The following is a 57671-nucleotide window of genomic DNA, read 5'->3' as shown; positions in this document are numbered from 1 at the left end:
GCGGGTTCCGCGGCGGACGCGGTGGCGGCGAAAAGCGCTTCGGTGGCCGTGGCGGCGACAAGCGCTTCAGCGACTCGGGCCGTAGCGGTGGACGTCGCGACTACTAAGTCGACGCTCCTAAGCTAACTAGCTAAAAGCACAACACAACGCCCCTGGAACAAACCGAAAGGTTTGATCCAGGGGCGTTGTGTGTTTCTCCAAGATGCTTGTTCCAGCAGCCAGCTATTACTGGGCTGCGCTGCCTACCGGAATCTCATCTCCTAGATAAACTTTCCCGCCGCTCTCCAAGAACTCTCTACTCTTTTCTGCCATGCCTGCCAACGCCGCTTGAGCCTCCGCAGAACCGTATTCATCACGTATATCTTGGGAGATCCGCATGGAACAGAATTTTGGTCCACACATCGAGCAGAAGTGTGCGGTCTTGGCTGGTTCTGCGGGCAAAGTCTCGTCATGGAATTCTTGAGCCGTGACGGGATCTAAACTCAGCGAGAACTGGTCATTCCAGCGGAACTCAAAGCGTGCCTTACTCAGCGCATCATCGCGCGCACTGGCACCCGGGTGCCCCTTGGCTAAGTCGGCGGCGTGAGCTGCAATCTTGTAAGTGATAACACCGGTCTTTACATCGTCACGGTTAGGCAATCCCAGATGTTCCTTGGGTGTGACATAACAAAGCATGGCTGTGCCATATCGAGCGATCTCCGTAGCTCCGATGGCGCTGGTGATGTGGTCATAGCCCGGAGCGATATCGGTAACCAGTGGGCCCAGTGTGTAGAAGGGCGCACCATCACACAACTCCTGCTGGCGTTCAACATTCTCCCGGACCTTATGGAATGGAATATGTCCCGGTCCCTCAACCATGACCTGTACGTCGTACCTCCAGGCCCGCTTGGTCAGCTCAGCTAGGGTATCTAGCTCAGCGAACTGCGCGGCGTCATTGGCATCAGCAATGGAGCCGGGACGAAGCCCGTCACCCAGTGAGAAAGCAACGTCGTACTGTGCGAAGATTTCGCAGAGCTCATCAAAGTGCGTGTACAAGAAATTCTCTTCGTGATGTGCCAAGCACCAGCCGGCCATGATGGACCCACCGCGCGAGACAATGCCGGTAACCCGGTTGGCAGTCAAAGGAACATAACGCAAGAGCACGCCAGCGTGAATGGTCATATAGTCCACGCCCTGCTCACACTGTTCAATGACGGTATCGCGGAAGATCTCCCAGGTCAGTGCGTTGGCTTCGCCATTGACCTTTTCCAAGGCTTGGTAGATGGGCACCGTTCCGATGGGCACCGGTGAATTGCGGATGATCCACTCACGAGTGGTGTGGATGTCATCACCGGTGGATAGATCCATGACGGTGTCTGCACCCCATTTGGCGGCCCACTGCAGCTTGGATACTTCTTCAGCAATCGAGCTGGTCACCGCAGAGTTGCCGATATTTGCATTGATTTTCACCAAGAAGGCTTTGCCGATAATCATCGGTTCAGATTCCGGGTGATTGATATTGGACGGAATGATTGCTCGCCCGGCCGCCAGCTCGCTGCGCACCAGTTCTACATCGCACTCTTCGCGAACCGCTACATATCGCATTTCAGGGGTGATCACCCCAGCTCGTGCGTAGTGCATTTGGGTTACTGTGGCCCCCTGAACTGCACGTAGTGGTGGCGCCGTGCGTCCGGCCCATTCATCGCTGGCAGTTCCTCGGCGGACCGCTGAGCGCCCGTCATCGTGCAGATTGCGTTCGCGGCCTTCATAGACCGCAACGTCTGCTCGTTCCATGATCCACGGTTCCCGAAAAGGATTCAGTCCCTGAGTTGGTTCGCTACCTGGACCACTGGTGCGATACACCCGTAGCGGTTCATTTGGCTGGCCATTGGGGGAGTCCGCAAGTTGAATTTGCGTGACGGGAACTGAGATCCCTTCCGATTCGCGGAACGCGAGAGAGTGGGCAGGATGTTGTTCAAATTGTTCCATTGAGAAACTCACTTCCTTCGCCGGCATTACCCGGACAGGTTCAACGGTCGCGGACGGCGATAGCCCGATCTCAGCCCTTGCCATGGGGCTCCCGTGTGGTCGGAGACGACACTAGCATGAAAAAATCGGCGCACAAGAATGGGCGCCAAAATTTGACGCTAGGTCTGAGCGTTGGAAGTGGAAGATGGGGGAGAAGCGAAGTGGCAGCGGGGCCCAAGAAAATAAGTCCAGATAGACGAAAAGAGAGACAATCTGAATTCAGATTGTCTCTCTTATTTCGAGCCCCCTGCCGGAATCGATCCGGCGACCTCGTTCTTACCAAGAACGCGCTCTACCACTGAGCTAAGGGGGCAACGAGTAAATACTCTACACAGGTTTTTGGCGATTTCAAAATCCGTAACGAGTTTGTAGCTGACGTCACAAGACCCCTACTCAAGTAGGAAAAACGCGGCAGGGGATCGGTTGCTCGATGGTGTTCTAAACGCGGGTAGTCTGCGCCGCGAAAAATGGCAGACCTCGCACATGTTGATATTTACCTCTTTTGACTGCGAAGCATCAAGATGTACGGATGTTTTGTTGTTGGAAAAGTGATTTTCACTGACTCAAGCGGCAGGAAAGTGGCACCGCTTGGTCGTTAGAAAAGGAACTCGTGCAGCGCTTTCCGAAGGCTGGAAATTACCAAATTGACCACTACTAATGCTCCAGTGAGCATCGTCACCTATGCGCTTTTGTGCCAACCTTCGTTCCATGTCAGCACTACGTCTTCTAGAAACATGCGTTGACTTGGGGTAACGCGACGCGGTCCGAAATTCATTGGAGGCGAATGACGATTTTTCTTTGTGCCCAAAGCCGTGTAGAGTATTTACTCGTTGCCCCCTTAGCTCAGTGGTAGAGCGCGTTCTTGGTAAGAACGAGGTCGCCGGATCGATTCCGGCAGGGGGCTCTGAGTGAGAAGTAGTCTTGGCTTCTACTGGATTGCTTCTCACTTGTGGCGGCGTAGCTCAGCTGGTTAGAGCGCACGACTCATAATCGTGAGGTCCCGGGATCGAGTCCCGGCGCCGCTACAGATTTGGCCCCGAAATTCATTGAATTTCGGGGCTTTTTCATGCTCAAAATCGAATCCTAGTGCCGTAGGTGGGACCTAGGTGTACCTCGAAAGTACCCCCGACGTCACGTCACGGATATCGGCCCCAGTTCAGAGTGTAGCGAGCAGTGCAATACAGGAACGGCCACCTACCGCATCGCAATGCGATGATGTAGGTGGCCGTTGTTTAGTTGGTGCGTCTAGAGGCTGGCGTCGTTGGGACCGATTGCACCCTTATGCGCCTGGTCGCCACTATTCGAAGCTTCCTTGGCCAGCATGAGTAGCCCTTGGATCACATCAGAATCCATATCTTGCCCATCGGGTTGTTCATTGTTGGCATCGTGACCATGAACCTCGGTGTGAAGCCGTTGCATCTGCATATCCAGTTTGGTTGCAATAGCTGCAGCGTCTGCCAGCTCGCTAGCTAGGTGGGCTGGAACTTCACCTTCGTACTTGTAGAAGATCTTGTGCTCTAGGCTGGCCCAAAAATCTTGGGCAATAGTGCGGATCTGCAGCTCTACGATCACGTTGACCGGACCGTCAGAGAGGAATACCGGAATCTCAACGATCGCGTGAACACTCTTGTAGCCGCTTGGCTTAGGGTTCTTGATGTAATCCTTGATTTGAATGACACGGATATCGTTTTGTGCAGTCAAGGTATTGAGTACCTTGTAGATGTCCTTGACGAAGCTGCACGTGATTCGAACGCCAGCGATGTCACTGATGTTTTCCCTGATCGCGGTGAGCGAGGGGTGAATCTTTCGCTGGCTCACCTTGCGCATGATGCTCTCTGGAGTTTTCACCCGCGAAGTGATGTGTTCAATCGGATTGTACTTATGAAGATAAAGAAACTCTTCGCGCAAGATGGAGACCTTGGTTAGGACCTCATCGACTGCAAACTGGTACTCCATCATGAACCGTTGGAATTGAAGGCGGAACGCCTGCGTAATTTCCTGTAGTTCGCCAGGGGCGAGGTTTGCCACCGACGGCAGCGAAACAACGCCAGGTGGGTCTTCTTGATACGGCGTAGAAATCGTAAATCACCTCTACATGTTGTGGCTATGTCAAAGGACATGAGCGCTCTCTATTTCAAGGTTAGGTCAGCAGTCTAAGAATTTGGCCAGAAGACCTCGGGAATCTATCGGGGACTAGTACTTGCTCGCCTCGATTGGGGGAGCAAAGCACAAGTACTTTGAGCTGTATGGTTCCTTGCTGGTGGCCTAAGGTTGGAAGGGCTACTTCAGAAAGGTCTTGATGGAATTCCCCAGCGCTTCACGGCAGCTATGTCATGGCATTAGCTTCTCTCAGCATGAACCCGCGCCCATGCTTCGACTGCGCACAGCTGACCAGTGGAAGACCGAATATCTTGAGTTGAACCGCTCGCTGAGCATGGATGTCGGAGAACTGAAGTTTTGCCTGGGCTATATCACTATGAATCGTGATGGTTCCCGCAACACCTTGCCATGCCCCAAGACCAAAGCACTACGCACCGGCACCCAATGCGATAGCTGCCGCCGGTTAGACCACTCCAAGTTCATGCACCAGTTCCATAAGACCGGGGAAGCCCCGGAGGGAATGCGCAAATACCTTGAACAGCCGCACTTCCTCTACGTCGCTAGTTTTGCCCATGGTGCGACCAAGGTTGGAACTACTTCCACACAGAGCAAGTGGACTCGACTGGCTCAGCAGGGCGCCGTCATAGCGCGCTATATTGCTCGCGCCAATGATGGTACAGCAATTCGTGTACTTGAAGATCTGGTCACCGTGCACGTTGCGCTCACCCAACAAGTCCGGCAGAAGTCCAAAATCAAGGGACTGGTGAGTTGGGAATTGGACCTAGCGCAGCTTGATGAGATCAACGAGCAAGCCGCTAGCAAAGCCCGTGACTTCCTCGGGGCACAACGCGGGCTGGATACCTATGGTGTTGAGCTTCGTGATGAGCTCTGGGAACAACCGGCCTTTGCCCACCCGGTCATTGAAGCGTGGAATTCCCGCACGCTACACGCCTGGAATTCTGCACTGCCCGGTGCCACCGCGGACCTGCGCATCAGAGGGGTCTTAGGTCAAAGCATCATGGCCGATAGCGGGGAAGGCACCACCCTACGACTGCTAGATGCTGCGGAACTAAAAACACGTGAAGTTCAGTTGCGACAGCAGTATGGAGAATTCAAAGAAGAACAGTCCGCATTGTTCTAAGCTTTGACGTTTAGCTGTCAGTGGAGTCACGAGAAAATACCGTTGTTCCAATGAGTCCTGCGAGGTGAGCTGAACTAGACTTGAGTTATGACCAATACTCCCTGGGAAGCTGCCTCACCGCGCTATAAGAAGCTCGTCTTTACTGCCATGGCAATCATGGGAGCAGGCATCATCCTTGCGATTATCGGCGCAAACATTCCATCTTTGCCAACGGTATACACCGCAATCGGAATCATGTTTGTAGGCATGCTTTGCCACATCGCAGGAATGGTTGTCAGGGCCAAAGACACCCGCCAGTGGCGCGTTGAGAATGGACTGGCAGCCCCACGGAAAGCCAAGAGCTCAGCCCGCGACGGCCAGTAGAACTCAGCAAGAGTCAAGAATCGTTGATGATGCGCTGAATCCTGGCGCACCGTCGATGCAGCACGTCATTTTCTGTTACACCAAAGTTCAGGAGAATCCATGGGCATCAATCCCGACCTGGTGGGGCGCGTTTTCCCTGCCGGAGAGTCCTACCACGTAGGACGCGAAAAGATCCGCGAGTTCGCTACGGCTACCAAAGCAACCTCGCCGGCACACTTCAAAGTGGAAGAAGCGCAGAAGCTGGGTTACAGCGATGTAGTCGCGCCCCCAACTTTTGCCATCATCGTCGCCCAGCGTGCCGATGCGCAGCTGATTGCAGACCCAGCGTCGGGCATTGATTTCTCGCGTGTTGTCCACGCGGATCAGCGCTTTACCCACCACCGTCCGATTGTGGCTGGCGATGAGCTGATTGCTGAGCTGTATGTAGATCAGGTACGTGAGATGGGTGCCGGTGCCATGATCACCACCCGCGCTGAAATCTCCAGCATCTCTGGCGAAAAGGTCGCCACTACCGTTTCGTCGCTACTGGTACGAGCTGAGGACTAAGCATGATTGAATTCGAAACTCTTGAAAAGGGAACCGTCATCGGTTCCCACACCGTCAAGGTCAACCGTGCGGACCTCGTTCGTTATGCCGGGGCCTCCGGAGACTTCAACCCGATCCACTGGAATGAACGCTTCGCCAAAGAAGTAGAACTTCCATCGGTAATTGCTCACGGCATGTTCACCATGGGTTCAGTGGTTGACCTCGTCTCACAATGGGTAGGAAACCCAGGAGCGATCATCGACTACCAAACACGCTTCACCAAGCCGGTAGTAGTTGAAGACCCAGAGGGTAGCAACCCAGCTGACTACGAGGGCACCAGCATTTTTGTTGAAGGCAAAGTTGGCGCGCTAGATGACGAAAAGCGCACAGCACGCATCGACTTGGCCGTTACTGCCAATGACAGCAAGGTACTGCTCAAGTGCCAAGTTGTGGTGCAGCTCTAAAGATGCCCCTATCCGGTAATGCGCAACCGTCGGTAATACACTGGCGCAACGCACTGATGGCCGCCTACCTGGCCAGCGGTCTACTGATTTCCGCCTTGGTATCGCGACTGCCAGCAGTACGCGACGCACTGGACCTTGACCACGCCACTGTCGGGTTGCTCTTGCTCTGCATGAGCGCAGGATCCTTCCTGTCCGTCTCGGTCTCCGGTCAACTGGTGCTGCGCCTCGGCGCAGCCAACGTGATGCGCATTGCCGCCACCCTCAGCGGTGCTTCCCTCATCCTTGTTGGCGTAAGCACCGGCGTCTTTGGCAGTGCCGTTGCCACCGGTGTCTTCCTGTTCACCCAGGGGCTCGGATCAGCCTCATGGAATGTAGCCTCTAACGTCCAGGGCGCAGTGATGGAACGCGCACTGGGCAAGAGCATCATGCCGGCGTTGCATGGCTTCTTCTCCATCGGCACCGTGATTGGCGCAGGCCTCGGCGCGCTAGCAGCCCATATGGGGCTGCCGTTGCAGTACCACTACCTGCTCATGGGTCTGATCATTGTCGGCACTGTTCTCTACAGCTCCCGATTCTATGGTGAAGATTTCAGCCGTACCCCGAGAACCTCCAGCGGCCCGTCGCTGTCGCGTGCATGGAAAGAACCACAAACCGTCCTGCTGGGCATCTTGGTCTTGGGCATGGCGCTCGCCGAAGGTGCAGCAGGGGACTGGGTAGCTCTTGCCCTGGCAGATGGTTATGGAACCAGCGAAGCCACCGGAGCCGTGGGCTACGGTGTATTTGTCACCGCCATGACGCTGACTCGTTTGCTCTCCGGTGACTTGATCTTGCGTCTGGGACGAGTCATCATGATTCGGGCCAGCGCCATCTGTGCCTTTGTTGGCGTTCTGATCTTTGCCTTTGGCCATAACCTTCCGCTGGCGTTTGCCGCGCTGGTGGTCTGGGGCATTGGTGCTGCACTGACCTTCCCACTGGCCATGAGCGCAGCATCGGATGACCCACTGCATTCGGCAACCCGAGTAGCTGTGGTATCAACCATTGGCTACGGCGCCTTCTTGGGCGGCCCGCCGCTATTGGGCTTGTTGGCAGGGGCGATAGGTCTGTTGCCAGCCTTGGGTTCAATTTCCCTGCTGATCGTTCTGGCCTTTATGCTTTCCAAAAACACTGCCGGATACCCACAAGACGAAAAACGCACCGATAACTAGACTGTTGCCTTGGCGTGCAGCAATTGCCTCGACACTGAAAGTACCTTGAATCAATGCTGAAGAATCTGACTACCACCCGCGTGGGTGGACCGGCAAACCAAATGCTTACCGCCACCAGCGAAGCCGAACTGGCGCAAGCCGTTGCTGCCGCCGACAGCGCAGGCCATAACGTCCTACTCATTGGCGGTGGCTCTAACTTGGTGATCAGCGATGAAGGCTACGCCGGCGTCGCCGTGCAGATTGCCACCCGCGGTTTGCACCTCGATGAGCAACCTAACGGCAAAGTTTTGTTGCGCGCTGCCGCCGGTGAAAGCTGGGACACGACGGTGGAGTTCAGCCTAGTTCAGGGTCTGAGCGGGCTGGAAGCACTGTCTGGCATCCCGGGCAATGCTGGGGCCACTCCGGTACAGAACGTTGGCGCCTATGGCGCAGATGTTTCTCAGTCACTGGCGTGGGTGCGAGTCTATGATCGGCAGACCAGCCAGGTGCTCAAGATGCAGAATGCAGAACTTGAGTTTGCCTACCGTGATTCGCTGATCAAGCGCACCAGCAACAACGGATCCCCACGTTACGTAGTGCTCGAAGTTGCGTTCTTGCTTGAACGAGATAGCCAGTCTGCGCCTATTCGGTACGCTGAGCTAGCCCGTCAACTTAATGTAGAGCCAGGTGAGCGCGCCGATGCCTTGTCGGTACGCCAGCGAGTTCTTGAGCTACGCCGGTCCAAGGGCATGGTCTATGACCCAAAGGATGCTGATTCGCACTCCACCGGGTCATTCTTCACCAACCCCATCGTTGAAGCTTCGGTACTGCAGAGCTTGCCGGAGAATGCGCCAAACTATCCAGTGGCTCAAGAAGGCTTTGTAAAGCTGTCGGCTGCCTGGCTGATCGACCAAGCCGGATTCACCAAGGGCTATGGCTTGGAGGGTACCTATGGGTTCTCGGTGGCTCAGGGGCGTGCCTCACTGTCTACCAAGCACACGCTGGCCATCACCAACCGTGGCGAGGCCAGTGCCAACGACATCGTTGCCATTGCGCGTGCCGTGCAGGCCGGTGTTAACGAACGCTTTGGCATTATGTTGGTCAATGAACCGTTGCTGATTGGTCTTGAGCTCTAAGCCACTGCACTAACGGATATCAAAACCTTACCGAGGAGTGTTGGCATGGCTGAGCTATCGCTACGAAAACTAACTGCTGAAGGTATTGATCTACTAGAAGAGCAATTTCAATCTGTTCAGGGTGCTGGCGAAGCTCAATGGTTCGGGTTTTGGGACACGACCAAGCTGCGCACCAGGCTGGACCAAGATCAATTCATTGGCAGCAACGATGGCGCTTTGGCCATCTGTCTGGGGGAGCGCACCATCGGCAAGGTCGATTGGTTCACAATCACCAACTGGGGCCGCGCCAACACCTCCGCGTGCTGGGAAATTGCCATTGGTATTTTTGAGCCGTTCCGTGGCCAAGGTTTTGGTACGCAGGCGCAGCGCTTGTTGATTGATTACTTGTTTGCCCACTACCCACGGCATCGAATCCAAGCCACGACAGCGTTGGAGAACACTGCTGAACGTAGGTGTCTTGAGAAGCTTGGCTTCCACCAAGAGGGAATCATTCGCCAGGCGCAATGGCGTGCAGGAGCCTGGCACGATCAGGTCATCTTCTCGGTATTACGTGATCAGTGGTCCAGCTAGACGCAAAACAAAGCACGGTCCGGAACAATTGTTCCGGACCGTGCTTTTTGTATGAGGTCTTTTACTTCGGGATTAGAGACGGCCTTGAGCGATAGCCAGCATACGACGTAGGGGCTCAGCAGCTCCCCAGAGCAGCTGGTCACCGACGGTGAACGCCGAGATGTACTCTGGACCCATTTCTAGCTTGCGGATACGTCCCACAGGGATATCCAAAGTACCTGAAGCAGCCACTGGGGTTAGCTGATTCATGGTTGCTTCCTTTTCATTAGGAACAACCTTGGCCCACTGGTTATCTGCAGCCAGCAAGGATTCGATCTCAGCTACTGGCAGATCTTCCTTGAGCTTCAAGGTCAGTGCCTGCGAGTGTGAACGCATCGCACCGATGCGCACGCACAGTCCGTCCATGATGATGTTGTTCTCGCCTGAGGTCTGCAGAATCTTGTTGGTTTCTGCGCCGGCTTTCCACTCTTCGCGGGACTGGCCATTGCCCAAGTCCGCGTCGATCCAAGGGATGAGGGATCCACCGAGGGGAACACCGAACTGGGCAGCGTCCAAGCCACCGCGTTGGGTTTCAAGAACCTTGCGGTCAATGTCCAAGATGGCGCTTGCAGGGTCAACAAGTTCAGAAGCTACCGACGCGTTGATGTCACCGAACTGGTTGAGCAGTTCGCGCATGTGGCGTGCTCCGCCGCCGGAAGCTGCCTGGTAGGTCATGGCGGTGCCCCACTCAACCAAGTTGTTCTTGAACAAGCCGCCCAAGCCCATCAGCATGCAAGAAACGGTGCAGTTACCGCCCACAAAGTCCTTGACGCCAGAGGCTAGGGACTGGTCAATGACATTGCGGTTAACTGGATCCAAAACGATGACCGAATCATCATTCATGCGCAGCGTCGAGGCTGCATCGATCCACAGGCCGTCCCAGCCGGACTTACGAAGCTCAGCGTGGACTTTGGAGGTGTAGTCCCCACCCTGTGCGGTGACGATAATCGGCAGCTTGGACAGGGTCTGGATGTCATAAGCATCCTCTAGGGCCCCGGCTCCTTCAGCGAATGCTGGGGCGTTGCCGCCGGCATTCGAAGTCGAGAAAAACACCGGATTAATCTGAGCAAAGTCGCCCTCGTCAACCATGCGCTGCATCAGCACGGAGCCGACCATGCCACGGTAACCTACAAAACCAACAGATGAAGTCATGTATCCATCGTAGGGGCGTTTGGCCAACGGAGCCCGGTTCGTTACAGGAGTTAAAGCAGAATCACACCCAAGCCCCAGAAGGGTTCAGGTGTGATTGTGTACAGCAAAAGTTTTACTTTTCCTCAAGTGCTCTCTTGCGATTATTGATCGCCCACACTGCCGCGAAGATGAATATCTGTGCCGGCACCAGTAGGAGGATCAGGCCAAGAATCTTGTAGCCACCTAAGACCATGAAGAATCCCAATACCGCAACAACAAGCGCCAGGAGTGGGAAGAGCATGTAGCCCAAGACGAAGAGCGCCTCGGGGTGTGCCTTAAGCTCGCCAATGTATTTTTTCATGGGTGTATTAGTCCTTCTGACGCAGCCAGGTTTCAAAGCGGTATCGGGTTCCGCTGGAGGAGACGTGCCATTCGGGTTCTGTCGATTCAACCGAAGGGTCGCTGGTTCCCATAACAAAGTCTTTAGACAGCACCGGAGCAGAAGTATCACCTGCCGGATCTACATCCAGCTTGGTAATCACTGCAACGTCCAGCATGGACAATGCTTGGGCATAAACCTTGCCACCACCGATGATCCAGACTTCTTCTCCGCCCTTGGCCTCACGGGCCAAAGTCAGTGCCGTTTCGAGGCTAGTTGCTACGACGGCGCCTTCGTTGCGAAGTTGCTCGTGAGCCTCAGCCTGACAGGTTAAGACAATGTTGGTGCGCCCTGGCAGTGGACGGTACTTGGCAGGAAATGAATTCCACGTAGCTCGTCCCATAATGACCGGATGACCGGCGGTGACGCGCTTGAAGTGTGCCAAGTCTTCGGGCACGTGCCATGGCATGGAGCCTTGGTCACCAATAATCCCGTTGTTTGCTTGGGCCCAGATAGCGCCGAGCATTGGTTCAAGCTGGTTCGCGTGGCGTGACTCTTGGGTCATACGGCGACTTTTCCCTTGATCGTCGGGTGGTGCTGATAATCGTTGATGCTGAAGTCTTCAAGCGTGTAATCGAAAATCGACTCAGGCTTTGAATTGAAGCTCAACGTTGGGTATGGGTAAGGATCGCGGGACAGCTGTTCCTTCACCTGCTCCAAGTGGTTGGTGTAGATGTGAACGTCACCGCCGGTCCAAATGAATTCACCGGGTTCAAGATCCAGCTGCTGTGCGAGCATGCAGGTGAGTAGCGCGTAGGACGCAATATTAAAGGGAACGCCCAAGAACATGTCTGCACTGCGCTGATATAGCTGGCAGGAGAGCTTGCCGTCCGCGACGTAGAACTGGAAGAAGACGTGGCAAGGAGGCAACGCCATGTTCTTGATTTCCGAGACGTTCCAGGCCGAGACGATGTGCCGGCGGGAGTCTGGGTTGTTGCGTAATGCGTCGACCAGTTCAGAGATTTGATCGATGTGGCCACCGTCTGGGGTTGGCCAGCTGCGCCACTGTACGCCGTATACCGGGCCGAGTTCACCGTCTTCATCGGCCCATTCGTTCCAGATGCGCACGCCGTTGTCCTGCAACCGCTGCACATTGGATTCCCCGCGCAGGAACCACAGAAGTTCAGCTGCAACGGACTTAAAATGTACGCGCTTGGTGGTGACTAGCGGGAAAGAATCCTGAAGATCAAAGCGGATCTGGCGACCAAAGACGGAAAGAGTTCCAGTCCCGGTGCGGTCTTCTTTAGACGTGCCGTTTTCCAACACGTCTTTGAGCAGGTCTTCGTATGGGGTCGCGATGTTCACGCACCCAAGTTTAGTTCACCATGTCCTCGGCGGGAACATCCGCCGAGGATGAGAAGCATCGCAGAGCCCAAAGGCAGAGACCAAAACTAGCCGGGCTGAACCACCATGTCGTTGTATTCCGGATAGCGGCGCAGGTAATCCTGCACGTAGCTGCACTCCGGAATGATCTTCAGCCCTTCATTTCTGAATCGATCCAGAACCAAAGTAACTAGAGCACGGGCATAACCGCGGCGACCAAACTCTTCATTCACAATGGTGTGCTGGATGGTGACCACATCATCTTCTTGGTGGTAACCGATGAATCCAACAAACGTGGAACCATGCCAGAGCGAAAAACGGCCTCGGCTTGCGTCATGGTCAAGGCGCAGACCGTGGTGAACAACTTTGTCAGTTGGCTGCTGGGCAGTCATGGGGATACCTCGTTTTCCGATGCGTGTGAAGTGCTTAGTACAGTCTTAGCCCTAATCGGAGCCAGATGCAACGGGTTTGGGTACTTCATCCGGGTACAGCAAAGCCCGGCAAAAATTGCCGGGCGAAGCTAGCGACTAATCGTGGTAAGGCACGTGGATTTCAAAGGACACCATGCGTGGCTTTGCTCCAGCAACCTGATGGGCCACGATGATTGATCCGGGTTCCAGATAAGGATCCACCGTGGGTAAGGCCTTGGCCAGTTCCGGTGTGGAGTTCTTAGCGAGAACTTCCAAGACAAATGGCAACACCGGTCGGTGAGTACAAATAGCTTGAGAACGGTACTTATTAAAAAGCTTCTGCACCGCCTTGCGGGCACGTTCGGGGTGACGTGTGGCCGCGTGTTCGGTCAGTGCCTTGACGTTCCTCATCTTCATTGCGTGCAAGGCCGCGTAGGGAGCCAGCGTCTGAACGCAACGAACCCACGGCGAGGTGGCAATGAACGCTGGCTGCCACGCTTCAAGCATGCGCGAAACGGCCTGAGCCTGACGTCGTCCGGTGGCCGCCAAAGGGCGTTCACCTTCCGCTTTGGTCCAGTTGCCTCGTGGTTTGGCCTTGGCATGGCGGACAATCAACACCGGTTGGGCGTTGAGCGTCTCGTTCTTATGTGCCTTAGCCAAATCTTCCAGTGGTTGTGCATCGGTCGGGTTGGTCAACATTTCCCGAGCCTTCTTCACGCTCATCCACTTGGTCTCATCGCATTCACCACCGTCGGGCTGAATAACAGTCAGTGGATCAGTCTTGGCTGCCCAGTAATAGACAACTTTTGACTTGTTCTTGACCGAGTAAGCCGTCGCCGAGAGCGGAATGCCCAGAGCAATGCGAAGACCAATTTCCTCACGTACTTCACGGATAGCGCATTCAGCAATGGACTCACCCGGATCCAGCTTACCCTTAGGCCAGGACCAATCGTCATACTTTGGACGATGGATGAGCAAAACCTGAAGTTTTCCATCAAGGATCCGCCAAGGGATCGCGCCCGCAGCGATGATTTCATAGTCGCCGAGGGAAATTTCATCGGCATCTACTGAGCGGATAATTTCACGAACTCTGGCATGAGGATCGCGCAGTTCAAGCTCGGCCACTAGCTGTTACGCCCACTATTGCGACGGCGGGCATGCTCTTCGATGAGCCAGAACTGAACATCGGTCAGTGGGTTGCCTTCTTCATCCTGAGAATAGCGAATCCATTCCCCATTAGAGTTCAGGTGCCATGAAGCGGTCTTGTCATCCATGTACAGGCCAAGCTGGTGGATCAAGTCATCCACGTCTTCTTGGTTGCGCAAAGACACCAAGGCCTCAACTCGGCGGTCCAAGTTGCGGTGCATCATGTCTGCAGAACCGATGTAAACCAGTGGCTCTCCGGCGTTAGCAAACATGAAGACGCGGCTGTGCTCAAGGAAGCGGCCCAAGATGGAACGCACCTGTATATTATCGCTGAGTCCAGGCACTCCGGGGCGCAGTGCACAGATGCCACGGACAATGACTTCAACCTTGACGCCGGCTTGGCTGGCTCGGTACAGAGCGTCAATGATGACTTCATCAACGATCGAATTGACCTTGATGACTACCTTGGCGTCAATGCCGGACTTTGCGTTGGAGATTTCATTCTCGATATGCGTGAGCAAACCGGTGCGCACCGAACGAGGGGCAACGAGCAAGCGGCTGTAGGTTGAGCGTGGTGCATAGCCAGACAGCTGGTTGAACAGCTTTGAAACGTCTTCACCTACGGCGTCATCACAGGTGAGCAAGCCGAAGTCTTCATAGTATCGGGCAGTGCGTGGGTGGTAGTTACCGGTACCGATGTGGCAGTAGCGGCGCAGCTTGTCACCCTCACGACGCACTACCAAGGACAGCTTGGAGTGAGTCTTCAACCCGACAATGCCGTAAACCACGTGCACGCCAGCCTGTTCCAGTTTCCTGGCCCAGCTGATGTTGGCCTGCTCATCAAAGCGGGCCTTGATTTCTACCAATGCCAGAACCTGTTTGCCTGCTTCTGCAGCATCAATCAAGGCATCAACGATCGGTGAATCACCACTGGTGCGGTACAAGGTCTGCTTGATGGCCATGACCTTAGGGTCAGCGGCAGCCTGTTCCAAGAACGCCTGGACACTGGTGGAGAAAGAATCGTAAGGGTGGTGCAGCAAAATGTCTCGGCGACGCACAGCAGCAAAGACGTTGGCGGCCTTGGCCGTCTCCGACTCGTTCAGGTAGCGGGAGGTGTGTCCCATGTGCTTTGGGTAGTGCAGCTCTGCGCGATCCAGTGAGGCGATGACGCCGAGACCACGAAGATCGAGGGGAGCAGGTAGTTTGAAGACTTCGTCTTCCTCAACACCCAGTTCCCTGGTCAGCAACTCCATGATTTCGGAGTTGATGTCATCAGCAACTTCCAATCGAACCGGTGGGCCAAAGCGACGACGCAGCAATTCCTTCTCGAGAGCCTGAAGCAGGTTCTCGGCGTCGTCTTCTTCAACTTCCAGATCCTCGTTACGAGTCACACGGAAGAAGTGGTGCTCCACGATTTCCATGCCGGGGAAGAGCATCTCAAGATGCACTGCAATGAGCGCTTCGAGCGGAATGAAGCGAGCGGTCTTGTGCGAAGAATGCGCTGCGCGGGTGCCATCGATGCTGATCAAACGAGCAATGGTATCGGGCACCTTAAGTCGGGCAAAGAGCTGCTTGCCGGTCAAAGGATTGCGTACAACCACAGCAAGGTTTAGCGACAAGCCGGAGATGTAGGGGAACGGGTGAGCTGGGTCAACGGCCAGTGGGGTGAGCACCGGGAAGACCTGGGAGACAAACCATTTGGAAAGAATGTCTTGCTCACCATCGGAAAGCTGATCCCAGGTGGTGATGCGGATGCCGTGCTCAGCGAGGTCTGGAGAAACCGCCTCGGAGAAGACGTTAGCGTGGCGGGTCTGCAATGCGTGAGCCGAAGAGAGCAACAATTCCAGTTGGTCTACTGGGCTCATGCCGTTAGGTGCGGGAACCGCGAGCCCGGCTGCAATACGACGCTTGAGGCCAGCGACGCGAACCATGAAAAATTCGTCAAGGTTGGAAGCAAAAATCGACAGGAAGTTCACGCGTTCCAGCAACGGCAAGGTGGTGTCTTCAGCAAGTTCTAAAACGCGGGCGTTGAAGTGCAACCAGCTCAGTTCACGGTCAAGGAATCGCTCGTTGTGAAACTCGCCGTCCAGCTGTGGAGCCGGAATGACTTCAGCGGGTTCAATTCTGTCCTCATTAACTTTGGAGGAGGGAACATCACTTAGACGAGGAGTAGTTTCCTTGGGGGAGCTAGTCATCTGCTGAACTCATTTCTTCTTGCGAGTAGATGTCAAAACACCTTGTGAAGACGGTCCCAGTTAGTACATGGGACCGCCAGTATCACTAGTCTATCGGCTGCGGGCCGTACATAATGTCTGCATCCCAAAGTGTGAAGCCAAGGGAGCGGTAGAGCTTGACGGCCGCTTCATTTTCGGCATCAACGTAGAGAATGACCGCGTCCACGCCCTGCTCTAACAGGTAGTTGATTCCGGTGGTGGTTAGTGAGCGGCCGAGGCCCATGCCCTGGGCTTCGGGAACAACACCAACAACGTAGACCTCGCCGGTAGGGCGAATGGATTCACCCGAGGACTGATGGATCTTGGTCCAGTGGTAGGCGACGAGCTTCTGCTCTGCATTAAATGCCAAGAAGAAGCCGGAAGGGTCAAACCAATCTTCGGCCATTCGTGCTTCAAGGTCACTGAGGGTCAGTGAGCCCTGCTCTGGGTGATGTACAAAGGCCTGCGAATTGGATTCGAGCCACGATGGTTCATCTTCTCCAACGCGGAAGGAACGAACGCTGATTCGGCGATCAACCGGGGCTTCTTCGAGGAAGTCGGTACCTTCGCGGCGCATCCGGTATAGCTCGCGTACGCGGCTCATGCCAATACGCGAGGCAAGCTTCTTAGCGGCTTCATGATCTCCGTGCGCCCATGCCTGAGCCTGGGGCAAATCGATCAGTTCGCTGAGCTTGGTGAGCAGCGCACGACCAATTCCAGTTTTACGGTGATCGGGATGCACTACTACTTCCAGTACCCATGGCTGGTCGGCGGCTTCGCGCACAACTACGGCAATACCGGCGAGCACTGATTCAGTGCCTTCGCCAACTTCTGCCAGCAGGGTAATGATATTTTCACTGGCATCATCGGCCGCTAGAGCGACCAGAGTCTGGTCGCTCAGCGGCGGATTGCCATCAACGTTTAAGGAGTCTTTAGCAAGCTGGCGTACGTCACTTAGCGTGCGCTCATCAAGCTCGTCAGATACTTGGTGAATCGATACTGTGGTCTGTGGCAGTTCACTCATATCTTCACGATAGTCGGTAAAGGAATGAACCCGCCATAAATTAGCTGAAAGTTATGATTCGGTATGGAAACGGTAGCCGACGTTACGAACTGTTCCGATGAGTTGTTCGTGATCAGTGCCCAATTTGGCGCGCAGGCGACGAACGTGAACGTCCACCGTGCGAGTGCCTCCGTAGTAGTCGTAGCCCCAGACCTCGTGCAGCAGCTGCTCGCGGGTGAAGACTCGACCAGGGAACTGAGCTAGGTACTTGAGCAGCTCAAATTCCTTGTACGTCAGATCCAACATGCGGTTATCAATCCGAGCCGTGTAGCTGAGCTCATCGATGCGCAGTCCCGTGGTGTTTTCGGCAGCCACCGGTGCTACTGATGCTTCTGGGATCGCTGCGAGCATCAGTCGGATGCGAGCATCAAGTTCAGCCGGAATAGCCGAAGGCAAAAGGAAATCAGCGGCATGCCATTCGGAATTCAAAATACCCAACGCGCCTTCACTGACAACCAGCAGTAGCGGAAGGTGCAGGTTTGCATGCAGGATCTGTGCCAGCGAACGGGCTGGAATCAGGTCGGTGCGAGCGTCCAAAATCACAGCGTCACATTCTGGAACCTGACTCAGCGATTCGGTGGTTGCAGGAAGGAAAGAAATCTCATGCAGTAGTAATTCGAGCGCGGGAAGAACTTCGGCCGCGTTTTCGGCATGATTGCTAAGTAGCAGTAGGTGGGCCAATAGGTCGTCCTCCTACCAAGTTGTTGCGAATAAATGATCTTTACGTGTCACAGTATAAGGAAAGAATCACTTGAATCATGCATGTGAACACGCAGATGCAGACACATTACCGTCAGGAAACTTAGTTTGAGAATCAAAGTCTTATTGTGCGGGTTCGTCGCTGCTGCCCTATTGGCCGGGGCCGCAAGCCCTTCGACACTGTCGTGGCCGATGGGTCTCGTGACCGCAATATTACAGCTGATTTTTGCGTTCACTTGGCCTCGAATGGTCCGCTCCGATGCACCGTGGCCCATTTCAATCATCATTGCTATTTGTTCACTGGCGGCCACCTCCGCGACGCTGTTTATGCCCGGATCCTCTGTGATGTCACACGGTGTGGAAGTCATCGCGGTGGGCGTACTGCTGGTGTTTATCTCTCAGGTTCTTCGCGGTGCGGAGGCCGAAGGACGGCTAGCTGGCGTGGTCTCAGGAGTCACCGGCATGGTGCTTGGCGTCTTGGGATCAGCCTGGTCTGCCAGCGCCGAAGTTTCCTACGGTTTTGGCATCGCGGTCGTGACGGTCAGTGCATTGTTGGGCGCCGGAGCCATTGTGGTCACCCGCCTTCCTAACCGCATCACGATGATCCTGGCACCCTTGGTGGCAGTTGCCTTGGGAGCTGCGGCCAGCGCTCTACCGGTAGACATTCTGTGGTACCAAGGTGCCGCTATGGGACTGATTGCCGGACTTCTTGTCGGCTCATTACGAGCGCTGGCATTGGCCAGTCGAAGTGTGCGCAACCTCAGCGGAATTCTGGGGCTGTCCTCGGGAATCATCTTGCTCAGCGGTGCTTCGAGTTGGTACGTCATGGAAGTTTTGGCGTTCATCTAGAAACGAAATGAAACAACTGAGTGCGGGCTACGTCACGCGTGTCGAAGTTCTCCTCGGTATCGCGCTAAGATGAAGCCATGAATGAAAATTATCTTGCACTCGAAATTTTCTTCCAGGCACTCGTTGTGATCGCCGGTCTTGGTATGGCGGGCTTTGCAGGCTTGGTAGTAAAGCGTCTCTTCCAGGGTCAGAAGTAGGTCAAAAGCAAAAGCAGCGCACACAATAACGTGTGCGCTGTTTTTCATTTCACCAATGAATTAGAGGAAGCGAGTAGTCCATGGCATTTGATCTCCCAACGGACCTCACCCCGGAACTAGTACCTTTCGCTTGGCTCATTGGCACCTGGGAAGGTGCGGGCCGACTAGGCGACGGCGAAGCCGAGGACGAATACTTTTGGCAACAAGTCACCTTCCGTGATGTTGGTGCCCCCTACCTTGAATACCGTAGCGAAGCATGGCTCACCGAAGCCGACGGAACTAAGCTACGAATCCTTGCCGTAGAAAACGGCTTCTGGTCCTTGGATCGCAAGCAGCAAGAAGCTGATGCAGGCCCTGGCATGACTCCGGGGGATATCTTCCCAGTGTTGCGTTCAGCTGACGACGTTCAGAAGTTGCACACCGATGAGGGCTTCAAGATTCAGGCGCACATCGTGCACCCAGGTGGGCTTTCTGAGCTGTACTACGGACTCATTGATGGCCCACGCATTCAGCTGGCCACCGAAGGACTGCTACGCAGTAAGAACGCCAAAGAATATGCTTCCTCAACCCGCATCTACGGGTTGGTTAACGGTGAACTGTTCTGGCGCTGGGATGTATCCCAAGGCAATCTTGATCTGAAAGCTCACGCTTCGGCCGCGCTCAAGCGCGTGAATACTGAAAACTCGGTGAAGTAGATATGAGCGAAACTTACCGCTCGGTCTTGCTCTCACGTGCTGGCGCCATTGAAGCCGGCGGTGTCGATGCCGGCGTTGCTGCGCACTATGGCGCGCCTACTCGTGAAGCCCGCAAGCTGGCTGAAGGTCAGGCCATTGCAGACCTGAGCCACTTTGATGTTCTCGAAATTCGTGGCGAGGACCGCGCGAGCTGGCTTGATACGCTCAGCACTCAGCGGATCACCACGCTCAAGCCAACGCAGAGCACCCAGACTTTGTTGCTTTCAATTCAGGGCCGTGTTGAACATGAGATGAAGGTGCTGGCTGACCAGGACCGTCTAGTGCTCATCGTTGAACCTGGTGCTGGAGCAGCCCTGGAACAGTTCTTGAATTCGATGCGCTTCATGCTGCGAGTAGAGGTTAACAACCTTTCGGCAACGCACGGAGTGCTGGCTGCAACTCGTCAGATCCCTACTGCGTCATCCCTCGTTTGGGTAGATCCTTGGCCTGGTGTAGTTAATGGCGGTTGGGCGTATTCACGCGAAGACCACCCGGGCAAGGACCGTCCGTGGTTGTTGCATGTGGTTGCTCTTGATCAGCTTGAACAGGCCGTAGCCGAGGAAGAACTAGCTGGCATGATGGCTGTTGAATCCTTGCGCATTGCCGCCTGGGAACCACGCTTTGGTGCAGAGATTGACGAGAAGATCATCCCGCATGAACTGGACTGGTTGCGCACTGCTGTGCACCTAGAAAAGGGTTGTTACAAGGGTCAGGAAACCGTGGCCCGAGTACACAACATTGGGCATCCACCACGTCGTGTTGTCTTCTTGGACCTTGATGGTTCGCTGCACACGCTCCCGTCCACCGGTGCTGAGGTCAAGCTGGGGGAGCGGACCGTTGGTCACATCACCTCAGCCACCCTGCACTATGAAGCCGGTCCCATTGCCTTGGCCGTGATCAAGCGAAATGTGGATCCGGATTCCGTACTGACTGTTGTTGACGGTGAAACCAACTACCCAGCAACCCAGGACGTCATCGTGACTCCTGATGCTGGACAGGTCGCTGGACGCTTTACCGGCTTCCTGCGCACCCCTCCACAGGGCTAGTACTGCCAACGCAACATCCGAATATAGGTGAGGCCGAGAATGCAATGCATTCTCGGCCTCACCTATGTTCTAGTGCTAAAGATTATCCGAAGAGTACTGCTGCTTCTTCGTAGCGATCCATTGGCACACGCTTAAGGTTATTGAGCGCAGCACGCAGTGGCACACGCAGCACCTTGGTGCCGTGCAGAGCCACCATGGTGCCCCATGCGGTCTCGTTGACGGAGTCAACTGCAGCCATGCCCAAACGGGTAGCCAGTACGCGGTCAAAAGCGGTAGGAACGCCACCACGTTGGATATGACCCAAGACGGTAGCGCGGGTTTCAATTCCGGTGCGTTCTTCAATGACCGGGGCAAGCATCTCGCCGATGCCGCCGAGGCGTGCACGGCCGAAGGTATCCACACCACGCACCGAGAAGGCCTCTTCCATTCCCTCAGGAACAAAGCCTTCCGCGACAACTACCAACGGTGCACGTCCACGTTCGTGAGCTTCTGCAACCCACTCGCAGATCTGTTCCATCGGGGTAGCAACCTCGGGAATCAAGATGGCGTGAGCACCTGAAGCCATACCGGCGTGCATGGCAATCCAGCCAACGTGGCGGCCCATTACTTCGGCCACCATGCAACGGTGGTGGGAGTCCCCGGTAGTACGCAAACGGTCGATAGCTTCTACGGCGATCTGGTTAGCGGTATCAAAACCGAAGGTGTAGTCGGTGGCGTCCAAGTCATTATCGATGGTCTTGGGAACACCAACAATTGGCAGACCTTCAGCGCAGAGGCGCTGAGCGCCAGCCAAGGTACCTTCGCCGCCAATGGCGATCAAAGCATCAATGTTGTTTTCTTTGAGTACGCGAGAGATGTTTTCAGCTCCGCCTAGCTCACCTTCAAAAGCGTTGGTGCGTGAGGTGCCCAAGATGGTGCCACCCTGCTTGGCGATGCCTCGAACGGCGGTGCGTGGAAGTTCGAAGAAGTCGCCTTCCTTAACTCCGCGCCAGCCGTCCCGGAAACCTACGAATTCGTAGTCGTAGCTCTTGATGCCGTTGAGTACGGCACCGCGGATCACAGCGTTAAGACCTGGGCAGTCTCCGCCTGAAGTCATGATTCCAACGCGCATTGGGCCTCGCTTCGTAAAGATTGGAAAGCCTCGTGCAACAAGCTGGGCGCAGTTTCGTTGAAACGTTGCTAGAGCAACAAAGATTTCCATTGGGATGTCAAATAATTGCCGCGCGTCTTTGAGCATCAATTCTGCATGACAGTCTACGTGCTTAAAGCCACAAGGGCGAGTTGCAAGTCACCGAAATGACCGCGTCTCGTCCTTATTTTGAAGCTATGCAAGTGAAATCCGCGAAACATTGCGGAAATCTTGGCTGCTTAGAACTTGCGTAACCAATTCTGCAAAATGATGCTGTCGTCCTGTGCAGGAATCAAGATCCACGCAACGATGTATGCGGCGATGCCAATGAAGGGCAACAAGAATGAGAGCAACAGGCCGATTCGCACCAGGGTGACGTCCCAGCCAAACTTGTCAGCAATGCCACCGGCGATACCGCCGGCCATACGCGATGGTCCGCGGCGTAGTGGCATTGCGCGAAGGGAATTGAAGAACTTGTCCATGGTCGAGCTCCTTAGAGTTGAGGTTCGTGAGGTTGAAGAGTTACAGGTTTGGGTCAGTTGGTGCTGGGATCTCGGTTTCGCGTTGTCGTCGTTTCCCAGCGGAGGAAAGTCCTGAAACGATCATCGCAAGTCCGGCGAAGGCCACCACGATAATGAAGAACAGTGGCATGTCCAAACTCCAGTTCAACATTGTGCGACTGAGCGTTGCGATGGCCACGACAATCAAGATCAGCCCGAAGACCAGAGTTCCAGTGGGGAACTTTTTGGCTAGATGAGAATCAGTGCTCATGGTTGTTCACTCCTTAGAAGTCTGGGTTCGTGTTGGTGGATGAAGTTGAGGTGACCACTTGCGTGTCATAGGCCGAGAATAGGCCATCAAGCTCAACGGTTAGTAAAGGTGCATCCGCTGGGAAGTCGCGATTATCCTGAGGCAGTTCCCCATCCATCTGGGAATTAAAGACCCCGTCGCTGGTGATCTGCACTGGCACATCAGAGGGAAGTTTCAAATCGAGTCGGGAGAAGACTGAATCGATCTTCACTGTCGTCGGAGAAGTGATGGAATTCAGGTGGGTCAGATCCACATCCGACTTACTGAACACGGCACTGTATTCATTGCTTGATTCTTCTGACCGAACAACTTCTCGGTCCGAGGTTCCAAACGCTGATCCCGAAAAGACTATGGTGAGCACCAGCAACGGAACGGCGATACCGTGCAGCCCGCCGGTGGTGCGTCCAGCTACTGCGGCCAGAACAATGGCGAGGCCGGTGATCAACAAACCCACTGCCAGTGCCACACCCCAGCCAGCTCCTGGAAGTTGTACGAAGTTTAGGTAGTCCGCACACAGCACTGCGGCCATCACCAGGACAACTAGCCCGATGACTGTGGTGGAGAGCCAACCGGGAATTGGCTCAGCCAGACGTGTCTTACGCATCGCTTTTTGCTTTGCGCTCTGGTGTGTATAGGGGTGGGTGTAAGCCGACTCGGGACTGTACGAATAGTCGTAGCTATAGCTGTCCCCTGAAGGCTCAGACGGTCTCGGTGCCATGACTTCCTCCTGATCAAAATTCTCAGTAGTGGATCCACCCGGAGCTGCGGCGGCACTGCTGCTGAAACTCTGGGTGTCATCACGCCACGTTTTCTCCATGGCGGTTGTGTGTGCTGTTTTATCCGTGGAGTTCTTCGCCGCCCGTGGCTTATAAGGCCGAGGCTTATCGAACTTCGTGTTCTTTCGACTGAAAATAATGAACAAGACCGCCGCCGCTATGGCTATAGGCCACACGACCGGTGTCACGGAATCCAAGATCCACTGAGCGGGAAAGATGCCTAAGAAAACAACAATCGTTGCCCCAGTCATCCCGCTGGTCCAGTCCTTCTTCATCGCTTGCTCTAGATGGATTCGTCCCTGCTCATCTGGCAGCAACGCCCAGGCCAAACCGTAAAGGATCAACCCCAGGCCACCGAGGAAGCTGAGCACAACAACGATGCCACGCGCCAAGATCACGTCGATCTTGAAGTAATCTGCTATTCCCGTAGCGACGCCACCAAGCCACCGTGATTCCTTGCGGATAAAGGGTGACTTGCCCAGCTGGATAAAAAAGCCTCGACGCCCGGACTCCGAATTGTTCATGCTTCTATGTTCTCGTGTGATCACCGCTCACCGCTATGAGGGGATACCCTGAATTTGCCCTAGGGGTCACCCTAGATGTGCTGATCAAACACCAAAAGTCGGGCATAACGTGCTTGACTTAGAACTATGGAAAGTCCCGAACGAAGCCTCTTGGTGCGCAGCGAGAAGCGTATGATCGCTGGCGTCAGTGGTGGGCTCTCAGCGCATTTGGGTATTCCGCTGAACTATGTACGCTTGGGCTTTATCGCACTGACCGCTCTCGGGGGAATCGGCGCAGTCCTTTATGCATGGCTCTGGGTATTTGTGCCCAGCGCTGAAGAAGCGCAAGCCGATGAAATCCGTTCCTGGGGTACCCGCACGCGCAGCTTGGCCGAGGAGATGACTCGGGTACAGCAGGGGATTTTCCGTTCACGCGAGGGCTTGGAGACAAACTCTTCGTGGCGCGAGATTCTTATCGGTAGCGGGCTGCTGGTTCTTTCGGTGCTCGCGCTGGCTCAATGGTCCGGATGGAATATTCGCTGGGATCTGATCTGGCCGGGCATTGGAATTCTTGCCGGAATTCTTTTGGCTTGGTTGCAACTTGATGAGCAAGCGACGCAAGCGGCCAAGAAAAACTCCCGCCCGGTTCTGATTCGCATGGGTCTAGGGCTGATCCTGGTGATCGGTGGACTGCTGACCATCCTCAGTGGCTCGGTGGGAATCTCAGATTTGCTCGGAGGCATGTGGGCCGCATTGGCCATTATTGCCGGGGCAGTTATCGTTCTCTTGCCTTGGGGTACTCGGCTCTGGCGCGACTTCCTCGCGGAGCGCAGTTCACGTCAAGCAGCCGCGCAACGTGCAGAATTTGCTGCCCACTTGCACGACTCGGTGTTGCAAACTTTGGCCGTGATCCAAAAACGCAGTGATGACCCGGCCGCAGTCAGGACCTTGGCAAGGATCCAAGAACGTGAATTACGTCAGTGGCTCTATGGCAACCAAGACCTAAACGATGAAGATGTAGTAGTTGAAGTCCAACATGAAGCCAATGACATTGAGCAGTTACTGCTGCGCGACGTTGAAGTCATTGCTGTGGGCAATGCTCAAGGCTTTGACGGTCAGCAAGCATTAGTGGCGGCCGCCAGGGAAGCGATGATGAATGCTGCCAAACATGCCGAGGGAAAGATCTCGGTGTATCTGGAGTGTTCTGAAGAATCCGTGGAAGTCTTTATCCGTGACCGTGGGGAAGGCTTCAACGTGGAAGATGTTCCCGAGGACCGTCACGGCGTCCGCGAATCAATTATTGGCCGCATGCAGCGCGCGGGTGGAACAGCGCAGATACGAAGCAGTGAAACTGGGACCGAAGTGCAGCTGAGCATGCCACGAAGCACAACGCAGGAAGAACAAACATCATGAGCATCGAGAACAGTACTCAGAGCTATCGCGTAGTCCTGGTGGACGATCATGCAATTTTCCGTTCTGGACTCAAAGCAGATCTTGCCAGTGATATGCAGATCGTTGGTGAAGCTGGAACCGTTGAAGAAGCCATTGCCGTGATCACCGAGAAACAGCCAGACGTGGTTTTACTGGACGTGCACCTTCCCGGTGGGCGCGCTGGTGGGGGAGCCGAGGTTCTGAAAAATTGCGCCGACCTACTGGGCACCACCAAATTCTTGGCGCTGAGTGTTTCTGATGCCGCTCAAGATGTGGTGACCGTGATTCGTGCTGGCGCCCGAGGCTATGTCACCAAGAGCATCTCGGGGGCTGACATCTCTGATGCCGTGCGGCGTGTAGCTGCTGGAGATGCCGTCTTTTCGCCACGTTTGGCTGGCTTTGTCCTTGACGCTTTTGGCAGTAGTACGGCGGTATCCGAGATTGATGAAGAGCTAGATCTGCTCTCAGACAGAGAACTACAGGTGATGCGCCTGATTGCTCGTGGCTACAGCTACAAGGAAGTTGCAAAAGAACTGTTTATCTCGGTCAAGACCGTAGAATCACACGTCTCTAACGTTTTGCGCAAACTACAGCTTTCCAATAGGCATGAACTGACCCGTTGGGCAGTGGACCGCAAGATCCTCTAATACCTAGCTTCAGCAGATGCACCAAGGGCGGGGTACCAAGCAATGCTTGGTACCCCGCCCTTGTGTAGTGACTCGATCAGTTACTTCGCGTCACCCAAAAGATTGGCCAGACGCGCAACACCCTCGGCAAGATCCGCGTCACCCAGTGCGTAGGACATGCGGATGTAGCCGGAAGGACCAAAAGCTTCACCCGGAACAACGGCAACTTCAGCCTGTTCCAGAATGAAGGCAGCCAGCTCGGCGCTGGTGTTGTTAACAACGCCACGGATTTCGCGACCGAGCAGGCCACGAACATCCGAGTAAGCGTAGAACGCACCCTCAGGAGTTGGGCAGTGCAGTCCGTCAATAGCGTTCAGCCCTTCAACGATCGCCAAGCGGCGACGGTTAAAGGCAGTCTTCATTTCGTTCACTGCATCTAGTGGTCCGGCAACAGCAGCTAGTGCTGCGCGCTGGGATACGTTGGCCACGTTGGAGGTAGCGTGCGACTGCAAGTTGGTAGCAGCCTTGATGACATCGGCTGGACCGGCCATCCATCCCACACGCCAACCGGTCATAGCGTAGGTCTTAGCAACACCGTTGAGGATGACCACGCGGTCTTCAAGCTCTGGAGCCAAAGTAGCAATGGAGCTGAAGCTTGCATCGCCATAGGTCAGGTGTTCATAGATTTCGTCGGTGACAACCCACAAGCCCTTGGACGCAGCCCACTGGCCGATCTCGCGAACCTGCTCAGGTGAGTACACGGCGCCGGTTGGGTTTGAAGGAGAAACGAACAGCAATACCTTGGTGCGTTCGGTCAATACCGATTCGAGCTGCTCGATGGTGACCTTGTAGCCCTGTTCAGGACCGGCAAAGATCGATACTGCCTTGCCACCGGCCAGCTGGATTGCTTCAGGGTAGGTGGTCCAGAACGGAGCAGGGACGATCACTTCGTCTCCTGGATCCAACAAGGTGGCGAAGGTGTTGTATACGGCCTGCTTACCACCGTTGGTGACCAGTACCTGGGATGCAGAGATCTCGTAGCCGGAATCGCGCAGTGTCTTTGCGGCAATTGCTTCACGCAATTCTGGCAGACCGGCTGCGGGGGAGTAGCGGTGGTTCTTTGGATCAACTGCAGCCTTGAGCGCAGCGTCAACAATGTAGTCAGGCGTTGGGAAGTCAGGCTCACCGGCACCGAACCCGATGACTGGGCGTCCTGCGGCTTTCAAGGCCTTGGCCTTGGCGTCCACTGCAAGGGTCGCGGATTCAGAGATGGCGCCGATGCGGCGTGAAATACGAGACATGTAAAAGTTCGTCCTGTTGGTTATGGGGAGAGCTGTTAAAACCAAGTTTAGTTCCCCATGTGCAAGATTCTCAGAGCGTGAGTGAAAATGACATAAACACACTGACGCCAGCCGCTGTTCCATGCGTTCTGCGCCACACCGAGGGTTGTCAGTTCGACAATTGTGATTTCGTTGCGTAAAGTTATTTCTCGTTGCTCAGACATTGCAGCGGATCAGCCCAAGGGTTTCATCCGGTACGATGTTCTAAGTAATCAGAGCTGAGAAAAGCTCGAAGGGTAGTGGCGCAATTGGTAGCGCAGCGGTCTCCAAAACCGCAGGTTGCAGGTTCGAGTCCTGTCTGCCCTGCGCAGCAGCGATTTATCGCTCAGCGAATTATCTCACGTCACGGTGTGTTGTGGTCGGTCAGGCTACGACGCACCGTGATTGTTTCAACTGGCCAAAAAAATTGAAACGAGGAAGAACGTGACCGAATCTGCTCTTAACTCCGGTAACGGTAAGCAGAAGTCGGGCTTTTTCGCCCGAATCATGCTGTTCATCCGACAGGTAATCGCGGAACTTAAGAAGGTTGTCACCCCAACCCGTAGCGAATTGCTCAACTACTTCTTGGTGGTTGTTGGATTTGTTGTTGTGGTGATGCTGATCGTGACGGCCCTGGACTTCGTCTTCGGGCAGGGTTCGATCCTCCTGTTCACTAAACAGGTAGAACAGTAATTTAGTTGCCTCGGAGGTATAATCGCCCCGAGGCAATTTAGTGTCATTCAGTCAAAGAAAGCAGGAGCTGCAGTGTCCGACAAGGAACTCGAACCGCAGATTAATGACGAGGTCGAAAACGAGTTCGTTGAAGCCGACAGCGCTCAGGTAGATCCAGCCGCTGAGGTTGAAACCGAGCTGACCGAAGCCCCAGCCGAAGATGCTGATGACGCTGAGGTCTCAGACGTTGAAGCCGACGAAGCCGATGCTGGAACCTCGGATGAAGAAGCCGAAGTTGAAGAAGACGGCGAAACCAAGGTTGCACGCCTCAAGGAAGAATTCCGCTCGAAGCTGCGCCGCCTGCCAGGTGACTGGTTTGTTATTCACACCTACGCTGGTTACGAAAACCGCGTAAAGGTGAACCTTGAAACCCGTATCCAGACTCAGGATATGGAAGAGTTCATCTACGACATCCAGGTACCAATGGAAGAAGTCGTAGAGGTCAAGAACACTCAGCGTAAGATTGTTCGCCGTGTTCGCATCCCGGGCTACGTTCTGGTTCGTATGGAACTCACCGACGCTTCGTGGGGTGTTGTTCGCCACACTCCAGGTGTCACCGGTTTTGTTGGCAACGCCCATGATCCAAACCCATTGAGCTTGGACGAAGTCTTCTCCATGCTTGAGCACACTGTGGTTGACCCAGTGGAGCAGCCATCGGCTTCCAAGCCTGGCCGTGCCCCAATCACTGAGGTCACCGTGGACTTTGAGGTTGGAGAATCGGTCATCGTCAACGATGGTCCATTCGAAACGATGCCGGCCACGATCTCCGAGATCAAGCTGGATTCGGCTCAGCTGGTTGTTCTGGTTTCGATCTTCGAACGCGAAACCCCAGTGACCCTGAACTTCAACCAGGTCAATAAGATCCAGTAGTATTAAGTCTTCGTGCCCCGTATCGGTCGCTTATCGATGTGAGGGCACGTTTGGCTGTCGCGCCACGATAGCCAGATCCCCGTACCACGCTCCTGTGCTGCGGGAAACGCAAGAGTAAGAAGGACCCGACATGGCCCCAAAGAAAAAGGTCACCGGACTCATCAAGCTGCAGATCCAGGCAGGTGCTGCTAACCCAGCTCCACCAATCGGTCCAGCACTTGGTCAGCACGGCGTCAACATCATGGAATTCTGCAAGGCTTACAACGCAGCGACTGAGTCGCAGCGCGGTAACGTGATTCCAGTTGAAATCACCGTATACGAAGACCGTTCGTTCACTTTCATCACCAAGACTCCTCCTGCAGCTGAGCTGATCAAGAAGGCTGCTGGCGTTGCTAAGGGTTCGGGTACCCCACAGTCCCTGAAGGTTGCAAACCTTACCCAGGCACAGGTTGAGGAAATCGCCACCGCTAAGATGGCTGACCTGAACGCTAACGATCTTGCTGCTGCAGCAAAGATCATCGCAGGTACCGCTCGCTCCATGGGTGTCACCGTAGAAGGCTAATTCCGCCTTCCGCTGTTCACCTGTTGGATAGCAAATCAGAATTTAATCTAAGGCGAGACGATCCATAGATCGATTCGCCCGTGGCAGGACCGCGCGCGGTCCATATGACCACGACTGCATAAGGAGAAAACGCAGATGGCAAAGCGCAGCAAAGCATACGTAGCCGCCGCGGCTAAGATCGATGCCGACAACAATGTCTACGCTCCAGCCGAGGCAATTGCCCTGGCTAAGGAGACCGCAGGGGAAAAGGCTAACTCGACCGTTGAGGTTGCTTTCCGCTTGGGTGTAGACCCACGTAAGGCTGATCAGATGGTTCGCGGTACCGTAAACCTTCCACACGGCACCGGTAAGACCGCCCGCGTGGTTGTTTTCGCTAACGGTGACAAGGCAGAAGCAGCTCGCGCTGCTGGCGCCGACTTCGTTGGTTCAGACGACCTGATCGAAAAGATCCAGGGCGGCTGGGTTGACTTCGACGCAGCAGTTGCTACCCCTGACCTCATGGGTAAAGTTGGCCGCTTGGGTAAGGTACTGGGTCCACGTAACCTGATGCCAAACCCTAAGACCGGCACCGTAACCATGGATGTTGCCAAGGCTGTTGGCGACATCAAGGGCGGTAAGATCGACTTCCGCGTCGACAAGCACTCGAACCTTCACTTCATCATTGGTAAGGTTTCGTTCGATCAGAAGCAGCTGACCGAGAACTACGCAGCTGCACTCGAAGAGGTATTGCGCCTGAAGCCTTCGGCTTCCAAGGGTCGCTACATCTCGAAGGCTACCCTCGCAACTACCTTCGGTCCAGGTATCCCTGTTGACCCGAACGTAACCCGCGTTGAGGCCTAAGCTATTTAGCTTTTGATTTCGAGGGAGCATGCCGATCAGTCGGCATGCTCCCTCGAAGTTTAAGTGCAGTTCAACTGCTGTACTTGGCAATCCGTGATCAGGATCATGGCAATTGGGCTCGGGCTCGATTTGCTGTGGCTGCGTGATCTGTTTTAGACTAGAACTACCGAAGACCGTCGGTTGAACAAATGGCTTCCTATTTGTTCCTAAAGGTCCGAAAGGACAACCAACGCAGGTTACATAGATTTGTTTTAACTTGAATAAGTTGAACTGCCCTGTGCTCCTGCGCGGGGCTATTTTTATGGCCTCGCCGGTTTTGAAACGGTACCGAACAAATCCCCGGAAGGAGTGTTATGGCAACCCCGAGCAAGACTGCAGCGATTGAAGAAATCACTGCGGACTTTAACGAAGCAACCGCGGCTGTCTTGACCGAATACCGTGGGCTTACCGTTGCACAGCTCAAGGAACTTCGCCGCGCTCTTGGTCAGGAGACCAAGTACGCAGTTGTAAAGAACACCTTGACCGCAATCGCAGCTAAGAACGCTGGCATCGATGCATTCGATGAGCAGCTTTCCGGCCCAACCGCTATCGCCTTTGTAAAGGGCGATGCTGTTGCTGCTGCAAAGAGCCTCACGGAATTCGCCAAGACCAACGAGAAGCTGGTCATCAAGACCGGCTGGTTCGAAGGTAAGGCGCTGGATCAGAGCGGCATCGCTGCACTGGCCGCACTGGAATCCCGCGAAACCCAGCTGGCTCGCGTTGCTGCAGTACTGCAGGCTCCGGCCTCCGCTGCTGCTCGCGCCGTCGAAGCACTGCGTGCAAAGCTCGACGAGAACGGTGGCGCAGCCACCGAGGAAGCTCCGGCAGAAGCCTAAGCTTTCGAGTTCTCTCGCAACGTAATCCCAAATTCATTCGGCCTTCGGGCCAAAACCGAAAGGACGCCTACCATGGCGAAGCTCAGCAACGAAGAGCTGCTTTCCGCATTCAAGGAAATGACCATCATCGAGCTTTCCGAGTTCGTTAAGGAATTCGAAGAGACCTTCGACGTTACCGCTGCTGCTGTTGCAGTTGCAGGTCCTGCAGGCGGCGGCGAAGCTGCTGCTGAAGAGCAGACCGAATTCGACGTTGTTCTCGAATCGGCTGGCGACAAGAAGATCGCAGTTATCAAGGAAGTTCGTGCATTGACTTCCCTGGGCCTGAAGGAAGCTAAGGAGCTCGTAGACGCAGCTCCAAAGGCTCTGCTTGAGGGTGTTGCAAAGGACGCAGCGGAGAAGGCTAAGGAGTCCCTCGAGGCTGCTGGCGCAACCGTAACCGTTAAGTAAGTACAGCGGTCACTCGCAACTTATTGCTAAGGGGTCCACAGGCGAAAGTCTGTGGGCCCCTTAGCCGTTAACTGATACTTTCGTAGCAATTGTTTTATAACGTTTCTATTAACAGCGTTTATTCAAGTTCATTGCATAGGCTGAATATGTGTCAAACTCATTAGCCCCTCGGACCCACGCACCAGCGCCAAGACTTGGCTTACTCGATGCGTTGCGATTCACCGCTGCCCTGATCGTGGTGTTCTACCACTACACGGCATGGGGGCATCATCACTGGGGGACCAAGTCCGCTGAGTTCTGGCCGGTACTCTCTGAATTCACCCGCTACGGGCAATTGGGAGTACAGCTCTTCTTCCTCATTTCCGGCTTTGTTATTCTCATGTCCGTACAGGGCAAGAGCGTGATCGGTTTTATCGGATCCCGAGTTGGTCGGCTCTATCCGGCCTATTGGTTCGCCGTCCTTGCCGCCGCGGTGCTGTCGCTGAAGATCTGGCCGTCAGGTAACGATGGACGTACAGCCAGCGACATCGTGCCAAACCTGACGATGATGCAGTCAGCATTTAATATCCAAGACTTTGACGGCGTGTATTGGACCCTCTGGGTGGAGCTGAGGTTCTACATCCTGCTAGGTGTTCTATTGGCCCTCGGTTTTGTGAAGAACAAACACATCATGTGGCTCTGTGCGATCTGGCCAGGCATTGGCTTGTACCTGCACTTCACCAATCTGGATAAGGCGCAGGACTGGTTTGCTGGTCAGTATGCAGCACTCTTTGCAGCCGGCATGATGCTGTTCTTGATCTACCAAAGCGGACATACCCTGATGCGTTGGACGCTGCTGATCTTTGACACCGCGATCGCAGCCTTCTTCACCGGTATCAAGGGCAGCTTTGATGCGGACTATCTCTCTGGGCTACAAATCCCAGAATGGCATTTCCAAGTCCTGGCGGTTCTCTGTGTTGCAGTACTGGCCCTATGCACCCTGACTCCACTAAAGAATGTTCGTGCAAAGTGGATGGCCGTAGCCGGTTCACTGACCTTCCCGCTCTACCTATTCCACCAGCTCTGGGGTTGGTGGATCATCGAAGAACTTCACGGGGTCTTCAACAAGTACGTGCTGCTCTTTGGACTTGTTGGACTTATGCTGCTCTGGGCTTACCTGGTGGCGCGCTTTGTAGAAAAGCCATTGGGCCTTCCCCTACGCAGCGCAACCACCAAGTCGCTGACCACAGCGGTGGAATGGATCAAGAGCTCCGTTACCCGATCCGCGTTCCCTATGCCGGAGTCGAAATATCAGCAATCGTGGCATCAAATCCGCTAACAAAATCACGAGGTTTAACCAAGAGACCATGACCGCGGTCGCCACTTCCCAAGCCAATGTGTTCAGCTTCGGGTTCCTCAAAGACACTGGAATCAACAAATACGGGTAACACCGTATGAGATCCAAACGGTGTGATGGTCCCACTTTCGTAGTGGGTGACGTCCCAGGCCACGTCCGCTGGTGGCAGCGAGAGTTTGTTGACGCCTATCTGACTGCGCAGCTTCGCCCAATCGAGCTTTCGTCCACCGGGAATCAAAGCAAAGACAAACGTGTCATCCGATTTTTTGATCACCAGAGACTTCAGTAGCTGTCCAGATTTGATCCCCAACGCTTCGGCGGCCTCCTCCAGAGAGTTAACCTTTTCGCGTGGCACTATCTCGATCGGTATGTTTCGGCGAGACGCGTCCAAGGCGACTCGGGTCAATGCCTCATCTGATTGCAACTTATTCATTAGATCTCCTGACCGTCGATGTGTGCTCGAGCATAACCATTGGGTCTTGAAGATGCCATAAACCTTGCAGCCATGCCCTTGGTACATTCAGATAGTTGCATTCAGGTTTGGCAAGAACGGCAGAGACTGAAAATGCCGTCTTGTACGCGGGGGATAGGTGGGCCAATGGACCCGCGCGGAATACCTAACTCTGCACGCTGGTTGTAATTCTTGGGCCTCAGGAAATATTCGCTATCAAAGCGGAGCGTAAGTAAATGTTGCTAGCTCACGCCAAAACTCGTTGATTTGCGGTGCACCAAGGGTCCAAAAGGTCCGTTTGCTGAGATGTTTGGGCGCCTGTGACAAAACGCATACTTTGAGTTCCGCGCGCGTCGCTGCCTTAGCTGGGGCCCAAGAAAAATGGTGGGTGGGCGTGGAGAAATTACCGAGAAATAGCCGAATTAGTAGGCCAAATGCGCATTAGGAAAAGGACGCGGGGCCAAAGGTAAGTTTGTCAGGTTCATCAGAAATATGAGGATCTGCGGTGGCCGGGATTTCAACGGCGAAAACTATAGCACGGATTTGTGCACCGAGTATCGACAAGCGCAATTCCCTCCGGTAGAGTAGAAATTTGCGCCTTACTGTTTGCGCGCGCGGCCTTCATATAGCGGTGGGTTGTGCGGTCCAAAAAGAGGAACTGTTCTATGGCAGGTACCTTAGCACGGTAAGCGTTCGGAAACCTGACGGTCTTTGGAAGGATCCATCTTGGTCGCCTCGAGCAACCCTAACAACCAAACCGCTAGTTCGGCTCGCGATGCTGCATACGCTGGCCGACTTTCTTTTGCAAAGATTCACGAACCACTTGAAGTGCCTAACCTGCTGGCATTGCAGACCGAGAGCTTTGACCGCCTCGTCGGCAATCAGTTCTGGGTTGAGCGCCTAGCTAAGGCTGAAGCCGCTGGTGACACCAGCGTGCCAAACGTCTCCGGCTTGGCTGAAATCTTCGAGGAAATCTCCCCAATCGAGGACTTCCAGGACACCATGTCCTTGAGCTTCTCGGAGCCGGAGTTCGCTGATCCTAAGTACTCGATTGCAGAGTGCAAGGACCGCGACGCCACTTACTCGGCACCGCTGTATGTCAAGGCTGAATTCATGAACAATGAAACCGGCGAAATCAAGCAGCAGACCGTGTTCATGGGCGATTTCCCGCTGATGACCGAAAAGGGCACCTTCGTTATCAACGGCACCGAGCGTGTTGTTGTGTCCCAGCTGGTGCGCTCCCCAGGTGCGTACTTCGAGTCCGCACCGGACAAGACCAGTGACAAGACGATCTACTCGGCACGTATCATCCCATCCCGTGGTGCATGGTTCGAGCTGGAAATCGACAAGCGCGACCAGATCGGTGTTCGCCTAGACCGTAAGCGTAAGCAGTCGGTCACCGTGCTGCTTAAGGCACTGGGCTGGAGCGAAGAGCAGATCCTGTCCGAGTTCGGCCAGTATGATTCGATGCGCGCTACCTTGGAAAAGGACAGCATCAAGGATCAGAACGAAGCCTTGCTCGATATTTACCGCAAGCTGCGTCCAGGCGAGCCTCCTACGGTTGAGGCCGCTCAGGCATTGCTGAAGAACATGTACTTCGAGCCTAAGCGTTACGATCTGGCCAAGGTTGGCCGTTACAAGATCAACCGCAAGCTCGGTGTAGAGACTCCAGTTAACGCTGAGAACGCATCGGTGCTTTCGCTCGATGACCTTGTCGCCATGATCCGCTACCTCGTAGCTCTTCACGCTGGTGAGAAGACCGTTGAAGGTACCCGCAAGGGTGAAATCGTCAACGTTCCAGTTAACGTTGACGATATCGACCACTTCGGCAACCGTCGCATCCGCGCCGTTGGCGAATTGATCGAGAACCAGATCCGCACCGGTTTGTCCCGTATGGAACGTGTTGTGCGTGAGCGCATGACCACCCAGGACGTTGAGGCAATCACTCCGCAGACCCTGATCAACATCCGACCTGTTGTTGCTGCAATCAAGGAGTTCTTCGGAACCTCGCAGCTCTCGCAGTTCATGGACCAGAACAACCCACTTGCTGGCCTGACCCACAAGCGTCGCTTGTCGGCTCTGGGCCCAGGTGGTCTGTCCCGTGACCGCGCAGGCATGGAAGTTCGAGACGTTCACCCGTCCCACTACGGACGTATGTGCCCAATTGAAACTCCCGAAGGTCCAAACATTGGTCTGATCGGTTCGTTGGCAACCTACGGCCGTATTAACTCCTTCGGTTTCATCGAAACGCCATACCGTCGTGTATCCAACTCCGTTGTTTCCAACGAAGTTGACTACCTGACTGCAGACGATGAGCTTCAGCACTACATCGCTCAGGCTAACGCTCCACTGGACGAAAACGGACGCTTCGCTGAAGAGACCGTTTTGGTTCGTGAAAAGGGTGGTGGCGGCGAGCCTGTTATCGTCGACGCCGCTGAAGTTACCTTCATGGACGTTTCGCCTCGCCAGATGGTTTCGGTTGCAACCGCACTGATTCCATTCCTCGAGCACGACGATGCTAACCGAGCACTGATGGGCGCTAACATGCAGCGCCAGGCTGTGCCGCTGCTGAAGTCCGAGCGTCCACTGGTTGGTACCGGTATGGAGAAGTTCGCGGCAGTTGACGCCGGCGACTCCGTTGTTGCATCCAAGCCAGGTGTGGTCACCGAGGTTTCTGCTGACCTGGTTGTTGTCATGAACGATGACGGCACCGAGTCGATGTACCCAATCATGAAGTTCGCTCGCTCTAACCAGGGCAACGCTTACAACCAGCGTGTGCGCGTTTCCGAAGGCGATCGTCTGGAATTCCAATCGATCATCGCTGACGGTCCGTCCACCGACTCCGGTGAGCTGTCCCTGGGTAAGAACTTGCTTGTGGCATTCATGTCTTGGGAAGGTTACAACTACGAGGATGCGATCATCCTCTCCCAGCGCATGATCTTTGACGATGTGCTCACCTCGATTCACATCGAAGAGCATGAAGTTGACGCTCGCGACACCAAGCTTGGTGCCGAGGAAATCACCCGCGACATCCCGAATGTCTCGGAAGATATCCTTTCCCAGCTTGATGACCGCGGCATCGTCTACATCGGTGCTGAAGTTGAAGCTGGCGACGTACTGGTAGGCCGTGTCACCCCTAAGGGTGAAACCGAGCTGACCCCAGAAGAGCGTTTGCTGCGTGCCATCTTCGGTGAGAAGTCCCGCGAAGTTCGCGATACTTCCCTGAAGGTTCCACACGGCGAGTCCGGCACCGTCATTGGTGTTCGCATCTTCGACCGCGACAACGACGATGACCTTTCCCCTGGTGTCAACCAGCTGGTCCGCGTATACGTTGCTCAGAAGCGCAAGATCTCGATCGGTGACAAGCTCGCTGGTCGTCACGGTAACAAGGGTGTCATTTCCCGCATCCTGCCACTGGAGGATATGCCATTCCTTGAGGACGGTACTCCACTGGATATCATCCTGAACCCACTGGGTGTGCCAGGCCGTATGAACGTCGGTCAGGTTATGGAAATCCACCTGGGTTGGGCTGCTAAGCAGGGTTGGAAGATCGAGGGCGAGCCTGCATGGGTTCGCGATCTGCCTAACCTGCCACGTGAGTCTGAGTCCACTACTGTGTCGACCCCGGTCTTCGATGGTGCTTCGGAAGAAGAAATCCGCGGAATCCTGGATTCGACCAGCAAGACCCGTGACGGTGTGCGCCTGATTGGTAACTCCGGTAAGGCCAAGCTGTTTGACGGTCGCTCCGGCGATCCGTTGCCAGATCCAGTTTCCGTTGGTTACATGTACATCTTGAAGCTTCACCACTTGGTGGACGACAAGATTCACGCCCGTTCCACCGGTCCATACTCCATGATCACCCAGCAGCCACTGGGTGGTAAGGCCCAGTTCGGTGGCCAGCGCTTCGGTGAGATGGAAGTTTGGGCACTGGAAGCTTACGGTGCCGCTTACACGCTGCAGGAAATCCTGACCATCAAGTCGGATGATATCCACGGCCGCGTTAAGGTCTACGAAGCAATCGTCAAGGGCGAGAACGTTCCAGAGCCAGGTGTTCCAGAATCGTTCAAGGTGCTCATCAAGGAAATGCAGTCGCTGTGCTTGAACGTTGAGGTACTTGGTACCGACGGCAACACTATCGAAATGCGTGAGTCGGACGAGGAATCGTTCCGCGCCGCTGAAGAGCTAGGCATCGACCTTTCCCGGTCGGAGCCGAACTCCGTAGAGGAAGTTTAATTTGACGCCCTGCCTGCGCTAAACCCGCAGGCAGCGGCCGAAAATTCAACCCTCATTCGTATCGACTTCAGACACCATAGAAGAGAGAAAAGGACCATATGTCCAACGATTCCTCATTCGGCCTCATGCGAATCAACCTTGCCACCGCGGATGAAATCCGTGGATGGAGCTACGGCGAGGTTAAGAAGCCGGAAACCATTAACTACCGCACCCTGAAGCCGGAGAAGGACGGTCTTTTCTGCGAAAAGATCTTCGGTCCTTCCCGTGACTGGGAATGCTACTGCGGTAAGTACAAGCGCGTGCGCTTCAAGGGCATCATCTGTGAGCGTTGTGGCGTTGAGGTGACCCGTGCGAACGTTCGTCGTGAACGCATGGGCCACATCGAGCTTGCTGCTCCAGTGACCCACATCTGGTACTTCAAGGGCGTTCCATCGCGCTTGGGCTACCTGCTTGATCTGGCTCCGAAGGACCTCGAAAAGGTCATCTACTTCGCTGCTTACATGATCACCGCTGTGAACGAAGACCGTCGTCACGCCGAAATGCCTAACCTGCAGGCCCAGCACGATCTGGAACTGCGCAACCTGGCAAACAACGCCGAAGCTGACAAGAAGGCTGTTGCAGCTGACTTGGAAGCAGAGCTTGAGCGCCTGGAAGGCGAAGGCGCGAAGAACGCCGAGCTGAACAAGGCTCGCACCCTGGCCGAGAAGACTGTTCTGCAGATCGACAAGCGTGCCAAGGCTGAGTCTGAGCGCCTGCGTGCAGTATGGGATCGCTTCAAGTCCTTGAAGGTCGCTGACCTTGAGGGTGACGAAGGCCTGTACCGCACCATGCGTGAAAAGTACGGACTGTTCTTCGAAGGCTCCATGGGTGCCGAAGCTATCCAGAAGCGTCTGGAAAACTTCGACCTCGCCGGTGAAGCTGAAGAGCTGAAGACCATCATCGAAAACGGCAAGGGCCAGAAGAAGGCTCGTGCACTGAAGCGACTGAAGGTTGTTAACGCATTCCTCGCCAATGGCAACTCGCCACGTGGCATGGTGCTTGACGCTGTTCCAGTGATCCCACCAGAGCTGCGCCCAATGGTTCAGCTTGACGGTGGCCGCTTTGCGACCTCGGACCTCAACGACCTTTACCGTCGTGTGATCAACCGCAACAACCGCCTGAAGCGTCTGCTTGATCTTGGTGCACCTGAGATCATCGTGAATAACGAAAAGCGCATGATGCAGGAAGCTGTTGACTCATTGTTCGACAACGGCCGTCGTGGCCGTCCGGTCACCGGTCCAGGTAACCGTCCACTGAAGTCCCTGAGCGACATGCTCAAGGGTAAGCAGGGTCGTTTCCGTCAGAACCTTCTGGGTAAGCGCGTTGACTACTCGGGCCGTTCGGTTATCGTTGTTGGTCCACAGCTGAAGCTGCACCAGTGTGGTCTGCCTAAGCAGATGGCTCTGGAGCTTTTCAAGCCTTTCGTGATGAAGCGCCTGGTTGACCTCAACCACGCACAGAACATCAAGTCGGCTAAGCGTATGGTCGAGCGTTACCGTCCACAGGTTTGGGATGTTCTTGAAGAGATCATCACCGAGCACCCGGTATTGCTTAACCGTGCACCAACCCTGCACCGTTTGGGTATCCAGGCCTTCGAACCACAGCTGGTTGAAGGTAAGGCACTGCAGCTGCACCCATTGGTTTGTGGCGCATTCAACGCTGACTTCGACGGTGACCAGATGGCAGTTCACCTGCCATTGAGCCCAGAAGCTCAGGCTGAAGCACGCATCTTGATGCTGTCCTCGCACAACATCTTGAAGCCTTCCGATGGCCGTCCAGTGGCATTGCCTTCGCAGGATATGATCATCGGTCTGCACCACTTGACCACCAAGCGTGCTGACGAAGTTGGCGCCGGTCGTGTGTTCGCCACCATCTCCGAGGCCATCATGGCCAAGGATCGTGGCGAGCTGCACCTGAACGCACCAATCCGCGTTCGCGTTCCAGACTTCGTTCCTTCTGAAGAGCAGCCTGCTCCAGAAGGTTGGGAGCCAGGTACCGATGCACTGTTGGAGACCTCGCTGGGTCAGGTTCTGTTCAACGACACCCTGCCTGCGGATTACCCATGGGTTGCTCGCGTAGCCGGCAAGGATGCACTCTCGGAGATCGTTAACGATCTGGCAGAGCGCTATCCTAAGGTCATCGCAGCAGCTACCTTGGATAACCTCAAGGATGCTGGTTTCTACTGGGCTACCCGCTCTGGCGTTACCGTTGCTATCTCGGACATTACCTCCAACATGGACAAGGCAGCCATCCTCGCACCTTACGAGGAAAAGGCCGCCAAGGTTCAGGCTTCTTACGACAAGGGTCTGATTGCAGATACCGAACGTCGTCAGGACCTGATCGACATTTGGACCAAGGCTACCGATGAGGTTGCTGAGGCCATGAAGAACGGCATGGAAGAGTTGAACACCATTAACCGAATGGTGACTTCCAAGGCTCGTGGTAACTACCTGCAATTGCGTCAGATTGCCGGTATTCGTGGTCTGGTGTCTAACCCTAAGGGTGAAATTATTCCTCGCCCGATTAAGTCTTCCTACCGTGAAGGCCTGTCGGTTTTGGAGTACTTCATTGCAACTCACGGTGCCCGTAAGGGTCTGGCTGATACCGCACTGAAGACCGCAAACTCGGGTTACTTGACCCGTCGTCTGGTTGACGTTTCGCAGGACGTTATCGTCCGCGAAGAGGACTGCGGTACCAAGCGCGGTTTGACCGTTGCCATTGCTGATAGCTCAGCTGGCATCCGCGTCAAGCACGAAACCGTAGAGAACTCGGCTTACACCCGTACGTTGGCTGCAGACGTGAAGAACGCTGAAGGCACCGTATTGGCTACCGCCGGTTCGGACGTAGGCGACGTACTGATCGACGAGTTGTACAGCGCAGGCGTGGACGAAATCCGCGTTCGCTCCGTACTGACTTGCGATTCGGCTGTTGGAACCTGTGCACTGTGCTACGGCCGTTCGCTGGCCAGCGGCAAGACCGTGGACATTGGTGAGGCTGTTGGCATTATCGCTGCACAGTCCATCGGTGAGCCTGGTACCCAGCTGACCATGCGTACCTTCCACACCGGTGGTGTGGCATCGGCTGACGATATCACCCAGGGTCTGCCTCGTATTCAGGAATTGTTCGAAGCTCGTACCCCTAAGGGTGTGGCTCCGATGTCCGAGGTCACCGGTCGTGTATCGATCGAGGACGACGAGAAGCAGCTGCGCGTTGTGGTTACTCCAGACAACGGCGATGAGAAGCAGGCCTACCCGGTTCTGCGTCGTGCTCGCCTGTTGGTTGAAGATGGCCAGAACATCGTTGCCGGTACTCAGCTCACTTCCGGTACCTTGGATCCGAAGCAGGTTCTTCGAGTCCTCGGCCCACGTGAAGCACAGAAGTTCCTGGTCCGTGAGGTTCAGGACGTGTACCAGTCCCAGGGTGTAGGCATCCACGATAAGCACGTGGAAGTTATCGTCCGCCAGATGCTGCGTCGCGTCACCGTGATCGAGTCCGGCGAAACCGACTTGCTGCCAGGCGAGTTGGCTGACCGTTCACGCTTCACCGCTGCGAACCGCAAGGCCGTTTCGGAAGGTCAGCGTCCAGCTGCCGGCCGTGACGAGATGATGGGTATTACCAAGGCATCGCTTGCCACCGATTCATGGCTGTCGGCTGCTTCCTTCCAGGAAACCACCCGCGTTCTGACTCAGGCTGCGATGGAAGGTAAGGAAGATCCACTGCGCGGTCTGAAGGAAAACGTGATCATCGGTAAGCTGATCCCGGCCGGTACCGGTCTGGATCGCTACACCCAGGTCAACGTTGAGCCCACCGACGAAGCAAAGGCAACTTTGTTCACCGGTACCTCGGCCTTCTCCTCGGGTCTGTACGACGATGCACTGGAAGGTGGGCTTTCGCCTGAATTCCGTGCCATCTCGATGGACGACTACGACCACGGATCGGATTTCCGCTAAACCGGAAGAACGACACCGCTAGGTAGTTGACCCAACGCCTGCCCACTTGAAAAAGTGGGCAGGCGTTGGGCGTTTAACAAGGCAATCCTGATGCGGCTGGATGTGAGCCTGCAGATACGTTTGCGCCTACAGCAGCGTAGGCGATTGGGGGAGTGGAGGACTTAGCTGCTGATGGGCCAGACTTGCTGAAAGAAAACAGAAACTAGTTGTGAATACTACTGGTTGAATATTCAACTAGAATCACTGATCTCCGCAGGGATCCGCGCCAATCCGGGGTTTCGGTGCCGTTCCTAGAGATTCAGTCTGTCGCCACGTGTGTGTCTACCGCTGTTCAGCTGTTATTCAGGGCTACTTGTTAGCCTGAATTTGAGTCAAGGGAATGTTGGTATCTTCCTTGTTGCTCCATGGACTAACCGGTGGTCACGGGTGATCTCGGTTACTGGACATGGTGGGACAGCGGATTAATGCTAGACTGAAATCAATTGTTTTATGTGTGGCAAAATGGACTCAGTCCGGGTTGCGGGTAGGTTGCGCAACGAATGCCACACTTTCGCACGCCTAGGGACTTTTAGATTCTAGTTGAGCGGTAAAGCAAGCAGCTAGCTCCATGAACCAAGCACCGAAACTCTTCTAGGCAACAGTGCTTATGACGTGGTGCCGACAAACTTAGACAATGGAAGGACACGAAAGTGCCTACTATTCAGCAGCTGGTCCGTAAGGGCCGCTCGCCTAAGGTCGTCAAGACCAAGGCCCCTGCCCTAAAGGGCAACCCAATGCGCCGTGGCGTATGCACCCGTGTGTACACCACCACCCCGAAGAAGCCTAACTCGGCTCTGCGTAAGGTCGCACGTGTGCGCCTTGCCGGTGGTATCGAAGTTACCGCTTACATTCCTGGTGTCGGACACAACCTGCAGGAACACTCCATCGTGCTCGTTCGCGGTGGTCGTGTAAAGGACCTTCCAGGTGTTCGTTACAAGATTGTACGTGGTGCTCTGGATACCCAGGGTGTTAAGGATCGTAAGCAGGCTCGTTCCCGCTACGGTGCAAAGAAGGATGGTAAGTAATGCCTCGTAAGGGTCCGGCGCCAAAGCGCCCACTAGTTTCTGATCCAGTCTTCGAATCCCCATTGGTCACCCAGCTGATCAACAAGGTTCTCGTAGATGGCAAGAAGTCCACTGCAGAGCGCATTGTTTACGGTGCACTCGAAGGTGCCGCTGCAAAGTCCGGTACTGACGCTGTTACGACTCTCAAGAAGGCTATGGATAACATCCGCCCAGCCCTTGAGGTTCGTTCACGCCGCGTCGGTGGCGCGACCTACCAGGTTCCTGTTGAGGTTAAGCCAGGACGCGCAACCGCACTAGCTTTGCGCTGGTTGGTTGGCTACTCGAAGGCTCGCCGCGAGAAAACCATGATCGAACGTTTGATGAACGAGATCTTGGATGCATCGAACGGTCTGGGTGCCGCTGTGAAGCGTCGCGAAGACACTCACAAGATGGCCGAGTCTAACAAGGCCTTCGCACACTACCGCTGGTAAGAACTGTTCGGATGAGCTGGGCATCAACCGATGCCCAGCAACTCCGGCCTCACCTTTTAGGGAGACAACGTGGCACAGGACGTGCTTACTGACCTGAACAAGGTCCGCAATATCGGCATCATGGCCCACATCGATGCCGGTAAGACCACTACTACTGAGCGCATCCTTTTCTACACGGGTGTGAACCACAAGCTCGGTGAGACCCACGATGGTGCGTCGACCACCGACTGGATGGAGCAGGAAAAGGAACGCGGTATCACCATTACCTCCGCGGCCGTTACTTGCTTCTGGAACAAGAACCAGATCAACATCATCGACACCCCTGGCCACGTTGACTTCACCGTTGAGGTGGAGCGCTCGCTTCGCGTGCTCGATGGCGCCGTTGCCGTGTTCGATGGCAAGGAAGGCGTTGAGCCTCAGTCTGAGACCGTATGGCGTCAGGCTGACAAGTACAACGTTCCACGTATCTGCTTCGTGAACAAGATGGATAAGCTGGGTGCTGACTTCTACTTCACCGTAGACACCATCATCAAGCGTTTGGGTGCAAAGCCATTGGTTATGCAGCTTCCAATCGGTTCCGAGAACGATTTCACCGGCGTGGTCGACTTGATGACCATGAAGGCATTCGTTTGGGAAGGCGACGCCAAGGGCGATGTCACCATGGGTGCAGCTTACGAAACTCGCGAAATTCCTGCTGAACTGCAGGAAAAGGCTGAGGAATACCGCGCAAAGCTGGTAGAGGACGTCGCTGAGGGCTCGGATGAGCTCATGGAGAAGTTCCTTGAAGGCGAAGAGATCAGCATTGATGAGCTCAAGGCCGGCATTCGTAAGATGGTTATCAACTCGGAGATCTACCCGGTCTACTGTGGTTCGGCCTTCAAGAACCGCGGCGTGCAGCCAATGCTCGACGCTGTGATTGACTTCCTGCCAAACCCAATGGATGTTGGCGCAACCGTTGGTCACGATCCAAAGAACGAAGAAATCGAGCTCACTCGCGAGCCTTCTGAGGACGCACCGTTCTCGGCACTGGCTTTCAAGATTGCTGCTCACCCATTCTTCGGTCAGCTCAACTTCATCCGCGTTTACTCCGGTAAGGTCGAGGCCGGCGCACAGCTGCTGAACTCCACCAAGCAGAAGAAGGAACGCGTTGGCAAGCTCTTCCAGATGCACTCCAACAAGGAGAATCCGGTTGACGAGATCCACGCAGGTCACATCTACGCAGTGATCGGCCTGAAGGATACCACCACCGGTGATACCCTTTGTGATCCAGCAAACCCAATCGTTCTTGAGTCGATGAGCTTCCCAGCTCCAGTGATCTTCGTTGCTATCGAACCAAAGACCAAGGGTGACCAGGAAAAGCTGTCGACCGCTATTCAGAAGCTGTCTGCAGAAGATCCAACCTTCACCGTTTCGTTGAACGAAGACACCGGCCAGACCGAAATCGGCGGCATGGGCGAGCTTCACCTCGACATCTTGGTTGACCGCATGAAGCGCGAATTCCGCGTGGAAGCAAACGTTGGTAAGCCACAGGTTGCATACCGCGAAACCATCAAGAAGGCTGTGGAGAAGGTTGACTTCACCCACAAGAAGCAGACCGGTGGTTCGGGTCAGTTCGCAAAGGTCCAGGTCTCGTTCGAGCCTCTGGAAGTTGTTGACGGCGTAACCTACGAGTTCAAGAATGGCGTCACCGGCGGCCGTGTTCCTCGTGAATACATCCCATCCGTGGACCAGGGCATCCAGGAAGCAATGCAGTACGGCATCCTGGCTGGCTACCCACTGGTTGGTGTGAAGGCTACCCTCATCGATGGTGCATACCACGATGTTGACTCCTCGGAAATGGCGTTCAAGATCGCTGGTTCACAGGTATTCAAGGAAGGCGCACGCCGCGCTAACCCTGTATTGCTTGAACCACTGATGAGCGTTGAAGTTCGTACCCCGGAAGAGTACATGGGCGACGTTATCGGCGACCTCAACTCCCGCCGTGGTTCGATCACCGAGATGTCCGACGCTGCAGGCGTCAAGGTCATCAAGGCTGGCGTCCCACTGTCTGAAATGTTCGGTTACATTGGTGACCTGCGTTCCAAGACTCAGGGTCGTGCAGTTTACTCGATGACCTTCGACAGCTACTCTGAGGTCCCGAAGGCAGTTGCCGACGAGATCGTTCAGAAGTCCCGCGGCGAATAATTCGCTTCGGAACCAAACTTGGCCGTGACCCCCATGTGGGGAAGTGGCCGATCGCGGAGCCGGTTTCAACGCCATTGAGGCCGGCCCCGCAAACGGCCAACGAGGGATTTGCATCACATGCAGGGCCCGCAGAGGACCGAAATTTCCATAATTATCCACGCCCCCAGTAGACTAATTGAAGTTCGTTTGCGAACCGCGCAGACGAAAAAAGTCTTCTGTAAATGTTTCTAGGAGGAACTTGTGGCAAAGGCAAAGTTCGAGCGCAACAAGCCGCACGTCAACATTGGTACCATCGGTCACGTTGACCACGGTAAGACCACTCTGACGGCAGCTATCTCCAAGGTTCTGGCTGACAAGTACCCAGACCTGAACGAAAAGCGCGACTTCGCTAACATCGACTCGGCTCCAGAAGAGCGCCAGCGCGGTATTACTATCAATATCTCGCACATCGAGTACCAGACCGAGAAGCGTCACTACGCACACGTTGACGCTCCAGGCCACGCTGACTATGTCAAGAACATGATCACCGGTGCTGCTCAGATGGACGGCGCAATCCTCGTGGTTGCTGCTACCGATGGTCCAATGGCTCAGACCCGCGAGCACGTTCTGCTGGCCCGCCAGGTTGGTGTTCCAACCTTGATGGTTGCACTGAACAAGTCGGACATGGTTGATGACGAAGAGCTTCTCGAGCTCGTGGAGATGGAAGTTCGCGAACTTCTTTCCTCCCAGGGCTTCGATGGCGACGACGCACCAGTTGTACGCGTTTCCGGCCTGAAGGCTCTGGAAGGCGACGAGAAGTGGGTTGCAGCTGTTGAGGAACTGATGGACGCTGTTGACAGCTACATCCCAGATCCAGTACGTGACCGTGACAAGCCATTCTTGATGCCTATCGAGGACGTCTTCACCATCACCGGTCGCGGTACCGTAGTAACCGGTCGCGCCGAGCGTGGCACCCTTGCTCTCAACTCGGAAGTTGAGATCGTTGGTATCCGCCCAGTGCAGAAGACCACCGTTACCGGTATCGAGATGTTCCACAAGCAGCTTGACGAAGCATGGGCTGGCGAGAACTGTGGCCTGCTGCTTCGCGGTCTGAAGCGCGACGATGTTGAGCGTGGCCAGGTTATCGTAGCTCCAGGCTCGATCACCCCACACACCAACTTCGATGCAAACGTCTACATCCTGTCGAAGGACGAAGGCGGACGTCACAACCCGTTCTACTCGAACTACCGTCCGCAGTTCTACTTCCGCACCACCGACGTAACCGGCGTTATCACTCTTCCAGAGGGTACCGAAATGGTTATGCCTGGCGACAACACCGAAATGTCGGTTGAGCTGATTCAGCCAATCGCTATGGAGGAAGGCCTCGGCTTCGCTATTCGTGAAGGCGGCCGCACCGTTGGTTCGGGCAAGGTCACCGCAATCACCAAGTAGTCTCTACTTGATGATTTAGATCCTCGGATCTGAGAAATCCCCCAGCACTGTTACGGTGCTGGGGGATTTTTGTGTCCCCAAGGTTTTGCGCTAGCGATTATTTCAATAAGCTGGTGTAATTGGTGAGCATAATGGATCATCACTAGGGGAGTGGCGATAATGGTCGGTTCAACGTTGTTGGCGATTTTGCTCATCGTTCTAGCCTTCGTTCTTGGGCAAAAGCGTGGACGCAGTAAAGCCGAAGAAGACAACGTCGGCTCCGCGCAACTGCGCGAAGCCTGGCAACAAGGCTATGAAGCGGCCCAAGAATTTCTGCGCAACTCAACTCTTGCTGATCAAGGGCAGGCGCCGCCAGGTACTGCCGTGGCCCCGCTGTATGGATCAACTCCGCAGCTATCCCCACCAACCAATACTTCCTATGCGCAGCCAGTAGCTCCCGGGGTAGGCCAGCCGTATCTGACACGGCAGCCCATCGGCGCAAGACCACAAGAGAAGATTCCCGCTGGCCCCATTGTTGTAGCCAAACCGGTCAAGGTACTAACCAAGCGTGAGCGCGAACTGCGCAATATCAATATCACCTTGTATGTAGCCGCCCTGATGATCGTTGCCGCTGGCGCACTATTCCTCAGCTTCGCCTTGCCCCCAGTACTCAAGCTGGTTGGTCTGTTCTTACTGGCTACAGTGTTCTACGTTGGTGGACTGCTCACTCACGCATTCAAATCGTCATTGAAGCCGGCAGGCGCTGCCTTTGCCGGTACCGGCATGGCGCTGCTGCCACTGGGTGGCATCGCTACCTACAACACCCTCGATGTGCCCGGCCCGGTGATCTGGTTTGTCTTCTCTGCAATCTCGACACTGGCGGTTGGCTACGCAACGATTAGATTCAAGTCTCGAGTCTTGGCATGGGTAGCCGTACTCATTCTGGTCAGCACCTCCATGGCTGGAGCTGCGATGTTGCAGCGCGGAATGCTTTACTACCTACTGTTCCTCTTGGCGCTGTCGGTGCTCCTGCTCTTGTTGGCTGTCTTCAGTGACCGTGTGCGCAACTCCGCGTTCTACACGGCTCTTTCGAGCACAGCCCAACTACTGCCTGCGCTGGTAGGACTGTTGGCACTGGTGCTGCTGCCGGAACTTTCGAGCAGAGACTACCTATGGATCTTCTTCCTGCTCACCGGACAGCTACTGCTCAGCGTTAAACTGCTCAGCCAATTCCGGCTGTATCGGTTGTATGCTGCCCGGCTGAGCTTCATGCTCATGCTGGTCGCTGCCTGCGACTATGCAGGATTTACCGGTTCGGTCGCGGCTATCACTGTAGCTGTAGCACTAGTCATTCAAGGTGTGCTGGTACTTCGTTATGTAGCTTCCTACCGTCAACGACTAGGCATCAGCGCGACTCACGTGCGTTATGAACGTGGAGCACTATGGGCACTGGCACTCGTCGCCGCCGCACTGTCCTACTTCCTCACTGGTACTGAAGGAACTACAGGCTGGATCAGTTACGTCGCCATCCCACTGTTGATGACTGCCACAATCTTTGGCGTGATGAAACGTTCGAGGGTTGAAACCCTCGCGTTGCCGGGATTTGCGCTGATACCTATCCTCGATCTCGCGGAGCATTTCTGGCGTCCGTTGCCAAGCCTGGCCCTGGGCATTCTCGCGCTCTCGGTGATACGCAGCAGTTCCCACCATGGCTGGAATGTGCTGCGGAGCTACGCTCGCTGGGTGCTGCTGCTTAGTTTGGGTGGTGCACTGGGCGGAACGTTGTGGGAAACCACTGGCAAGCGTTCGGATCTAGCTCTCATGTTGTCGGTGGGTGTTGGACTTACGCTCGTTGCGTTGGGCTACTGGGTTCTGGCCACATTCGCCACAACGCGTGGCGAGCCTAGCGTCAAGGACGATTCGCACCGGTTGATCCGTCTGGGCGGTTCGGCACTGGTGGTGGCAATGACCTTGGTTGCCTGGCGTATCACCGGAGTATCACATGAGGCGCAGGCGCAACTTGTTGGTATCTCTTCTGTGAGCTGGTTTACCACTATTTTGCTGCTGACCGCCATGGTCACCGCAGTATCCGGCTGGTGGCTTGCGGGCAAGACTGCCCAGCAGACGCGTCTCAACGATTCGATTCGAGGTGCGGCAAGCCTGATGCTGTTGCTGACCTACTCACTCAGCTTCAACCGAGCGAACTGGTACCTAGCCCTGGTGGTCGGAACCATTGGGCTTCTCTTCTTCCTGCTCAGCTTGCGCCAAGAGCAACGCCTGTCATGGAAAATTCGCAACGCTACCTTCTCCCAGGTGCTCTTTAGCACCATGGTTTGGTGGTTCGTTGACGTTCACCAGTTTGATATCCACGGACGCTACGCGCTGCTACTGCTCTCGCTAGTTGTTCCGCAGTTGCTACGCCTGGTACGCAACGCACTGAAGACGAAGGTTCTGTCTCAAGAACTTCAATGGATTGCCACCGGTTTACTCATCCTTGAACCGGTCAGCCTGTTTGTCTACATGTATGGTGTGCCGGACCCGGATCGAGGCGCGCTGCTACTTGCTGCACTACTTTGGGCCGTACACGGGGCAACCGCCTATTGGGCCCAACATCAGCTAGCAGTTGCTCGGCAGCTCTATATGTTGCCGACAATCTTGGGTGTAACCCTCTTGGTCTGTATTCCAGCAATGGCTTTGGGACAGAACACCGGTTGGATCCGCTCTTCGTGGTGGACCAAGGATGTTGCCAGTGTGCTCTTGTTGCTACTTGTCCTTGTGGCTACCTTGGCCGAATGGCGTCTGCGCACCAAGAAGAACTTCTCGATAGCTACCGGTGTGGGGATCTTCGTTCCGGCCATGACAGTTGCGCTGTGGCAGTTGGGCACCTGGTTCGAAGTACTGGCCCTGTTGCTGGTGGCTGTGGTGTTGGTGCTGTTCGTTGTGACTCGTCGCAGTGCTTGGTACGCGATTGCTGCAGGTGTGACCATCACGTACCTCGGTATTCGTGCGGTGAAGCTGTTGCGCGATCGTTCAGGTGCCAACGCTTTAGAAGCCATGGATCGTGTTTGGGTTTTGCTAGCTGTCGCGCTGGTCTTCTACCTATTGGCTACCGCGCATGGACGGTGGGCTCAGCCCGTACCTGCCTATCCTGAAGCAAACTACCGTAGTGACAACGCGGTGGGTGGGGCAGCGCGGTTGTACTTCGCGCAGATGATGGTGGCTGGATTTAGTGCCGGACTCATTGCGCATAGTAAAACCGACGGCGCTTTCAGCGTTATTGGGGGAGCGGCCCTCATTCTTGCGGTGGCAACAGCTACCTACATTTTTGAACTACCCGAGAAGTTCCGCCCCTATATGCCGGACGCACTCTTTGTGCTCGCGGCCCTGCTGGGCCTGAGTAGCTACGCATTCCTAGAGTCTGTGCCGCAGGCCAGCACCGTGTGCCTCTACCTGTGCGCCATCGCCGTGGTCTTGGTGATCTGGCGGAATCTGCGCGTGGACCGCCAGCTTGAACGCATCTATCTGATTTCTGCAGCGACAGCCGCCAGCCTCAGCTTGATCTTCTCCTTGATGGACGCCAATCCTGTGGTACAGATCTTGGCCTTGATCTTCTTCGCTGCCCTAGTAGCCTGGAGCCTGAAACAAGGGGATAAGTTGTTGATCTGGTGGGGCGCCATCGCCATGACGGTTGCGGTGCTGTGGTTCCTGCGCGAGCTGGCCTTCCTCTGGTTAGTCATCATTGGCTTGGGCCTGATTGTTGCTGCGGTCTTCAAATTGGTGAAGGTTGATAAGGCCAATAATCCGTCAATGCCGGAGCCAACTGCGCCGCCGCAACAACCAGCAGGTGCGGCTCCGACACAGACAGGGTTGCCATGGATGCGAGCTGCGCAAGAAGACGATGTGCGGCAAGATCCAACTGTCAAAGATCCCGAAGAGTAAAAGTGCAGTGTCTAATGCAGTCTCTTAGGCGCGGTGAGGTCAAGATCACGGGGCTAAAAGGCTACAAAAGATTTGCGCGATCGTTGCCGACCTGTCAGACTAGATAAGTTGCTTGATTGCAACCCGATCCTCTTTGTTGGGGTAATCGGATCTGGTTTGAACAACCGGGATTGGCTCTCACACAGGATAATGCCTGTGGTTCGGGATCAATACAACTGCTTCAAACTATAAGGCCCTCGATAAAGTGAGAACTTTGCGGCTTTGTCGTGACTGAAAATTTCACGACACGCCCGAGTTCGGGGGTCGGAGCCACCTGCGGGTGAGGAACCCGGATTTATTCGGATTCAGTCGCAGCGTAAGGCGTGCCGGTTCGCAAGAACCCGTATATAGGCACAGAAATTTTAGATAGTGCTAACAGAAAGAGGCATGACGCCATGGCGGGACAGAAAATCCGCATCCGGCTGAAGTCGTATGACCACGAGGTCATTGACGTTTCGGCCCGGAAGATCGTTGAGACGGTCACGCGCGCAGGCGCAACCGTAGTCGGCCCAGTGCCGCTGCCAACGGAGAAGAACGTGTACTGCGTTATCCGTTCGCCACACAAGTACAAGGACAGCCGTGAGCACTTCGAAATGCGCACGCACAAGCGTCTGATCGACATCGTTGATCCGACCCCGAAGGCTGTTGATTCGCTGATGCGTCTCGACCTGCCAGCGGATGTCAACATCGAAATCAAGCTTTAAGGGGAGGTGGCGAGAAAACTATGACCGCAACCCGTAATTTCAAGGGCCTGTTGGGCACGAAGCTCGGCATGACCCAGGTTTGGGATTCGAACAACAACCTGATTCCTGTCACCGTCGTGCAGGCTGATAGCAACGTTGTCACCAAGCTCATCAACGCTGAGCGCGATGGCTACACCGCAGTTCAGATCGGCTACGGCCAGATCGATCCTCGCAAGGTCACCAAGCCACTGGCTGGTCACTTCGAGGCTGCAGGCGTAACCCCACGTCGTCACCTGGTAGAACTGCGCACCGCAGACGCTGCCGAGTACACCGCTGGTCAGGAACTTTCCGTAGAGCTCTTCGAAGCCGGCCAGAAGGTCGACGTCGTAGGTACCTCTAAGGGTAAGGGCTTCGCCGGCGTTATGAAGCGCCACAACTTCCATGGTGTTGGCGCATCGCACGGTGCTCACAAGAACCACCGTAAGCCAGGTTCCATCGGCGGCGCATCGACCCCAGGTCGCGTTTTCCGTGGACAGAAGATGGCTGGTCGTATGGGTGCTGAGCGTGTTACCACTCAGAACCTGACCATTCACGCTATCGACGCTGAGAAGAACCTCCTGCTGATCAAGGGTGCCGTTCCAGGCGCCCGCGGCCGCGTCGTTCTCGTACGCAACGCCGTGAAGGGAGCATAAGTAAATGACTAAGGCACTTAACGTCGAACTGCCTGCAGAGATCTTCGACGTACAGACCAACGTCCCGCTGCTGCACCAGGTTGTCGTTGCACAGCTTGCTGCTGCCCGCCAGGGTACCCACAAGACCAAGGACCGCTCCGAGGTTTCGGGTGCAGGTCGCAAGCCGTTCAAGCAGAAGGGTACCGGCCGCGCCCGTCAGGGTTCGATCCGTGCTCCACACATGACCGGCGGTGGCATTGTCCACGGTCCAACCCCACGTGATTACTCGCAGCGTACCCCGAAGAAGATGAAGGCTGCTGCACTGCGCGGCGCTTTGTCTGATCGCGCACGCTTCGATCGCGTTCACGTGATTGAGAACTTGGTTGCAGGGGAAACCCCATCGACCAAGGATGCTCTGGCTACCTTGCGTTCACTCACCGAGCGCAAGAACCTGCTTGTCGTCATCGATCGTGCCAACGATGTTGCAGCCCTTTCGGTTCGCAACCTCGACGCTGTGCATGTTCTGTACGTCGACCAGCTGAACACCTACGATGTTCTGGTTTCGGATGACGTAGTCTTCACCAAGGCTGCCTTCGATGCCCTGGTCCAGAAGGAGGAAGCCAAGTGAGCGCGTTCTCAAAGGCTCCACACGACGTGGTCATCGCACCAGTCGTTTCGGAAAAGAGCTACGGTCTGATCGATCAAGGTCAGTACACCTTCGAGGTGGCACCTAGCTCAAATAAGACGGAAATCAAGTACGCCGTTGAAGCTATCTTCAACGTCAAAGTTGATTCTGTAAACACCATCAACCGAGTCGGTAAGCGCAAGCGCACCCGCTTCGGGTGGGGTGCACGCAAGAGTACCAAGCGTGCCATCATCACCCTGAAGGAAGGCTCGATTGACATCTTCGGCGGTCCGCTTTCCTAAGCGGAGACCACTTTAACGAGGAATTAAAATAAATGGGAATTCGTAAGTACAAGCCGACTACCCCGGGCCTTCGCGGCTCGTCGGTAGCCGACTTCGCAGAAATCACCCGATCGACTCCGGAAAAGTCGCTGGTTCGTCCGCTCACCAAGACTGGCGGCCGTAACAACTCCGGTAAGATCACCACCCGACACAAGGGTGGCGGACACAAGCGCGCTTACCGTGTTATCGACTTCCGTCGTCACGATAAGGACGGCATTCCGGCAAAGGTCGCTCACATTGAGTACGACCCAAACCGTACTGCACGTATCGCACTGCTCCACTACGCAGATGGCGCCAAGCGCTACATCATTGCACCGAACAACCTCAAGCAGGGTGACCCAATTGAAGCCGGCGTAGAAGCCGACATCAAGCCAGGTAACAACCTGCCACTGCGTAACATCCCGGTTGGTACCGTGATTCACGCTGTGGAGCTTCGTCCAGGTGGCGGCGCTAAGATGGCTCGTTCCGCTGGTGCTTCGATTCAGCTGGTTGCCCGTGAGGGTCGCTTCGCTCAGCTGCGTTTGCCTTCAGGCGAAATCCGCAACGTTGATGTGCGCTGCCGCGCAACCATCGGCGAAGTTGGTAACGCTGAGCAGATCAACATCAACTGGGGTAAGGCCGGCCGTATGCGCTGGAAGGGCGTACGCCCAACCGTTCGTGGCGTTGTCATGAACCCAGTTGACCACCCACACGGTGGTGGTGAAGGTAAGACCTCCGGTGGTCGTCACCCGGTCAACCCTAACGGTAAGCGTGAAGGACGCACCCGTCGTCCGAATAAGGAAAGCGACAAGCTCATTGTGCGTCGTCGCAAGACCGGCAAGAACAAGCGATAGGAGCCTGGAAACATGCCACGCAGCCTGAAGAAAGGCCCCTTCGTCGATCAGCACCTGTTCCTAAAGGTCGTTGCTGAAAACGATAAGGGCACCAAGAACGTCATCAAGACGTGGTCCCGCCGTTCGATGATCATCCCGGACATGCTGGGACACACCATCGCCGTACATGACGGTCGCAAGCACATTCCTGTGTTCGTTACCGAATCTATGGTTGGTCACAAGCTCGGAGAGTTTGCTCCAACCCGTACGTTCCGTGGCCACGTGAAGGACGACAAGAAGGGCAAGCGCCGCTAGGCCCCGCAAGGGATCTAGTATCGCTTAGCACTTCTTCGATAGACGAGAGAAGGATAGCAATGGAAGCCAAGGCAATTGCGCGTCACATCCGCGTAACGCCTATGAAGGCCCGGCGCGTCGTCAACCTTGTTCGTGGTCTACAGACCAACGAAGCACTGGCCATCTTGAAGTTTGCCCCACAGGCAGCTTCGGAGCCGGTATACAAGGTTGTCGCATCGGCAGTGGCTAACGCCCGTGCCGCCGCGGACCGCGCAGGTGAAGCATTCAATGAGGACGAGCTGATTATCAGCGAAGCGTTTGTTGACGAAGGTCCGACCATGAAGCGGTTCCAGCCGCGTGCTCAGGGTCGCGCATTCCAGATCAAGAAGCGCACCAGCCACGTGACTGTGGTTGTTTCAACCCAGAAGGGTGGGGAGAACTAAATGGGACAGAAGGTAAATCCGAACGGTTTCCGTCTCGGCATCACCACTGACCACATCTCGCACTGGTTCGCTGATTCCAGCAAGCCAGGCCAGCGTTACGCGGATTACGTAAAAGAAGACGTACAGATCCGTGCACTGCTGTCCAAGGGAATGGATCGTGCAGGCATCGCCCGCGTCGAAATCGAACGTACCCGTGACCGTGTGCGTGTGGATATCCACACCGCTCGTCCAGGTATCGTCATCGGTCGTCGTGGCGCCGAAGCAGACCGCATTCGCGGAGAGCTCGAAAAGCTTTCCAACAAGCAGGTTCAGCTGAACATCCTCGAGGTCAAGAACCCTGACATGGAGGCCCAGTTGGTCGCCCAGGGCATCGCCGAGCAGCTTGCTTCACGTGTGGCTTTCCGCCGTGCGATGAAGAAGGCAATGCAGTCGGCAATGCGCGCTGGTGCCAAGGGTATCCGCGTTCAGTGCTCCGGTCGACTTGGCGGCGCAGAAATGTCCCGCAAGGAGTTCTACCGCGAAGGTCGTGTGCCGCTGCACACCCTGCGTGCGAACATCGACTTCGGCAAGTTCGAAGCCAAGACCACCTTCGGCCGTATCGGCGTGAAGGTTTGGATCTACAAGGGTGACGTAACCGCCAAGGAACTGGCTGCACAGCAGGCTGCTGCTGCTCCAGCTCGCGGTGGTCGCGGTAGCGGAAACGATCGTCCACGTGGCGGCGAACGCCGTCGTCGTAACGATCGTAAGGGCGCTGCAGCTCCGGCTGCGGAAGGAGGAGAGGCTTAAATGCTTATCCCACGTCGAGTCAAGTTCCGTAAGCAGCACCACCCAAAGCGTTCGGGTGCTGCCAAGGGCGGTACCACCGTATCGTTCGGTGAGTACGGCATCCAGGCGTTGACCCCGGCTTACGTGACTAACCGTCAGATCGAAGCCGCTCGTATCGCCATGACCCGTTACATCAAGCGTGGCGGCAAGGTGTGGATTAACATCTACCCTGACCGTCCCTTGACCAAGAAGCCTGCTGAAACCCGTATGGGTTCCGGTAAGGGTTCACCTGAGTGGTGGGTCGCCAACGTCAAGCCAGGACGAGTCATGTTTGAACTCGGTGGCGTCAGTGAAGAGGTAGCTAAAGAGGCATTGCGTCTTGCAATCCACAAGCTACCAATGAAGGCACGCATCGTGCGTCGTGAAGGTGGTGAATAGGGATGTCTCTCGGTTCTAAAGACCTTAGCATTGAGTCCCTGGACGGCTTCGATTCTGCTCGTTTGAACGAGGAATTGAAGAAGGCCAAGGCAGAACTGTTCAACCTGCGTTTCCAGTCGGCTACCGGCCAGCTAGAGAGCAACGCGAACCTGAAGGCTATCAAGCGCGATATCGCCCGCATTTACACTGTGCTGCGCGAGCGCGAGCTGGGCATTCGTCAGGATGTCGTCGTTCCGGTTGAAGAAACCAAGAAGGAATCCAAGTAATGAGCGAGAAGGAGAACGGTGTGGATAACGCTACCGAGCGTAACGACCGCAAGACCCTCCGTGGTTACGTGGTTTCCGACAAGATGCAGAAGACCATCGTCGTTGACGTTGAGGACCGTGTAAAGCACGCCCTTTACGGCAAGGTTATGCGTCGCAACAAGAACGTAAAGGCTCATGACGAGAACAACGAAGCCGGCATCGGCGACTTGGTTGTAATCGCTGAGACCCGCCCGCTGTCTGCTGACAAGCGTTGGCGTCTCGTTGAGATCGTAGAGAAGGCTAAGTAAGCTTTCGACTCGATTTCACGGATCTCGTGATTGAAGAATGCCCCGAACACTTCGAAAGAAGAGTTCGGGGCATTTCTGCGTCTAGGGGACGGTGGACCTTTTTAAGCTACGTTCGCAATCGGCACCAGGGTTCCATAATGAACTCCCAATTCAGAGCGTTAGTACCGATTCGAATGGGTTAAGTCTTCATCAGGATTCTTGGCGTTGTGTCGTTCGATAGTTGGTCACTCGGAAATCGCTAACTGCTTCGATAATCGCTAGGGGAATAGCCGAGTACTTTCCGGAAGTCTGTCGACATGTGAGCCTGGTCGGTTTAGCCGAGGTCTACGGCTAATGTGGCAAGCGAGGCTTGCGGATGCTCGCGTAAATGCAAGGCGGCTTCTTGCAACCGGTAGCGCCGAATGACGGACAACGGAGAAAGCCCTAAGTATTTTAGGGACAGGCGTTGCAGGCTACGTACAGTCAGGTTTAGATCTGTAGCGACTTGATCAACACGTAGCGCGGTACGGTCCGCCGAAACGTAATCCAAGAATTTGTTGGCTAGCGTTCCTGATTCATTGATCGGTGGCAAGCATCGTTCGAGCCACACAGACAAATGATGAGCACAACGTTCATTCAACTGGTCGTCGCCACGTAGTTGTCGCTCTTTCAACAAGGCCTGATGAAGATCATGAGCGTTTATCGGTAGCTCTTGATCTAGTAGCTGTTGTGGTGAGCAATTGGTCAGAGAAGCAACATAAGGAGCAGCTGCAGGGCGGAGCAAGGCGGCTACCGCCCAGCCTGAACCCCGCAGGTCCTTATGGGATGCGCCGTTGCTTGGACCTGAGACAGTCACTCCCTCAGGCTGCACGACAACATTCATCAGCGGGAAAGGTAAGAGCTGTTGACGAGAACTTCTGCCGGCAGCAAGCTGCCAGCGAGAAATCCAGAACCAGCTAACGTACTGCTGCATATGTTCGGGAGGTAGGATGCGTTCGAATTCTGGGAGCCGTGCAGGATATAGAACACCTCGACCATCATGAATATCAGCCATGCAAGCGCTCCTCAAATCCGTCGCAAATTTACAAGCCCCAGCATTGCACACGTACGTAGTCTTGAGACATGAAAAATCACAACGAATTGGTGCATGGTGTCACCGGAACGCACACCACCGCTGGCGTTCCGCACGGAGTAACTTCACTGACTCCATTTCTCGCCGTTGCCAATGCGCGGAAGGCACTGGAGTTCTACAA

Annotated in this window: 57 protein-coding genes, 4 tRNA genes and 1 riboswitch (2 of these 62 only partly in view); of the genes, 42 read left to right on the top strand and 19 right to left on the bottom strand. The window is 55.2% G+C overall.

Annotation, left to right across the window (positions count from 1 at the left end):
- Nucleotides 1-107: the end of a DEAD/DEAH box helicase gene (locus EYR88_RS06350; protein ID WP_131089806.1), read on the top strand. 1816 nt of this gene lie to the left of the window's left edge; the window shows 107 of its 1923 coding nt (coding positions 1817-1923); its start codon lies beyond the left edge, outside the window; its stop codon occupies nt 105-107.
- Between the two features lie 118 nt (nt 108-225).
- Here the strand turns inward: EYR88_RS06350 and thiC are convergent, their stop codons facing one another.
- Nucleotides 226-1968, bottom strand: a complete 1743-nt coding sequence (gene thiC, locus EYR88_RS06345) for a phosphomethylpyrimidine synthase ThiC (protein ID WP_131088829.1) — start codon at nt 1966-1968, stop codon at nt 226-228.
- A riboswitch (TPP riboswitch) is annotated at nt 1964-2073 on the bottom strand. It overlaps the preceding gene by 5 nt.
- Nucleotides 2074-2248: 175 nt before the next feature.
- Nucleotides 2249-2320, bottom strand: a tRNA-Thr gene (locus EYR88_RS06340).
- 519 nt (nt 2321-2839) lie between these two features.
- Between EYR88_RS06340 and EYR88_RS06335 the strand changes: the two genes are divergently transcribed.
- Nucleotides 2840-2911, top strand: a tRNA-Thr gene (locus EYR88_RS06335).
- A 47-nt stretch (nt 2912-2958) separates the two neighbouring features.
- A tRNA-Met gene (locus EYR88_RS06330) sits at nt 2959-3032 on the top strand.
- A 220-nt stretch (nt 3033-3252) separates the two neighbouring features.
- On the opposite strand, the gene EYR88_RS06325 is transcribed toward EYR88_RS06330, so the two are convergent.
- A complete protein-coding gene (locus tag EYR88_RS06325) occupies nt 3253-4035 on the bottom strand; it encodes a GTP pyrophosphokinase family protein (protein WP_242632471.1) in 783 nt (260 codons plus the stop codon).
- Between the two features lie 271 nt (nt 4036-4306).
- Between EYR88_RS06325 and EYR88_RS06320 the strand changes: the two genes are divergently transcribed.
- The 7 genes from EYR88_RS06320 (at nt 4307) to EYR88_RS06290 (ending at nt 9490) form a co-directional block, all read left to right on the top strand.
- Nucleotides 4307-5248: a DUF2797 domain-containing protein gene (locus EYR88_RS06320; protein WP_131088827.1), complete on the top strand. Its 942-nt coding sequence runs from the start codon at nt 4307-4309 to the stop codon at nt 5246-5248.
- 87 nt (nt 5249-5335) lie between these two features.
- On the top strand, nt 5336-5611 hold the full coding sequence (locus EYR88_RS06315; RefSeq protein WP_131088826.1) for a hypothetical protein: 276 nt from the start codon (nt 5336-5338) through the stop codon (nt 5609-5611).
- A gap of 99 nt (nt 5612-5710) precedes the next feature.
- A complete protein-coding gene (locus EYR88_RS06310; RefSeq protein WP_131088825.1) occupies nt 5711-6157 on the top strand; it encodes a MaoC family dehydratase N-terminal domain-containing protein in 447 nt (148 codons plus the stop codon).
- A gap of 2 nt (nt 6158-6159) precedes the next feature.
- The gene (locus tag EYR88_RS06305) at nt 6160-6600 is read left to right on the top strand and encodes a MaoC family dehydratase (RefSeq protein WP_131088824.1); all 441 of its coding nucleotides are present in this window, start codon (nt 6160-6162) and stop codon (nt 6598-6600) included.
- A gap of 2 nt (nt 6601-6602) precedes the next feature.
- Nucleotides 6603-7805, top strand: a complete 1203-nt coding sequence (locus EYR88_RS06300; protein ID WP_131088823.1) for an MFS transporter — start codon at nt 6603-6605, stop codon at nt 7803-7805.
- A gap of 53 nt (nt 7806-7858) precedes the next feature.
- Nucleotides 7859-8920 (top strand): UDP-N-acetylmuramate dehydrogenase, encoded by a 1062-nt coding sequence (locus tag EYR88_RS06295; RefSeq protein WP_131088822.1) that lies wholly within the window; start codon nt 7859-7861, stop codon nt 8918-8920.
- Between the two features lie 45 nt (nt 8921-8965).
- Nucleotides 8966-9490, top strand: coding sequence for a GNAT family protein (locus tag EYR88_RS06290; protein ID WP_131088821.1), 525 nt, complete (start codon nt 8966-8968; stop codon nt 9488-9490).
- Between the two features lie 72 nt (nt 9491-9562).
- On the opposite strand, the gene asd is transcribed toward EYR88_RS06290, so the two are convergent.
- The 9 genes from asd to EYR88_RS06245 form a co-directional block, all read right to left on the bottom strand.
- A complete protein-coding gene (gene asd, locus EYR88_RS06285; protein ID WP_131088820.1) occupies nt 9563-10681 on the bottom strand; it encodes an aspartate-semialdehyde dehydrogenase in 1119 nt (372 codons plus the stop codon).
- Nucleotides 10682-10793: 112 nt separating this feature from the next.
- On the bottom strand, nt 10794-11021 hold the full coding sequence (locus EYR88_RS06280; RefSeq protein ID WP_131088819.1) for an NF038396 family protein: 228 nt from the start codon (nt 11019-11021) through the stop codon (nt 10794-10796).
- 7 nt (nt 11022-11028) lie between these two features.
- Nucleotides 11029-11604 (bottom strand): dihydrofolate reductase, encoded by a 576-nt coding sequence (locus tag EYR88_RS06275; protein WP_131088818.1) that lies wholly within the window; start codon nt 11602-11604, stop codon nt 11029-11031.
- On the bottom strand, nt 11601-12404 hold the full coding sequence (locus EYR88_RS06270; protein ID WP_131088817.1) for a thymidylate synthase: 804 nt from the start codon (nt 12402-12404) through the stop codon (nt 11601-11603). The genes EYR88_RS06275 and EYR88_RS06270 overlap by 4 nt, the downstream gene beginning before the upstream one ends.
- Before the next feature lie 86 nt (nt 12405-12490).
- Nucleotides 12491-12814 carry a GNAT family N-acetyltransferase gene (locus tag EYR88_RS06265; protein ID WP_131088816.1) on the bottom strand — a complete coding sequence of 108 codons (324 nt, stop codon included), beginning with the start codon at nt 12812-12814 and terminating at the stop codon, nt 12491-12493.
- Nucleotides 12815-12949: 135 nt separating this feature from the next.
- The gene (locus tag EYR88_RS06260; RefSeq protein ID WP_131088815.1) at nt 12950-13957 is read right to left on the bottom strand and encodes an NUDIX hydrolase; all 1008 of its coding nucleotides are present in this window, start codon (nt 13955-13957) and stop codon (nt 12950-12952) included.
- Nucleotides 13957-16173: an RNA degradosome polyphosphate kinase gene (locus tag EYR88_RS06255; RefSeq protein WP_131088814.1), complete on the bottom strand. Its 2217-nt coding sequence runs from the start codon at nt 16171-16173 to the stop codon at nt 13957-13959. Before EYR88_RS06255 ends, EYR88_RS06260 begins: the two co-directional genes overlap by 1 nt.
- A gap of 85 nt (nt 16174-16258) precedes the next feature.
- A complete protein-coding gene (gene mshD, locus EYR88_RS06250; protein ID WP_131088813.1) occupies nt 16259-17215 on the bottom strand; it encodes a mycothiol synthase in 957 nt (318 codons plus the stop codon).
- Nucleotides 17216-17266: 51 nt separating this feature from the next.
- Nucleotides 17267-17935, bottom strand: a complete 669-nt coding sequence (locus tag EYR88_RS06245; RefSeq protein ID WP_131088812.1) for a response regulator transcription factor — start codon at nt 17933-17935, stop codon at nt 17267-17269.
- Between the two features lie 126 nt (nt 17936-18061).
- Between EYR88_RS06245 and EYR88_RS06240 the strand changes: the two genes are divergently transcribed.
- The 3 genes from EYR88_RS06240 to EYR88_RS06230 all read left to right on the top strand — a co-directional run bounded on the left by EYR88_RS06240 (nt 18062) and on the right by EYR88_RS06230 (nt 20779).
- On the top strand, nt 18062-18802 hold the full coding sequence (locus EYR88_RS06240) for a hypothetical protein (protein WP_131088811.1): 741 nt from the start codon (nt 18062-18064) through the stop codon (nt 18800-18802).
- Nucleotides 18803-19079: 277 nt separating this feature from the next.
- On the top strand, nt 19080-19694 hold the full coding sequence (locus EYR88_RS06235; protein WP_131088810.1) for an FABP family protein: 615 nt from the start codon (nt 19080-19082) through the stop codon (nt 19692-19694).
- A 2-nt stretch (nt 19695-19696) separates the two neighbouring features.
- Nucleotides 19697-20779, top strand: coding sequence for a folate-binding protein YgfZ (locus EYR88_RS06230; protein WP_131088809.1), 1083 nt, complete (start codon nt 19697-19699; stop codon nt 20777-20779).
- Between the two features lie 82 nt (nt 20780-20861).
- Here EYR88_RS06230 and EYR88_RS06225 read toward each other — a convergent pair whose 3' ends face one another.
- From EYR88_RS06225 to EYR88_RS06210, 4 genes are all read right to left on the bottom strand, one after another.
- Nucleotides 20862-21890 carry a 6-phosphofructokinase gene (locus EYR88_RS06225; RefSeq protein WP_131088808.1) on the bottom strand — a complete coding sequence of 343 codons (1029 nt, stop codon included), beginning with the start codon at nt 21888-21890 and terminating at the stop codon, nt 20862-20864.
- Between the two features lie 257 nt (nt 21891-22147).
- Nucleotides 22148-22390: a PspC domain-containing protein gene (locus EYR88_RS06220; protein ID WP_131088807.1), complete on the bottom strand. Its 243-nt coding sequence runs from the start codon at nt 22388-22390 to the stop codon at nt 22148-22150.
- Between the two features lie 40 nt (nt 22391-22430).
- Complete coding sequence (locus EYR88_RS06215; RefSeq protein WP_131088806.1) at nt 22431-22679, bottom strand: hypothetical protein; 249 nt, start codon at nt 22677-22679, stop codon at nt 22431-22433.
- 13 nt (nt 22680-22692) lie between these two features.
- Nucleotides 22693-24018 (bottom strand): PspC domain-containing protein, encoded by a 1326-nt coding sequence (locus EYR88_RS06210; protein ID WP_131088805.1) that lies wholly within the window; start codon nt 24016-24018, stop codon nt 22693-22695.
- A 126-nt stretch (nt 24019-24144) separates the two neighbouring features.
- Between EYR88_RS06210 and EYR88_RS06205 the strand changes: the two genes are divergently transcribed.
- The gene (locus EYR88_RS06205; RefSeq protein WP_131088804.1) at nt 24145-25410 is read left to right on the top strand and encodes an ATP-binding protein; all 1266 of its coding nucleotides are present in this window, start codon (nt 24145-24147) and stop codon (nt 25408-25410) included.
- On the top strand, nt 25407-26075 hold the full coding sequence (locus EYR88_RS06200) for a response regulator transcription factor (RefSeq protein ID WP_131088803.1): 669 nt from the start codon (nt 25407-25409) through the stop codon (nt 26073-26075). Before EYR88_RS06205 ends, EYR88_RS06200 begins: the two co-directional genes overlap by 4 nt.
- A gap of 80 nt (nt 26076-26155) precedes the next feature.
- Here EYR88_RS06200 and EYR88_RS06195 read toward each other — a convergent pair whose 3' ends face one another.
- Nucleotides 26156-27355 carry a pyridoxal phosphate-dependent aminotransferase gene (locus EYR88_RS06195; protein ID WP_131088802.1) on the bottom strand — a complete coding sequence of 400 codons (1200 nt, stop codon included), beginning with the start codon at nt 27353-27355 and terminating at the stop codon, nt 26156-26158.
- 272 nt (nt 27356-27627) lie between these two features.
- On the opposite strand from EYR88_RS06195, the gene EYR88_RS06190 reads away from it, so the two are divergent.
- From EYR88_RS06190 to EYR88_RS06155, 8 genes are all read left to right on the top strand, one after another.
- Nucleotides 27628-27700 (top strand) — tRNA-Trp (locus EYR88_RS06190).
- 117 nt (nt 27701-27817) lie between these two features.
- Nucleotides 27818-28066, top strand: coding sequence for a preprotein translocase subunit SecE (gene secE, locus EYR88_RS06185; RefSeq protein ID WP_131088801.1), 249 nt, complete (start codon nt 27818-27820; stop codon nt 28064-28066).
- A gap of 72 nt (nt 28067-28138) precedes the next feature.
- Nucleotides 28139-28975 carry a transcription termination/antitermination protein NusG gene (nusG, locus tag EYR88_RS06180; protein ID WP_131088800.1) on the top strand — a complete coding sequence of 279 codons (837 nt, stop codon included), beginning with the start codon at nt 28139-28141 and terminating at the stop codon, nt 28973-28975.
- A 130-nt stretch (nt 28976-29105) separates the two neighbouring features.
- Nucleotides 29106-29537: a 50S ribosomal protein L11 gene (gene rplK / locus EYR88_RS06175; protein WP_022874150.1), complete on the top strand. Its 432-nt coding sequence runs from the start codon at nt 29106-29108 to the stop codon at nt 29535-29537.
- Between the two features lie 135 nt (nt 29538-29672).
- Nucleotides 29673-30377, top strand: coding sequence for a 50S ribosomal protein L1 (rplA, locus tag EYR88_RS06170; protein WP_131088799.1), 705 nt, complete (start codon nt 29673-29675; stop codon nt 30375-30377).
- 353 nt (nt 30378-30730) lie between these two features.
- Entirely contained in the window at nt 30731-31252 is a 522-nt protein-coding gene (gene rplJ, locus EYR88_RS06165) for a 50S ribosomal protein L10 (protein WP_131088798.1), read from the top strand.
- A gap of 72 nt (nt 31253-31324) precedes the next feature.
- The gene (gene rplL / locus EYR88_RS06160; RefSeq protein WP_131088797.1) at nt 31325-31699 is read left to right on the top strand and encodes a 50S ribosomal protein L7/L12; all 375 of its coding nucleotides are present in this window, start codon (nt 31325-31327) and stop codon (nt 31697-31699) included.
- A 148-nt stretch (nt 31700-31847) separates the two neighbouring features.
- Nucleotides 31848-33017, top strand: a complete 1170-nt coding sequence (locus EYR88_RS06155; protein ID WP_131088796.1) for an acyltransferase — start codon at nt 31848-31850, stop codon at nt 33015-33017.
- Here EYR88_RS06155 and EYR88_RS06150 read toward each other — a convergent pair.
- Complete coding sequence (locus EYR88_RS06150) at nt 32971-33468, bottom strand: YbaK/EbsC family protein (RefSeq protein WP_131088795.1); 498 nt, start codon at nt 33466-33468, stop codon at nt 32971-32973. The two genes, EYR88_RS06155 and EYR88_RS06150, sit on opposite strands and share 47 nt — an antisense overlap.
- A 744-nt stretch (nt 33469-34212) precedes the next feature.
- Between EYR88_RS06150 and EYR88_RS06145 the strand changes: the two genes are divergently transcribed.
- From EYR88_RS06145 to rpsQ, 18 genes are all read left to right on the top strand, one after another.
- Nucleotides 34213-37719: a DNA-directed RNA polymerase subunit beta gene (locus EYR88_RS06145; RefSeq protein WP_131088794.1), complete on the top strand. Its 3507-nt coding sequence runs from the start codon at nt 34213-34215 to the stop codon at nt 37717-37719.
- A 98-nt stretch (nt 37720-37817) separates the two neighbouring features.
- Nucleotides 37818-41708 (top strand): DNA-directed RNA polymerase subunit beta', encoded by a 3891-nt coding sequence (locus EYR88_RS06140; protein ID WP_131088793.1) that lies wholly within the window; start codon nt 37818-37820, stop codon nt 41706-41708.
- A gap of 689 nt (nt 41709-42397) precedes the next feature.
- Nucleotides 42398-42772: a 30S ribosomal protein S12 gene (rpsL, locus tag EYR88_RS06135; RefSeq protein ID WP_047119685.1), complete on the top strand. Its 375-nt coding sequence runs from the start codon at nt 42398-42400 to the stop codon at nt 42770-42772.
- A complete protein-coding gene (gene rpsG / locus EYR88_RS06130; RefSeq protein WP_096283700.1) occupies nt 42772-43242 on the top strand; it encodes a 30S ribosomal protein S7 in 471 nt (156 codons plus the stop codon). Before rpsL ends, rpsG begins: the two co-directional genes overlap by 1 nt.
- Before the next feature lie 69 nt (nt 43243-43311).
- A complete protein-coding gene (gene fusA / locus EYR88_RS06125; protein ID WP_131088792.1) occupies nt 43312-45426 on the top strand; it encodes an elongation factor G in 2115 nt (704 codons plus the stop codon).
- Between the two features lie 240 nt (nt 45427-45666).
- Entirely contained in the window at nt 45667-46857 is a 1191-nt protein-coding gene (gene tuf / locus EYR88_RS06120) for an elongation factor Tu (RefSeq protein WP_131088791.1), read from the top strand.
- 159 nt (nt 46858-47016) lie between these two features.
- Nucleotides 47017-50775: a hypothetical protein gene (locus EYR88_RS06115; RefSeq protein WP_131088790.1), complete on the top strand. Its 3759-nt coding sequence runs from the start codon at nt 47017-47019 to the stop codon at nt 50773-50775.
- A gap of 434 nt (nt 50776-51209) precedes the next feature.
- Nucleotides 51210-51518, top strand: a complete 309-nt coding sequence (rpsJ, locus tag EYR88_RS06110; protein WP_013349689.1) for a 30S ribosomal protein S10 — start codon at nt 51210-51212, stop codon at nt 51516-51518.
- A 20-nt stretch (nt 51519-51538) separates the two neighbouring features.
- Nucleotides 51539-52189, top strand: coding sequence for a 50S ribosomal protein L3 (rplC, locus tag EYR88_RS06105; RefSeq protein WP_131088789.1), 651 nt, complete (start codon nt 51539-51541; stop codon nt 52187-52189).
- Nucleotides 52190-52193: 4 nt separating this feature from the next.
- Nucleotides 52194-52796: a 50S ribosomal protein L4 gene (gene rplD, locus EYR88_RS06100; protein WP_131088788.1), complete on the top strand. Its 603-nt coding sequence runs from the start codon at nt 52194-52196 to the stop codon at nt 52794-52796.
- Nucleotides 52793-53095: a 50S ribosomal protein L23 gene (gene rplW, locus EYR88_RS06095; RefSeq protein ID WP_131088787.1), complete on the top strand. Its 303-nt coding sequence runs from the start codon at nt 52793-52795 to the stop codon at nt 53093-53095. The genes rplD and rplW overlap by 4 nt, the downstream gene beginning before the upstream one ends.
- A 32-nt stretch (nt 53096-53127) precedes the next feature.
- Nucleotides 53128-53967 carry a 50S ribosomal protein L2 gene (gene rplB, locus EYR88_RS06090; protein ID WP_131088786.1) on the top strand — a complete coding sequence of 280 codons (840 nt, stop codon included), beginning with the start codon at nt 53128-53130 and terminating at the stop codon, nt 53965-53967.
- Nucleotides 53968-53979: 12 nt separating this feature from the next.
- A complete protein-coding gene (gene rpsS / locus EYR88_RS06085) occupies nt 53980-54261 on the top strand; it encodes a 30S ribosomal protein S19 (protein WP_013349684.1) in 282 nt (93 codons plus the stop codon).
- A 59-nt stretch (nt 54262-54320) separates the two neighbouring features.
- Complete coding sequence (gene rplV / locus EYR88_RS06080) at nt 54321-54683, top strand: 50S ribosomal protein L22 (RefSeq protein WP_022874133.1); 363 nt, start codon at nt 54321-54323, stop codon at nt 54681-54683.
- Nucleotides 54684-55469: a 30S ribosomal protein S3 gene (gene rpsC / locus EYR88_RS06075; RefSeq protein ID WP_131088785.1), complete on the top strand. Its 786-nt coding sequence runs from the start codon at nt 54684-54686 to the stop codon at nt 55467-55469.
- Nucleotides 55470-55886, top strand: coding sequence for a 50S ribosomal protein L16 (gene rplP, locus EYR88_RS06070; protein WP_131088784.1), 417 nt, complete (start codon nt 55470-55472; stop codon nt 55884-55886).
- Nucleotides 55887-55888: 2 nt separating this feature from the next.
- Nucleotides 55889-56152, top strand: coding sequence for a 50S ribosomal protein L29 (gene rpmC / locus EYR88_RS06065; protein WP_131088783.1), 264 nt, complete (start codon nt 55889-55891; stop codon nt 56150-56152).
- On the top strand, nt 56152-56439 hold the full coding sequence (rpsQ, locus tag EYR88_RS06060; RefSeq protein WP_013349679.1) for a 30S ribosomal protein S17: 288 nt from the start codon (nt 56152-56154) through the stop codon (nt 56437-56439). The genes rpmC and rpsQ overlap by 1 nt, the downstream gene beginning before the upstream one ends.
- A gap of 313 nt (nt 56440-56752) precedes the next feature.
- On the opposite strand, the gene EYR88_RS06055 is transcribed toward rpsQ, so the two are convergent.
- Nucleotides 56753-57472, bottom strand: a complete 720-nt coding sequence (locus tag EYR88_RS06055; protein WP_207306467.1) for a helix-turn-helix domain-containing protein — start codon at nt 57470-57472, stop codon at nt 56753-56755.
- Between the two features lie 68 nt (nt 57473-57540).
- Between EYR88_RS06055 and EYR88_RS06050 the strand changes: the two genes are divergently transcribed.
- Nucleotides 57541-57671, top strand: the 5' end (the start) of a protein-coding gene (locus tag EYR88_RS06050) for a VOC family protein (RefSeq protein ID WP_131088782.1). It continues 391 nt past the right edge of the window; only the first 131 of its 522 coding nucleotides appear in the window; its start codon is at nt 57541-57543; its stop codon lies off the right edge, out of view.

Origin of the sequence: Arthrobacter sp. S41, from assembly GCF_004320535.1 — a bacterium.
Taxonomy (GTDB): Bacteria; Actinomycetota; Actinomycetes; order Actinomycetales; family Micrococcaceae; genus Glutamicibacter.
Note: the sequence above shows the minus strand (reverse complement) of the source record. Positions and strands in the feature narration are given on the sequence as shown.

Excerpts from the sequence above, each read along its gene's own strand:
- rplB (WP_131088786.1), top strand. The coding sequence starts at position 53,128 with ATGGGAATTCGTAAGTACAAGCCGACTACCCCGGGCCTTCGCGGCTCG.
- EYR88_RS06230 (WP_131088809.1), top strand. The coding sequence starts at position 19,697 with ATGAGCGAAACTTACCGCTCGGTCTTGCTCTCACGTGCTGGCGCCATT.
- EYR88_RS06150 (WP_131088795.1), bottom strand. The coding sequence starts at position 33,468 with ATGAATAAGTTGCAATCAGATGAGGCATTGACCCGAGTCGCCTTGGAC.
- rplL (WP_131088797.1), top strand. The coding sequence starts at position 31,325 with ATGGCGAAGCTCAGCAACGAAGAGCTGCTTTCCGCATTCAAGGAAATG.
- rpsG (WP_096283700.1), top strand. The coding sequence starts at position 42,772 with ATGCCTCGTAAGGGTCCGGCGCCAAAGCGCCCACTAGTTTCTGATCCA.
- rpsC (WP_131088785.1), top strand. The coding sequence starts at position 54,684 with ATGGGACAGAAGGTAAATCCGAACGGTTTCCGTCTCGGCATCACCACT.
- rplP (WP_131088784.1), top strand. The coding sequence starts at position 55,470 with ATGCTTATCCCACGTCGAGTCAAGTTCCGTAAGCAGCACCACCCAAAG.
- asd (WP_131088820.1), bottom strand. The coding sequence starts at position 10,681 with ATGACTTCATCTGTTGGTTTTGTAGGTTACCGTGGCATGGTCGGCTCC.
- rplJ (WP_131088798.1), top strand. The coding sequence starts at position 30,731 with ATGGCAACCCCGAGCAAGACTGCAGCGATTGAAGAAATCACTGCGGAC.
- EYR88_RS06210 (WP_131088805.1), bottom strand. The coding sequence starts at position 24,018 with ATGAACAATTCGGAGTCCGGGCGTCGAGGCTTTTTTATCCAGCTGGGC.
- EYR88_RS06195 (WP_131088802.1), bottom strand. The coding sequence starts at position 27,355 with ATGTCTCGTATTTCACGCCGCATCGGCGCCATCTCTGAATCCGCGACC.
- rpmC (WP_131088783.1), top strand. The coding sequence starts at position 55,889 with ATGTCTCTCGGTTCTAAAGACCTTAGCATTGAGTCCCTGGACGGCTTC.
- EYR88_RS06290 (WP_131088821.1), top strand. The coding sequence starts at position 8,966 with ATGGCTGAGCTATCGCTACGAAAACTAACTGCTGAAGGTATTGATCTA.
- EYR88_RS06225 (WP_131088808.1), bottom strand. The coding sequence starts at position 21,890 with ATGCGCGTTGGAATCATGACTTCAGGCGGAGACTGCCCAGGTCTTAAC.
- mshD (WP_131088813.1), bottom strand. The coding sequence starts at position 17,215 with ATGAGTGAACTGCCACAGACCACAGTATCGATTCACCAAGTATCTGAC.
- EYR88_RS06215 (WP_131088806.1), bottom strand. The coding sequence starts at position 22,679 with ATGAGCACTGATTCTCATCTAGCCAAAAAGTTCCCCACTGGAACTCTG.
- rplC (WP_131088789.1), top strand. The coding sequence starts at position 51,539 with ATGACCGCAACCCGTAATTTCAAGGGCCTGTTGGGCACGAAGCTCGGC.
- rplV (WP_022874133.1), top strand. The coding sequence starts at position 54,321 with ATGGAAGCCAAGGCAATTGCGCGTCACATCCGCGTAACGCCTATGAAG.
- rplK (WP_022874150.1), top strand. The coding sequence starts at position 29,106 with ATGGCCCCAAAGAAAAAGGTCACCGGACTCATCAAGCTGCAGATCCAG.
- EYR88_RS06255 (WP_131088814.1), bottom strand. The coding sequence starts at position 16,173 with ATGACTAGCTCCCCCAAGGAAACTACTCCTCGTCTAAGTGATGTTCCC.
- thiC (WP_131088829.1), bottom strand. The coding sequence starts at position 1,968 with ATGGAACAATTTGAACAACATCCTGCCCACTCTCTCGCGTTCCGCGAA.
- EYR88_RS06280 (WP_131088819.1), bottom strand. The coding sequence starts at position 11,021 with ATGAAAAAATACATTGGCGAGCTTAAGGCACACCCCGAGGCGCTCTTC.
- EYR88_RS06220 (WP_131088807.1), bottom strand. The coding sequence starts at position 22,390 with ATGGACAAGTTCTTCAATTCCCTTCGCGCAATGCCACTACGCCGCGGA.
- EYR88_RS06115 (WP_131088790.1), top strand. The coding sequence starts at position 47,017 with ATGGTCGGTTCAACGTTGTTGGCGATTTTGCTCATCGTTCTAGCCTTC.
- EYR88_RS06235 (WP_131088810.1), top strand. The coding sequence starts at position 19,080 with ATGGCATTTGATCTCCCAACGGACCTCACCCCGGAACTAGTACCTTTC.
- EYR88_RS06305 (WP_131088824.1), top strand. The coding sequence starts at position 6,160 with ATGATTGAATTCGAAACTCTTGAAAAGGGAACCGTCATCGGTTCCCAC.
- EYR88_RS06310 (WP_131088825.1), top strand. The coding sequence starts at position 5,711 with ATGGGCATCAATCCCGACCTGGTGGGGCGCGTTTTCCCTGCCGGAGAG.
- EYR88_RS06300 (WP_131088823.1), top strand. The coding sequence starts at position 6,603 with ATGCCCCTATCCGGTAATGCGCAACCGTCGGTAATACACTGGCGCAAC.
- rpsJ (WP_013349689.1), top strand. The coding sequence starts at position 51,210 with ATGGCGGGACAGAAAATCCGCATCCGGCTGAAGTCGTATGACCACGAG.
- rpsQ (WP_013349679.1), top strand. The coding sequence starts at position 56,152 with ATGAGCGAGAAGGAGAACGGTGTGGATAACGCTACCGAGCGTAACGAC.
- rplA (WP_131088799.1), top strand. The coding sequence starts at position 29,673 with ATGGCAAAGCGCAGCAAAGCATACGTAGCCGCCGCGGCTAAGATCGAT.
- EYR88_RS06275 (WP_131088818.1), bottom strand. The coding sequence starts at position 11,604 with ATGACCCAAGAGTCACGCCACGCGAACCAGCTTGAACCAATGCTCGGC.
- EYR88_RS06055 (WP_207306467.1), bottom strand. The coding sequence starts at position 57,472 with ATGGCTGATATTCATGATGGTCGAGGTGTTCTATATCCTGCACGGCTC.
- rplD (WP_131088788.1), top strand. The coding sequence starts at position 52,194 with ATGACTAAGGCACTTAACGTCGAACTGCCTGCAGAGATCTTCGACGTA.
- EYR88_RS06265 (WP_131088816.1), bottom strand. The coding sequence starts at position 12,814 with ATGACTGCCCAGCAGCCAACTGACAAAGTTGTTCACCACGGTCTGCGC.
- EYR88_RS06205 (WP_131088804.1), top strand. The coding sequence starts at position 24,145 with ATGGAAAGTCCCGAACGAAGCCTCTTGGTGCGCAGCGAGAAGCGTATG.
- EYR88_RS06320 (WP_131088827.1), top strand. The coding sequence starts at position 4,307 with ATGGAATTCCCCAGCGCTTCACGGCAGCTATGTCATGGCATTAGCTTC.
- rpsS (WP_013349684.1), top strand. The coding sequence starts at position 53,980 with ATGCCACGCAGCCTGAAGAAAGGCCCCTTCGTCGATCAGCACCTGTTC.
- EYR88_RS06200 (WP_131088803.1), top strand. The coding sequence starts at position 25,407 with ATGAGCATCGAGAACAGTACTCAGAGCTATCGCGTAGTCCTGGTGGAC.
- EYR88_RS06315 (WP_131088826.1), top strand. The coding sequence starts at position 5,336 with ATGACCAATACTCCCTGGGAAGCTGCCTCACCGCGCTATAAGAAGCTC.
- EYR88_RS06295 (WP_131088822.1), top strand. The coding sequence starts at position 7,859 with ATGCTGAAGAATCTGACTACCACCCGCGTGGGTGGACCGGCAAACCAA.
- EYR88_RS06140 (WP_131088793.1), top strand. The coding sequence starts at position 37,818 with ATGTCCAACGATTCCTCATTCGGCCTCATGCGAATCAACCTTGCCACC.